General features: G+C 64.1%; 56 protein-coding genes and 2 riboswitches (2 of these 58 cut by a window edge). Of the genes, 13 read left to right on the top strand and 43 right to left on the bottom strand.

The genetic code is table 11. The features are described 5' to 3' along the window. The 4 genes in view from PARACOCCUSGL_RS0104280 to cbiE are tightly spaced (each overlapping or abutting the next) and all read right to left on the bottom strand, a layout consistent with a single transcriptional unit that may run on beyond the window. Window positions 1-254, bottom strand: partial view of a cobyrinate a,c-diamide synthase gene (locus tag PARACOCCUSGL_RS0104280; protein WP_010393442.1) — the 5' end (the start) only. It extends 1036 nt beyond the left edge of the window; only the first 254 of its 1290 coding nucleotides appear in the window; the start codon lies at window positions 252-254; the stop codon falls past the left edge of the window. Next, window positions 251-1024, bottom strand: coding sequence for a precorrin-4 C(11)-methyltransferase (gene cobM, locus PARACOCCUSGL_RS0104275; RefSeq protein WP_010393441.1), 774 nt, complete (start codon window positions 1022-1024; stop codon window positions 251-253). Before cobM ends, PARACOCCUSGL_RS0104280 begins: the two co-directional genes overlap by 4 nt. After that, complete coding sequence (locus PARACOCCUSGL_RS0104270) at window positions 1021-1371, bottom strand: cobalamin biosynthesis protein (protein WP_029371487.1); 351 nt, start codon at window positions 1369-1371, stop codon at window positions 1021-1023. Before PARACOCCUSGL_RS0104270 ends, cobM begins: the two co-directional genes overlap by 4 nt. Further along, the gene (cbiE, locus tag PARACOCCUSGL_RS0104265) at window positions 1368-2540 is read right to left on the bottom strand and encodes a precorrin-6y C5,15-methyltransferase (decarboxylating) subunit CbiE (protein ID WP_010393439.1); all 1173 of its coding nucleotides are present in this window, start codon (window positions 2538-2540) and stop codon (window positions 1368-1370) included. Before cbiE ends, PARACOCCUSGL_RS0104270 begins: the two co-directional genes overlap by 4 nt. Between cbiE and PARACOCCUSGL_RS0104260 the strand changes: the two genes are divergently transcribed. Next, the gene (locus tag PARACOCCUSGL_RS0104260) at window positions 2539-3276 is read left to right on the top strand and encodes a cobalt-precorrin-6A reductase (RefSeq protein WP_010393438.1); all 738 of its coding nucleotides are present in this window, start codon (window positions 2539-2541) and stop codon (window positions 3274-3276) included. The two genes, cbiE and PARACOCCUSGL_RS0104260, sit on opposite strands and share 2 nt — an antisense overlap. Here the strand turns inward: PARACOCCUSGL_RS0104260 and cobJ are convergent. The 7 genes from cobJ to PARACOCCUSGL_RS0104225 are packed head-to-tail and all read right to left on the bottom strand — an operon-like array spanning window position 3252 to window position 11094. Further along, entirely contained in the window at window positions 3252-3980 is a 729-nt protein-coding gene (gene cobJ, locus PARACOCCUSGL_RS0104255; RefSeq protein ID WP_010393437.1) for a precorrin-3B C(17)-methyltransferase, read from the bottom strand. The genes PARACOCCUSGL_RS0104260 and cobJ overlap by 25 nt on opposite strands. Beyond that, window positions 3977-4714 carry a precorrin-2 C(20)-methyltransferase gene (gene cobI / locus PARACOCCUSGL_RS0104250; RefSeq protein WP_010393429.1) on the bottom strand — a complete coding sequence of 246 codons (738 nt, stop codon included), beginning with the start codon at window positions 4712-4714 and terminating at the stop codon, window positions 3977-3979. The genes cobJ and cobI overlap by 4 nt, the downstream gene beginning before the upstream one ends. Window positions 4715-4716: 2 nt before the next feature. Continuing rightward, window positions 4717-5346 carry a precorrin-8X methylmutase gene (locus PARACOCCUSGL_RS0104245; RefSeq protein WP_010393428.1) on the bottom strand — a complete coding sequence of 210 codons (630 nt, stop codon included), beginning with the start codon at window positions 5344-5346 and terminating at the stop codon, window positions 4717-4719. Window positions 5347-5375: 29 nt separating this feature from the next. Next, on the bottom strand, window positions 5376-6533 hold the full coding sequence (cobG, locus tag PARACOCCUSGL_RS20255; protein WP_010393427.1) for a precorrin-3B synthase: 1158 nt from the start codon (window positions 6531-6533) through the stop codon (window positions 5376-5378). Next, a complete protein-coding gene (gene cobN / locus PARACOCCUSGL_RS0104235) occupies window positions 6530-9688 on the bottom strand; it encodes a cobaltochelatase subunit CobN (RefSeq protein WP_010393426.1) in 3159 nt (1052 codons plus the stop codon). Before cobN ends, cobG begins: the two co-directional genes overlap by 4 nt. 14 nt (window positions 9689-9702) lie before the next feature. Then, window positions 9703-10737 (bottom strand): cobalamin biosynthesis protein CobW, encoded by a 1035-nt coding sequence (cobW, locus tag PARACOCCUSGL_RS0104230; protein ID WP_010393415.1) that lies wholly within the window; start codon window positions 10735-10737, stop codon window positions 9703-9705. 3 nt (window positions 10738-10740) lie between these two features. Then, window positions 10741-11094, bottom strand: a complete 354-nt coding sequence (locus PARACOCCUSGL_RS0104225) for a DUF1636 domain-containing protein (RefSeq protein ID WP_029371486.1) — start codon at window positions 11092-11094, stop codon at window positions 10741-10743. A gap of 78 nt (window positions 11095-11172) precedes the next feature. After that, window positions 11173-11378: riboswitch (cobalamin riboswitch) on the bottom strand. 37 nt (window positions 11379-11415) lie between these two features. Between PARACOCCUSGL_RS0104225 and cobO the strand changes: the two genes are divergently transcribed. Both cobO and PARACOCCUSGL_RS0104215 read left to right on the top strand, forming a co-directional pair. Continuing rightward, window positions 11416-12027 (top strand): cob(I)yrinic acid a,c-diamide adenosyltransferase, encoded by a 612-nt coding sequence (cobO, locus tag PARACOCCUSGL_RS0104220; protein ID WP_010393413.1) that lies wholly within the window; start codon window positions 11416-11418, stop codon window positions 12025-12027. A gap of 4 nt (window positions 12028-12031) precedes the next feature. Next, window positions 12032-12448 (top strand): DUF1801 domain-containing protein, encoded by a 417-nt coding sequence (locus PARACOCCUSGL_RS0104215; protein WP_010393412.1) that lies wholly within the window; start codon window positions 12032-12034, stop codon window positions 12446-12448. A 4-nt stretch (window positions 12449-12452) separates the two neighbouring features. Here the strand turns inward: PARACOCCUSGL_RS0104215 and bluB are convergent, their stop codons facing one another. The 6 genes from bluB to leuD form a co-directional block, all read right to left on the bottom strand. Further along, window positions 12453-13076: a 5,6-dimethylbenzimidazole synthase gene (bluB, locus tag PARACOCCUSGL_RS0104210; RefSeq protein ID WP_010393411.1), complete on the bottom strand. Its 624-nt coding sequence runs from the start codon at window positions 13074-13076 to the stop codon at window positions 12453-12455. Further along, complete coding sequence (locus PARACOCCUSGL_RS0104205; RefSeq protein ID WP_010393410.1) at window positions 13076-13609, bottom strand: hypothetical protein; 534 nt, start codon at window positions 13607-13609, stop codon at window positions 13076-13078. Before PARACOCCUSGL_RS0104205 ends, bluB begins: the two co-directional genes overlap by 1 nt. Window positions 13610-13675: 66 nt before the next feature. Continuing rightward, the gene (locus PARACOCCUSGL_RS0104200) at window positions 13676-14374 is read right to left on the bottom strand and encodes a CbtA family protein (RefSeq protein ID WP_010393407.1); all 699 of its coding nucleotides are present in this window, start codon (window positions 14372-14374) and stop codon (window positions 13676-13678) included. 1 nt (window position 14375) lies between these two features. Beyond that, complete coding sequence (locus tag PARACOCCUSGL_RS0104195; protein ID WP_010393405.1) at window positions 14376-14555, bottom strand: CbtB domain-containing protein; 180 nt, start codon at window positions 14553-14555, stop codon at window positions 14376-14378. Window positions 14556-14591: 36 nt separating this feature from the next. After that, window positions 14592-14800, bottom strand: a riboswitch (cobalamin riboswitch). A 55-nt stretch (window positions 14801-14855) separates the two neighbouring features. Beyond that, complete coding sequence (locus tag PARACOCCUSGL_RS0104190; RefSeq protein ID WP_010393395.1) at window positions 14856-15908, bottom strand: endonuclease/exonuclease/phosphatase family protein; 1053 nt, start codon at window positions 15906-15908, stop codon at window positions 14856-14858. Further along, the gene (leuD, locus tag PARACOCCUSGL_RS0104185; RefSeq protein ID WP_010393389.1) at window positions 15899-16504 is read right to left on the bottom strand and encodes a 3-isopropylmalate dehydratase small subunit; all 606 of its coding nucleotides are present in this window, start codon (window positions 16502-16504) and stop codon (window positions 15899-15901) included. Before leuD ends, PARACOCCUSGL_RS0104190 begins: the two co-directional genes overlap by 10 nt. Before the next feature lie 91 nt (window positions 16505-16595). Between leuD and PARACOCCUSGL_RS0104180 the strand changes: the two genes are divergently transcribed. Next, on the top strand, window positions 16596-17177 hold the full coding sequence (locus tag PARACOCCUSGL_RS0104180; RefSeq protein ID WP_010393388.1) for a hypothetical protein: 582 nt from the start codon (window positions 16596-16598) through the stop codon (window positions 17175-17177). Window positions 17178-17194: 17 nt separating this feature from the next. Here the strand turns inward: PARACOCCUSGL_RS0104180 and leuC are convergent, their stop codons facing one another. Next, entirely contained in the window at window positions 17195-18631 is a 1437-nt protein-coding gene (leuC, locus tag PARACOCCUSGL_RS0104175; protein WP_010393387.1) for a 3-isopropylmalate dehydratase large subunit, read from the bottom strand. A 307-nt stretch (window positions 18632-18938) separates the two neighbouring features. Here leuC and PARACOCCUSGL_RS0104170 point away from each other — a divergent pair, with 307 nt between their 5' ends. From PARACOCCUSGL_RS0104170 to rlmH, 3 genes are read left to right on the top strand one after another with little or no spacing between them, the layout of a single operon-like run. Then, complete coding sequence (locus PARACOCCUSGL_RS0104170; RefSeq protein WP_010393386.1) at window positions 18939-19199, top strand: hypothetical protein; 261 nt, start codon at window positions 18939-18941, stop codon at window positions 19197-19199. Window positions 19200-19249: 50 nt separating this feature from the next. After that, window positions 19250-19705 (top strand): ribosome silencing factor, encoded by a 456-nt coding sequence (rsfS, locus tag PARACOCCUSGL_RS20250; protein ID WP_083825813.1) that lies wholly within the window; start codon window positions 19250-19252, stop codon window positions 19703-19705. Between the two features lie 3 nt (window positions 19706-19708). After that, window positions 19709-20176 (top strand): 23S rRNA (pseudouridine(1915)-N(3))-methyltransferase RlmH, encoded by a 468-nt coding sequence (gene rlmH, locus PARACOCCUSGL_RS0104160; RefSeq protein WP_010393384.1) that lies wholly within the window; start codon window positions 19709-19711, stop codon window positions 20174-20176. 39 nt (window positions 20177-20215) lie between these two features. Here the strand turns inward: rlmH and PARACOCCUSGL_RS0104155 are convergent, their stop codons facing one another. Further along, window positions 20216-21043, bottom strand: a complete 828-nt coding sequence (locus tag PARACOCCUSGL_RS0104155; protein WP_010393382.1) for an LOG family protein — start codon at window positions 21041-21043, stop codon at window positions 20216-20218. Between the two features lie 94 nt (window positions 21044-21137). On the opposite strand from PARACOCCUSGL_RS0104155, the gene dapD reads away from it, so the two are divergent. Both dapD and PARACOCCUSGL_RS0104145 read left to right on the top strand, forming a co-directional pair. Then, window positions 21138-21965: a 2,3,4,5-tetrahydropyridine-2,6-dicarboxylate N-succinyltransferase gene (dapD, locus tag PARACOCCUSGL_RS0104150; protein ID WP_010393379.1), complete on the top strand. Its 828-nt coding sequence runs from the start codon at window positions 21138-21140 to the stop codon at window positions 21963-21965. Between the two features lie 106 nt (window positions 21966-22071). Further along, the gene (locus tag PARACOCCUSGL_RS0104145) at window positions 22072-22323 is read left to right on the top strand and encodes a GlsB/YeaQ/YmgE family stress response membrane protein (protein WP_010393376.1); all 252 of its coding nucleotides are present in this window, start codon (window positions 22072-22074) and stop codon (window positions 22321-22323) included. Between the two features lie 57 nt (window positions 22324-22380). Here the strand turns inward: PARACOCCUSGL_RS0104145 and PARACOCCUSGL_RS0104140 are convergent, their stop codons facing one another. Beyond that, a complete protein-coding gene (locus PARACOCCUSGL_RS0104140; RefSeq protein ID WP_010393374.1) occupies window positions 22381-22851 on the bottom strand; it encodes a YbaK/EbsC family protein in 471 nt (156 codons plus the stop codon). A gap of 56 nt (window positions 22852-22907) precedes the next feature. Here PARACOCCUSGL_RS0104140 and PARACOCCUSGL_RS0104135 point away from each other — a divergent pair, with 56 nt between their 5' ends. Then, entirely contained in the window at window positions 22908-23222 is a 315-nt protein-coding gene (locus tag PARACOCCUSGL_RS0104135; protein WP_010393367.1) for a hypothetical protein, read from the top strand. 76 nt (window positions 23223-23298) lie between these two features. Further along, complete coding sequence (locus PARACOCCUSGL_RS0104130) at window positions 23299-24549, top strand: lytic murein transglycosylase (protein ID WP_010393358.1); 1251 nt, start codon at window positions 23299-23301, stop codon at window positions 24547-24549. 486 nt (window positions 24550-25035) lie between these two features. Here PARACOCCUSGL_RS0104130 and PARACOCCUSGL_RS0104125 read toward each other — a convergent pair whose 3' ends face one another. The 6 genes from PARACOCCUSGL_RS0104125 to PARACOCCUSGL_RS0104100 all read right to left on the bottom strand — a co-directional run bounded on the left by PARACOCCUSGL_RS0104125 (window position 25036) and on the right by PARACOCCUSGL_RS0104100 (window position 31695). Next, window positions 25036-25527 carry an RNA pyrophosphohydrolase gene (locus PARACOCCUSGL_RS0104125; RefSeq protein ID WP_010393357.1) on the bottom strand — a complete coding sequence of 164 codons (492 nt, stop codon included), beginning with the start codon at window positions 25525-25527 and terminating at the stop codon, window positions 25036-25038. Then, window positions 25524-26942 carry a S41 family peptidase gene (locus tag PARACOCCUSGL_RS0104120; RefSeq protein WP_010393355.1) on the bottom strand — a complete coding sequence of 473 codons (1419 nt, stop codon included), beginning with the start codon at window positions 26940-26942 and terminating at the stop codon, window positions 25524-25526. Before PARACOCCUSGL_RS0104120 ends, PARACOCCUSGL_RS0104125 begins: the two co-directional genes overlap by 4 nt. Next, window positions 26939-28177, bottom strand: a complete 1239-nt coding sequence (locus tag PARACOCCUSGL_RS0104115) for a murein hydrolase activator EnvC (RefSeq protein WP_010393353.1) — start codon at window positions 28175-28177, stop codon at window positions 26939-26941. The genes PARACOCCUSGL_RS0104120 and PARACOCCUSGL_RS0104115 overlap by 4 nt, the downstream gene beginning before the upstream one ends. Next, window positions 28174-29706: a 2,3-bisphosphoglycerate-independent phosphoglycerate mutase gene (gene gpmI, locus PARACOCCUSGL_RS0104110; RefSeq protein ID WP_010393351.1), complete on the bottom strand. Its 1533-nt coding sequence runs from the start codon at window positions 29704-29706 to the stop codon at window positions 28174-28176. Before gpmI ends, PARACOCCUSGL_RS0104115 begins: the two co-directional genes overlap by 4 nt. A gap of 156 nt (window positions 29707-29862) precedes the next feature. Next, window positions 29863-31053 carry a 23S rRNA (adenine(2503)-C(2))-methyltransferase RlmN gene (rlmN, locus tag PARACOCCUSGL_RS0104105; protein WP_010393349.1) on the bottom strand — a complete coding sequence of 397 codons (1191 nt, stop codon included), beginning with the start codon at window positions 31051-31053 and terminating at the stop codon, window positions 29863-29865. 114 nt (window positions 31054-31167) lie between these two features. After that, a complete protein-coding gene (locus tag PARACOCCUSGL_RS0104100) occupies window positions 31168-31695 on the bottom strand; it encodes an invasion associated locus B family protein (RefSeq protein ID WP_010393345.1) in 528 nt (175 codons plus the stop codon). 152 nt (window positions 31696-31847) lie between these two features. On the opposite strand from PARACOCCUSGL_RS0104100, the gene PARACOCCUSGL_RS0104095 reads away from it, so the two are divergent. Further along, window positions 31848-32834, top strand: coding sequence for an asparaginase (locus PARACOCCUSGL_RS0104095; RefSeq protein ID WP_010393344.1), 987 nt, complete (start codon window positions 31848-31850; stop codon window positions 32832-32834). 6 nt (window positions 32835-32840) lie between these two features. On the opposite strand, the gene PARACOCCUSGL_RS0104090 is transcribed toward PARACOCCUSGL_RS0104095, so the two are convergent. The 4 genes from PARACOCCUSGL_RS0104090 to fsa all read right to left on the bottom strand — a co-directional run bounded on the left by PARACOCCUSGL_RS0104090 (window position 32841) and on the right by fsa (window position 35965). After that, on the bottom strand, window positions 32841-33599 hold the full coding sequence (locus PARACOCCUSGL_RS0104090) for a TSUP family transporter (RefSeq protein WP_029371478.1): 759 nt from the start codon (window positions 33597-33599) through the stop codon (window positions 32841-32843). Between the two features lie 64 nt (window positions 33600-33663). Continuing rightward, window positions 33664-34602, bottom strand: a complete 939-nt coding sequence (locus PARACOCCUSGL_RS0104085) for a tyrosine recombinase XerC (RefSeq protein ID WP_010393335.1) — start codon at window positions 34600-34602, stop codon at window positions 33664-33666. Then, window positions 34599-35312 (bottom strand): DUF484 family protein, encoded by a 714-nt coding sequence (locus PARACOCCUSGL_RS0104080; protein ID WP_010393333.1) that lies wholly within the window; start codon window positions 35310-35312, stop codon window positions 34599-34601. The genes PARACOCCUSGL_RS0104085 and PARACOCCUSGL_RS0104080 overlap by 4 nt, the downstream gene beginning before the upstream one ends. Next, window positions 35312-35965, bottom strand: a complete 654-nt coding sequence (gene fsa / locus PARACOCCUSGL_RS0104075) for a fructose-6-phosphate aldolase (RefSeq protein ID WP_010393331.1) — start codon at window positions 35963-35965, stop codon at window positions 35312-35314. The genes PARACOCCUSGL_RS0104080 and fsa overlap by 1 nt, the downstream gene beginning before the upstream one ends. Before the next feature lie 284 nt (window positions 35966-36249). Between fsa and PARACOCCUSGL_RS0104065 the strand changes: the two genes are divergently transcribed. Further along, window positions 36250-38451, top strand: a complete 2202-nt coding sequence (locus PARACOCCUSGL_RS0104065) for a primosomal protein N' (protein ID WP_010393326.1) — start codon at window positions 36250-36252, stop codon at window positions 38449-38451. Window positions 38452-38578: 127 nt separating this feature from the next. Here the strand turns inward: PARACOCCUSGL_RS0104065 and PARACOCCUSGL_RS0104060 are convergent, their stop codons facing one another. From PARACOCCUSGL_RS0104060 to cobA, 13 genes are all read right to left on the bottom strand, one after another. Continuing rightward, on the bottom strand, window positions 38579-40285 hold the full coding sequence (locus PARACOCCUSGL_RS0104060; RefSeq protein WP_227493397.1) for a hypothetical protein: 1707 nt from the start codon (window positions 40283-40285) through the stop codon (window positions 38579-38581). Window positions 40286-40427: 142 nt separating this feature from the next. Continuing rightward, complete coding sequence (locus tag PARACOCCUSGL_RS21195) at window positions 40428-43079, bottom strand: polysaccharide pyruvyl transferase family protein (RefSeq protein ID WP_010393322.1); 2652 nt, start codon at window positions 43077-43079, stop codon at window positions 40428-40430. 71 nt (window positions 43080-43150) lie between these two features. After that, the gene (locus PARACOCCUSGL_RS21750; protein WP_138918279.1) at window positions 43151-43753 is read right to left on the bottom strand and encodes a hypothetical protein; all 603 of its coding nucleotides are present in this window, start codon (window positions 43751-43753) and stop codon (window positions 43151-43153) included. 210 nt (window positions 43754-43963) lie between these two features. Next, the gene (gene katG, locus PARACOCCUSGL_RS0104050; RefSeq protein ID WP_010393319.1) at window positions 43964-46138 is read right to left on the bottom strand and encodes a catalase/peroxidase HPI; all 2175 of its coding nucleotides are present in this window, start codon (window positions 46136-46138) and stop codon (window positions 43964-43966) included. A gap of 175 nt (window positions 46139-46313) precedes the next feature. Then, complete coding sequence (locus PARACOCCUSGL_RS0104045) at window positions 46314-46601, bottom strand: hypothetical protein (RefSeq protein WP_029371474.1); 288 nt, start codon at window positions 46599-46601, stop codon at window positions 46314-46316. After that, complete coding sequence (locus PARACOCCUSGL_RS0104040) at window positions 46558-48030, bottom strand: nitrite reductase (RefSeq protein ID WP_010393315.1); 1473 nt, start codon at window positions 48028-48030, stop codon at window positions 46558-46560. The genes PARACOCCUSGL_RS0104045 and PARACOCCUSGL_RS0104040 overlap by 44 nt, the downstream gene beginning before the upstream one ends. Then, window positions 48005-49228, bottom strand: coding sequence for a heme d1 biosynthesis radical SAM protein NirJ (gene nirJ / locus PARACOCCUSGL_RS0104035; RefSeq protein WP_010393314.1), 1224 nt, complete (start codon window positions 49226-49228; stop codon window positions 48005-48007). Before nirJ ends, PARACOCCUSGL_RS0104040 begins: the two co-directional genes overlap by 26 nt. Before the next feature lie 3 nt (window positions 49229-49231). Beyond that, window positions 49232-49723 carry an AsnC family transcriptional regulator gene (locus PARACOCCUSGL_RS0104030; RefSeq protein WP_010393313.1) on the bottom strand — a complete coding sequence of 164 codons (492 nt, stop codon included), beginning with the start codon at window positions 49721-49723 and terminating at the stop codon, window positions 49232-49234. Further along, window positions 49720-50202, bottom strand: coding sequence for an Lrp/AsnC family transcriptional regulator (locus PARACOCCUSGL_RS0104025; protein ID WP_010393312.1), 483 nt, complete (start codon window positions 50200-50202; stop codon window positions 49720-49722). Before PARACOCCUSGL_RS0104025 ends, PARACOCCUSGL_RS0104030 begins: the two co-directional genes overlap by 4 nt. Continuing rightward, on the bottom strand, window positions 50199-51170 hold the full coding sequence (locus PARACOCCUSGL_RS0104020) for an Lrp/AsnC family transcriptional regulator (RefSeq protein WP_010393311.1): 972 nt from the start codon (window positions 51168-51170) through the stop codon (window positions 50199-50201). Before PARACOCCUSGL_RS0104020 ends, PARACOCCUSGL_RS0104025 begins: the two co-directional genes overlap by 4 nt. Window position 51171: 1 nt before the next feature. Next, on the bottom strand, window positions 51172-52326 hold the full coding sequence (locus PARACOCCUSGL_RS0104015; RefSeq protein ID WP_040601684.1) for a cytochrome D1 domain-containing protein: 1155 nt from the start codon (window positions 52324-52326) through the stop codon (window positions 51172-51174). Beyond that, the gene (locus tag PARACOCCUSGL_RS0104010; protein WP_010393306.1) at window positions 52323-52634 is read right to left on the bottom strand and encodes a cytochrome c; all 312 of its coding nucleotides are present in this window, start codon (window positions 52632-52634) and stop codon (window positions 52323-52325) included. Before PARACOCCUSGL_RS0104010 ends, PARACOCCUSGL_RS0104015 begins: the two co-directional genes overlap by 4 nt. Further along, window positions 52627-52896 carry the 3' portion of a uroporphyrinogen-III C-methyltransferase gene (cobA, locus tag PARACOCCUSGL_RS0104005; protein WP_010393304.1) on the bottom strand. 594 nt of this gene lie beyond the right edge of the window, so 270 of the gene's 864 nt are visible here — the last part of the coding sequence; its start codon lies off the right edge, out of view — the gene reads right to left on this strand; it ends in the stop codon at window positions 52627-52629. Before cobA ends, PARACOCCUSGL_RS0104010 begins: the two co-directional genes overlap by 8 nt.

The following is a 52896-nucleotide window of genomic DNA, read 5'->3' as shown; positions in this document are numbered from 1 at the left end:
TCGGCGATTGCAAGATCGGCGTCCGATGTGCGCGCAATCAGATGTGCGATCTGTGCCCGTCCCATGGCCCAGCTGTCCAGATTGAACGAGTCACGCTCCGCCGCCCGGCGGTGAAAGGCGGGGTCGATATAATCAGGCCCGCTTTTAAAGGGCTGCACGGTCAGGCCGCGCGCCCGCAACGCGCCGATCAGTCCCAGCGTGACCGTGGTCTTGCCGCTGCCCGAGGCCGGGGCGCTGATGACAAGGCCCTTCATTCGGGGAACCGGGGTGTGGTGCCGACCGGCCGAAACCGGCGGTCGTAATCGCCGGCGTAAAGGCGGCTTTCCAGAAAATCCCTGGCTGCGAGAGCCCGACCGACAAGGATCAGCGCCGTGCGCTCGCCCTCGCCGATCGCCGGGTCAAGCGTGCCGAGCGTCGCCCTGACGATGCGCTGGTCAGGCCAGCTGGCGCGGAACACTACCGCGACCGGGCAATCGGCACCGTAATGGGGCAGCAGTTCGTCTTGTACCCGGTCGAGCACATGCACCGACAGGTGAATGGCAAGCGTCGCGCCAGTGGCCGCGAAATTTGCCAGCTGCTCGCCCTTTGGCATGGCCGAGGCCCGGCCCGAGGTGCGGGTCAGGACCACCGATTGCGCAATACCGGGCAGCGTGAGTTCAGCCCCAAGCGCGGCGGCGGCGGCGGCGAACGAAGGTACGCCCGGCGTCACGTCATAGGGAATGCCAAGTTCGCGCAGCCGCCGCAATTGTTCGCCCATGGCCGACCACACTGACAGATCGCCGGAATGAAGTCGCGCGACGTCATGACCGTCACGATGCGCGTTCAGGATCTCGCCAATGATCTGGTCAAGGTTCATGGGCGCGGTGTTCACGATACGCGCACCGGGCGGGCAATGGCTCAGCAGTTCCTGCGGCACCAGTGAGCCGGCATAAAGGCAGACCGGGCAAGAGGCGATCAGGTCGCGGCCGCGCAGGGTGATCAGATCGGCCGCGCCGGGGCCAGCGCCGATGAAATGGACGGTCATGCGGGGTCTCCTTCTGCGATGGCGGCGGTGGCGGTGCCATCCTGCGAGATGACGCGCGGGGCGATGATGCGCGCGCCGGGGCCAAGGGCGGCAAGGGCGGCTGCCTCGGCCAGCGAACCGGTGCCGTGGCGGGCAAGGATGCGTGGCGATTGGGTGGGCGTGGCGATGCCTGCGACCTCGACCGCGATCAGGGGCAGGCCGGTTTCGGCAGCAAGCGCACGTATTGGGGCGGCCTGCGCCTTGGCGGGCGTGGTCGCCAGCGCCTCGGCCGGGCCTGCACGGGTCAGCGCCTCGCGCAGCGCAGCCAGCGTGGCCGCTTTGCGAAAGCCGATGCCTGCCACCCTCATGGCCAGCTCCATTGCGTGACGTTGCGCGCCGGGGTCCAGCCGCGCATCCGGCCAAGAGGGGTGGCCTCTTGCAGGGCAACCCGGGTCAAATATCCGCCGCGCGCGGCATGCAAAGCGATCAGCAGTGCCTCGGTTTCAAGCGTGACCGCGTTCACGACCAGTCGTGCAGGGGGCAGGGCGTTGATCAATGCCGCACTGGCCCCACCGCCGACAAAGATCGCGTCAGGCGGGGGCAGGCCAGCCAGTGCCGTGGGCGCGGCGCCGTGGATGGTGCGCATCTGTTCCGCAAGCCCAAAGGCGTCGATGTTTGCGGCGATATTGGCGATGCGGTCGGCGCGCGGCTCAATGGTCACGGCCCGCCCGCCGTTCAGGCACCATTCGACGCTGATCGAGCCCGAGCCGCCGCCGATGTCCCACAGCATTTCACCCGAACGGGGGGCAAGCGCCGCCAGAGTCATCGCCCGGACAGCCCGGCGGGTGATCTGGCCGTCATGGGCAAAGACCTCGTCCGGCAGGCCGAAACCACGTGGCAGGCCCGCCCCCGGTGGCAGATCCGCCCCGTCCAGAGCGACCGCCACCGGGGCGACACAGTCAAGTGCAAACTCCTGCGCCCGCGCCTCGCGGATACGTTCGCGGGGGCCGCCAAGCGCCTCAAGCACGACCATGCGCATCTGCCCGAACCCCTGTGCCACCAGCCATTCCGCCAGGGCGGCAGGGGCAGAGGCGTCGCGCATCAGGCAGATCGTCCGCGTTCCCCGTGCCATGACCGGGCGCAGCCGGGCAAAGGGTGCGGCGTGCAGGCCAAGACAGGTCACATCCTCCAGCCGCCAGCCCAGCCTTGCGGCGGCCAGCGAAAAGGTGCCGGGCGCGGGAAAAGCGCGCCATTCGCTATGGGGCAGAACAGCGGCAATACTGCCCCCCGCGCCATGCCAGAACGGATCGCCCGAGACAAGCGCGGCGACCTTTTGCCCGCGCAGGGCCAACAGGGGGCCAAGATCAAAGGGGACCGGCCAGGTTTTGCCGCGTGGCGCGGCAAGCCCTGCGAGTTCCAGGTGCCGGGGGGCACCAAAGACGATTTCGGCGAGATCCAGCGCTTCGCGGCTTGCAGGCGACAGGCCGGCAGGGCCATCCTCCTGAATACCGATGATGGAAAGCCAGGGATCAGCCATGACGCGCATCCTTTTGCTGGGCGGCACCACCGAAGCCGGAGCCATGGCCAGCGCGCTGGCCGCTGCCGGGCTGCAGGCGGTGTATTCTTACGCCGGCCGCACCGCGCGCCCGGTCAAACAACCCCTGCCGACGCGGATCGGCGGTTTTGGCGGTCCCGAGGGGCTGGCCGGGTATCTGCGCACCGAACGCATCAGCCATGTCATCGACGCCACCCACCCCTTTGCCAAGGGGATGAGCTGCAATGCCATTACTGCCTGCGCGGCGACGGGCACGGCGCTGATCGCGCTGGAACGCCCGCCCTGGGTGTCCGCGCCCGGTGACCGTTGGGTCAGGGTCAGCGATTATGAGGCTGCCGCCCGTGTTCTGCCGGGGGATGGCTCGGGGGTGTTTCTGGCCATCGGGCGACAGAACCTGCAACCCTTTGTCGGGATCAATCACATCTGGATGCTGCGCTTTGCCGAGGTGGCGGCCCATCCCCTGCGGGATGCAACGCTGATCGTTTCGCGCGGCCCCTTCACCGTGGCAGGTGATGTGGCGCTGATGCGCCGCCATGACATCGCCCATGTCGTTGCCAAGAATGCCGGAGGTCAGGCGGCCGAGGCCAAGATCGCGGCTGCGCGCGAACTGGGCCTGCCAGTGGTGATGATCGACCGCCCTGAGCTGCCGCCCCGCCGCGTCGTCGCAACCCCGGCCGAGGTGATGGTCTGGCTTCATGGTACGGATCGCGGCGTATAGATCCAGCTGCCAGCCCGGCGGGTGGCGCTGTTGCCAAGGATGACGACGGTGCGCATGTCCGCCATCTCGGGCAATGCCTTGCTCAGCGTCGTGGTCTGGATCACCTCATCCGGGGTCGAGACGGCCCGCGCGAATGAGATCAGCCGGTCAGGCCCGCAGCATTCGCGCAGGATGTTAAGCGCGCGGGCAAAGCCTTCGGGCCGTGCCTTTGAGCGGGGGTTATAAAAGGCCATGGCAAAATCGGCCTCGGCCGCCAGCCGCAAGCGCCGCTCGATCAGGGCCCATGGTTTAAGATTGTCCGACAGGTTGATCGCGCAGAAATCATGGCCAAGCGGTGCGCCGATCCGTGCTGCGGCGGCGAGCATGGCGGTGATGCCGGGCAGGATGCGGATTTCGGGCATGACGGTGCGGTCCTCAAGCGCCTCAAACAGCGCCGAGGCCATCGCAAAGACCCCCGGATCCCCCGATGAGACCACCACGACCCGCCGCCCGCTTTCGGCCAGATCAAGGGCCAGGCGCGCGCGCTCGACCTCGACCCGGTTGTCCGAAGGGTGCAGCGTCAGCCCTTTGCGCGGAGCGACACGGGCGACATAGGGGATATAGCCGACAACATCGGTGGCCTCGTCCAGTGCTGCGCGCACCTCGGGGGTGACGAGGTGATCGGCCCCGGGCCCAAGACCCGCCACCACGACCCAGCCGCTCATTCCGCTGCGTCCGCCAGGGGACGGCGGCCATTGCCATGCACCAGAACGGTGGCGAAATACGGGCAATTCTGCAGATCGGCGTCCGCAAGTGGGGTCACGCGCTGGTTCGGCATCGTTCCACGCTCGACCAGCCAGGCATCGGTCATCCGTCCGGCAAGGTTCAGCGCGCGGGCGATCTTGGGCAGGTTGCGGCCGGTTTTCATCACGACCACCGCATCAGCGGCGCGCATGTGGCGGGCTAGCTCGGCCTCGGGCAGAGTGCCCATCAGCACGGTCATCGCGTCATCGCCCCAGGTCATCGGACGGCCGATGGCGTTCCAGCAACCGGTCATGCCGGGGATGCCGGGGATGATCTCGACCGGCGCCAGATCCTGCAGCCGGGCGTGCAGATGCATGAACGAGCCGTAAAACAGCGGATCGCCCTCGCACAGCACGACCACGTCGCCGTCAGCAGCCAGCCCTGCAAGCCGCCCCGTCCAGTCGTCGTAAAAGGCCGAAAGCAACCGGTTGTATTCGGGGCTGTCAAAGGGGATTTCGGTCGTGACCGGATATTCCATCGCATGTTCGATCACATCCGGCGCCAGCAGGTCCGAGACGATCCGGCGGGCCTGTCCGGCGCGGCCCTTTTTGCGGAAATAGGCGATCTGGCGTGCCCCGCGGATGGCGCGGTCGGCACGGACCGAGATCAGGTCGGGATCGCCGGGGCCAAGACCCGCGCAGATGATCTTGCCCATGGCTATTCCTTTCGGCTGGCAAGTGCGTTGACGGCGGCAACCGTGATGGCCGAGCCGCCAAGCCGCCCGCGCACGATCAGTGCCGGAGCGGGCAGGTCCTTGATCAGCGCCGCCTTGGATTCAGCGGCACCGACAAAGCCAACCGGACAGCCGATAATCGCGGCGGGACGCGGGCAGGCCGGATCGCGCAGCATGTTCAACAGATGAAACAGCGCGGTCGGAGCATTGCCGATGGCGACCACCGCCCCGGCCAGATCCTCGCGCCATAGTTCAAGCGCGGCGGCGCTGCGTGTGTTGCCCATCTGCGCCGCCAGTTCCGGTACGCGGGGGTCTTGCAGGGTACAGATGATACGGTTTTTTGCGGGCAGCCGGGCGCGGGTGATCCCTTCGCTGACCATGCGCGCGTCGCACAGGATTGGTGCGCCGTCCTCTAGTGCTTTGCGCGTGGCCAGGGCCATCCCGGGCGAGAATTCCACGTCGCGTTCAAGCCCGACCAGCCCGGCGGCGTGGATCATGCGAACGACGACCGGCTCTTCTTCGGGGGAAAAGCGGGCGAGGTCGGCCTCGGCGCGGATGGTGGCAAAGGACTGCGCATAGATGCGGGCGCCGTCGGTTTCATATTGGTGCAGCATCGGGCGGCTCCACTGGGTTTGAGGCGATTTCATCGGGGACACGCTTTGGCAAGTGCGGCAGGCAGGTCATGCACGGCCAGCCCCGCCCGCGTGACAGGATCGCGCGCGCTGCCATCCCGGATCAGGTCAAAGCGGTCGCGCCCGGTCGCAATCAGCGTCGCCGAGGCCGGTCCCTGATGGGCGCATGCCTTGGCGCAGCCGGTGACATGCAGCGTCTGATCCGGCGCGAGGCGAGACGCAAGATGCCGCGCCAGCGTCCGTACATCGGCCTGCGCCTGCGGGCAGCCGGGCGCGCCCGTGCAGGCATGGACGCGCGTAAGCGGGTCGCACGGATCAAGGATCGCACCGGGGATGCGGGGCAAGGTAGCACCCTCGATCAGCAAGGCGCGCCACGGTGTCAGGCGCAGCGGACCCAAAGCTGCTGCTGCCTCAAGCTGGTCGGGCGTGATCTGACCAAAGGCAAAGCCGACGATCCAGCCATTCGTTGCCGGTCCGGGACCTGGCGTGGCAGAGGCGCCGGGGCGGGTGGTCCCTGCGACCGATCCCCCGGGTTTTGGCGCCCCCCGGCGCAGATGGTCGCGCATCCGCCCACGACCCTCGGTCACGCCGCCCGTCTGCACGAACCAATGTGCCAGTGCGACGGCGCGGCGGGCAGCCTCGGCGGGGTTTGCGGCCTCAAGTGCCCAATCCGCGCCATCAGGCAGGATCAACCAGCCCGTGCCATGTGGGCGCAACCGGATATCCGCGGGCACATCGGTCAGCACCGCAGTTCCCGCATCGACTGCAAATCCGAACTTGGCGGGAACTTTTGGCGCATCCGGTGCTGTCATTGCGCGGGCGATCGCCTCGGCCACCTGCCACGCCGGTCCGCCGACCGGGGCAAATGGCGACAGGATGACATTGCGCCGCGCCTCGGTCCCGGCATCGCGGTCGGTCAGGCCGAAAGGCTGAAGCGCCGCGATGGTCGCCGCATGGCCCAAGGGGGTCAGCCCGCGCAATTGCAGGTTTGCGCGACTGGTCAGGTCGATCAGCCTGTTGCCGTGGCGCGAAGAAAGACCGGCGATCAGCCGCGCCTCGTCGGGTGTCAGCCGTCCATTTCGCGCCCGGATACGCAGCACCAGCCCGTCGCCCGATTCCATCGGGCGCAGCGCGCCGGGACACCAGCCCTTGATCTCAAAACCGCTCATGGTGCCACCCCGGCAAGGACAGAGTTGCGCCGCGTGACCCACAGGCCCGAGGCGATCAGCCGTGCAAACAGCGCCCGCATTGCGGCCAGAGCGGCGGGGTTTTCGCGCTGCATGAAATCCACCACCTCGGGTCGACCCAGCGTCGCCTCGTGATAAAGGTCGAACAGATGGCCCGGCACCACGCCGGCCAGATTGGCAAAGGCGGCCATGTGATCCAGCGTTGCCGCAATCTCGGCCGCGCCGCGAAAGCCGTGCCGCATCATGCCGTCCGCCCAGGCGGGATTGGCAGCGCGGGCACGGGTGACGCGGGCGATTTCCTCGGTCAGGGTGCGGGCGCGCGGCTGGTCCGGGCGCGTGGCGTCAAGGTGGTAAAGCGCCGGATGCGCAGCCCCGATCCGCGCCATGGCGGCGGCAAAGCCCGCCTCATGTGCGGCGTAATCGCTGGCCAGCAGCAGATCGGATTCCGGCAGGTCCTGCGCATGGACAAAGGCGTCAGCCCCCGAAAGCCGCTCACGGATCGCCTGTGGCTGATGGCTGATGCGCCCATCCGCCCCGATGGCATGAGAGGACGCGGCAAGCCATGCCTCGCCCGCCGCGTGCCGCGCCTCATCGCTGAACGTTTCGGCAAGATCGGCGAGGCCGAGGCCGTAAAGCCCGGGCTTGGGGCCAAAGACGCGCGGGATGCGGTGACGATAGGGGTTGTCATCCGGGCTTTCGCCACGAGTCGCCAGCGCCGCGGCCCCGGTCTCGAACAATTGCGCCAGACCGGGGAAAACGTCCCTAAACAACCCCGAGACCCGCAGCGTCACGTCAATTCGCGGCCGGCCCAGTTCGGCCAGCGTAAGGATATCGACCCCCGATACCCGGCCCGAGGCGGCGTCCCAGCGCGGGCGCAGCCCGGCCAGATGCAGCGCCATGGCAAATTCCTCGCCTGCCGTGCGCATGGTTGCGCTGCCCCACAGGTCCACGACCAGCCCACGCGGCCAGTCGCCATGATCCTGAAGATGGCGGCGCAGCAGCTCTTCGGCCAGCCTTACCCCCTGTGCATAGGCATTGCGCGAAGGCACGGCGCGGGGATCGACGGTAAAAAGATTGCGCCCCGTCGGCAGCACATCCTGCCGCCCGCGCGCCGGAGAGCCCGAGGGGCCGGACGCGACCCTTTGCCCCGAAAGGGCGCGGGCCAGCCCCTCACGCTCGGCCTTGCCACAGGCGCCAGAGCCATAGACATGCAGCCCGTCGCCAAAGCGGCTGTCCTTGAGATCGCAAAGGAAACGGTCGATCAGCGGGATCGCCTCGGCCGGGGCGGCGTCGGGGGGCAGGCCCAGATCCGCCTCGACCCCGGCGGCACGTGCCTCGTCTCGGATGGCAAGGATCAGCCGGTCGCGGCGGCGTGGGTCCAGCCCGTCGGCGGTGGAATATTCGTCAAGCAGCCGCTCAAGATGCGTCAGGCGCTCCGGCAGGGCGGCATCGACAAGGGGCGGCGGCAGATGGCCCAGCGTTACGGCTGAAAGCCGCCGTTTCGCCTGCGCCGCCTCGCCCGGATCGTTGGCGATGAAGGGATAGACGACGGGCAGATCGCCAAGCAGTGCCTCGGGCCAGCATTCATCTGACAGTGCCACCGATTTGCCCGGCAGCCACTCAAGCGTGCCATGTGCGCCCATGTGGATCAGCGCGTCCGCCTGTGTCCTGAGCCACAGGTAAAAGGCAACATATTCGTGGCATGGGGTGCGGGTCAGGTCGTGATAATCCTCGGCCCTTGTCGCGACCTCTCCGCGTTCGGGTTGCAGCGCGATCAGGTCGGCGCCATGGCGCAGGGCGGCAAAGTGAAAGCCATCAGCGGGAGGCGCGCCCCATGCGGCGGCAAGGTCGTCACGCAGACGCGCCGGCAGGCGGGCCAGCGTGGCAAGGTAATCCGCCTGCGGCCAGTGCAGACGGCCGGCCTTAAGCCTGCGGCCCAGATCGTCATGTGGAATGCCAAGCATCGCCCCGGCTGATGCAAGGGCGTCAAGCCCAACCGCATGGGCCAGCTGATAGATCTTGCCGGGATAGGTCGACAGCACCACTGCGCGGCGTTTTGCGGGCAGGTTCAGCCAAGCCCGCACCCGTGCCGCCGCCGCATTGATGCGCTGATCATCCGGGACGTGGATCATGCGAGAAAATTGCAGATCCGGGTCGCGCTCTTGCGCCTGTTTGAAGCTGATCGCGCCCAGAAAAATGCGGCCATCAACCTCGGGCAGGACCACGTGCATCGCCAGATCTGCGGCGGAAAGGCCGCGTTCTTCTGCGGCCCATAGCTCGCGCGGGGCAGTGGAAAGCGCCACCTGAAAGACCGGGCCGTCGGCCCCGTCAAAGGGCGTCGCGCCAGCATCGTCACGGGCAGAAAAGGCGGTCAGGTTTACCACCGCCGCAACCCCCGGCAGATGTGGCGCCAGCCATTCTGCAAAGCCCGGTGCCTTGAGCGAGGGCGCGAATACTCCGGTTGCGTCCAGTCCCGCGGCGCGCAGGGCGCGGATCATCGCATCGACTGGCGCCAGATCGGCAGAGGTCAGATAGCTGCGGTAAAAGCTGACGAGCAGCCCGGGCTTTGGCCGCTGAATAACGCCGTGATCGGGGTCGTAAAATCCGAACTCGGGGATCGCAGCCTCGCCCTGAACCGGCGCGGTGTGCAGGCCCGCAGCATGCGCCAGCTCTGCCAAGGCCATCTGCGCGGCGACCGCGCCGCCCTGATCGCATAGCGTGGTCAGCCGGCGCAGCACCGGCAACGGCAGCGTCGAATAACGGTCAAGCGTCGGGTCAGGCCGCCCGTCGGCGGGCAGAAAGGCCAGCGCGATACCCCGTCTGCGCGCCAGATCCTGAAGGCTGGCGACTCCATAGGACCAATAGGGTTCACCCCCGATCAGCCGCACCAGAATCGCCCGCGCCCCGGCAAGCGTCGTCTCGCAGTACTGATCGACCGAAACCGGGTGCCGCAGCGCCGATAGATTGCACAGCCGCAGCGAGGGCAGCCCCCCTGACGCACGGTGCCAGCCTGCAGCGAAAGCGCCGAGATCGCTGTCCGAATAGGACAGTGCGATCAGCTCGGCGGGGCTTTGGCCGGGGTCGGTCGGAACCTCGGTTTCTTCCAGCCCACGGCTTTCGCGAAAGACGACATGCATGGCTTATTCGGCGCTTATGCGGCCAGAACCGCCCTGATCGCGGCCTCGTCGATATCGTCATGCTCGGCAATGACGACGAGGCGCGAGTTGCGGGGGGCATCGCCCCAGGGCCGGTCGTATTGGTGGCGCACCCTTTCACCCACCGCCTGCACCAGCAACCGCATGGGCTTGCCCAGGACGGCGACATGGCCTTTGACCCGCAGGATGTTCTGTTCCCGCGCCAGCCGTTCGATGCGGGTGGCCAGATCAGCGGGGTCCGCGATCTCGGCCAGTTCGATCACCACCGAGTCGAAATCGTCATGCTCATGATCCTCGGCCCCGTCATGATGGCTGGGGCGGGCGGCAAGGTCATCCTCGGCCGCGGCATTGAGGCCCAGGATGACGCGCGGGTCGATCACCCCGTCAACCAGCGGCAGGATCGGCAGCTTGCGCGGGGCCTCGGCCTCGATGACCGCGCGGGCGGCGGCCAGCCCCTGTTCGCCCGCCAGATCAGCCTTGGAGAGCAGGACGATATCGGCACAGGCGATCTGGTCCTCGAACACCTCGGAAAGCGGCGTTTCGTGGTCAAGGCTGTCATCAGCGGCGCGCTGGGCCTCGACTGCCGCCACGTCGGGGGCAAAACGGCCTGCCGCAACCGCCTCGGCATCGGCCAGTGCAATCACCCCGTCCACGGTGATGCGCGAACGGATCGCCGGCCAGTCGAACGCCTTAAGCAGCGGTTTCGGCAGGGCAAGGCCCGAGGTCTCGATCAGGATGTGGTCGGGCCTGACCGGCATTGCCATCAGCCGTTCAAGCGTCGGGATGAAGTCATCGGCGACGGTGCAACAGATGCAGCCGTTCGACAGCTCCATGATGTTTTCGGCCGGGCAGTTTTCGTCTGCGCAGGATTTCAGGATCTCTCCGTCCACGCCCATTGTGCCGAATTCGTTGACCAGAACTGCCAGCCGCTTGCCCTGCGGGTTCTGCATCAGGTGGCGGATCAGCGTGGTCTTGCCGGCGCCCAGAAAGCCGGTGATGACAGTCACTGGGGTCTTGGTCAGGTCGGTCATGTGCTACCCAATCGGAGGAATGCGCGCGAGGCTGCGCTTGCGGAAAATCGTGACGCGTTCGCGCCAGGGGACGATGCCGTCAGATGCGTCGGCATAGGCGGCGGCGCCCTGCATGATCTCGGGGGCGTCATCAGCCGACATGCTGCCATAGACATAGGTCCACCGGCCCGGGCCCGACAGCGCGATCGCCGCGCCATTGGCGCAGGCCGACAGGCATTCGACGGGAACGATACGCACGCCTTGGGGCAGGGTCTCGGCGGTCAGCGCCTGCAGCAGACGCAGGCCGGGCACGGGCTCGCCGTCGGGGACGGGCAGGCCGGCGCGGCATGTGATGCAGACATGCAAGGTGACTGTCATGCGCCCTTCATCCGTTATGGCGGCAGGGCGCGGGGGCGCGACATATGCCCCAAGCCCCAGCAGGAACACCCCGTCCGCCGGTCAATCCTTTGCGCGGGCAGGTCTCCCGGCTTGCGGATTCGGGCCTGTGGGGCCCACGGTCGTCCCGCCTTCCCGGCTTTTGGCCAGTGGCTTATGGGCGACCTTTCCGGTCACGGTCGCGGGGGCGGCTGCTTCCAGGCGGTTGCCTGTCGCATTCCCTCTTAGCCTGTCGTAGGACAGGAACCAGCGCCCCTTGTCTGTGCGCGCCCGGTCCCGACTTGTCAAGCAAAGGAGTGCCCGATGCCGACCGAAGACAACCTTCGCCATGCCGAGAAGATGGCCAGGATCAAAGCTGCGCGTGACCGGATGATGGCTGGAAAGCAGGGCGAAAAGGGACTGATCATCGTCCATACCGGCAAGGGCAAGGGCAAGTCCTCGTCCGGGTTTGGCATGATCCTGCGCTGCATCGCCCATGAGATGCCCTGCGCCGTGGTGCAGTTCATCAAGGGCTCATGGGACACGGGCGAGCGTCGGGTTTTGACCGGACATTTCGGCGATCTGTGCCAGTTTTATGCCATGGGCGAGGGGTTTACCTGGGAAACGCAGGACCGTGAGCGTGACATCGCCGCCGCCCGCGCCGGCTGGGAAAAGGCCAAAGAGCTGATCCGCGATCCCCGTATCCGTATGGTACTGCTTGATGAGATCAACATCGCCCTGCGCTATGATTATCTGGATCTGGACGAGGTGCTGGTCTTTCTGCGCAGCAAAAACCAGCCGATGACCCATGTCGTGCTGACCGGGCGCAACGCCAGGCCGGAACTGATCGAGCTTGCCGATCTTGTAACAGAGATGGAACAGGTCAAGCATCCGTTCCGCGACGGTATCAAGGCCCAGCCGGGGGTAGAGTTCTAGGACGATGACCGAACCGCAGGACAAGCCAAAACTGCTTTCAGGCGGCAATCCGCAGATCCCAAAGGGATATGGCGAAGCCCCCGTTCGCGCCTATATCGACGCGCTGCCGGGATGGAAGCATCAGGTTGGCGAAAAGCTGGATCAGATCGTCACCCGCACCGTGCCGGGTGTGAAAAAGGCGGTAAAGTGGAATTCGCCTTTTTACGGGGTCGAGGAAGGGGTCTGGTTCCTCAGCTTTCACTGCATGACTAAATATATCAAAGTCGGCTTTTTTCGCGGCGCAGAGCTGGATCCGCTGCCGCCTGTCGCCTCGAAACAGCCCGACGTGCGCTATGTCCATATTCCCGAAGGCCCGTTCGACGAAAAGCAATTCGCCGATTGGGTGCTGCAGGCCAGCCGTCTGCCGGGGCTGAAGATGTAAGGCCCTAGCGCCGCTGCCATTCGGGGGCGGTATTTTCCTGCCAGCCCCTGCGATGCAGCAATGGCGTGTCATCCTCAAACTCAGGCCAGCCGAGGCAGAGAAGGGCCGAGAACTCCCATTCAGGCGACACCTGCAAAAGCGCGGTGATCCGCCGGGGGTCGATGATCGAGACCATCCCCATCCCCAGATTGCGCGCCCGTGCCGCCAGCCATAGCGCCATGATTGCCATTGCGGTCGATTGTTGCAGCGTTTGCGGCATGGTTTCCCGGCCAAGGCCGTGCCCCTCAGAGGGGTCGAGACGGGTGAAGACGGCCAGCCACACCGGTGCGCGATCAAGACCTGCCAGTTTCAATGCATCATATTCCTGTCGCTGCTGGCCCCTATAGTGGCTGGCGGCCTCGGTATTGCAGCGTTGGAACTCGGCCCGGATCCGGTCGCGCAGAGCCGGGGTTTCGACGCGAACCACCCGCCAGGGACGAGAGTTGCCGACGGATGGCGCAAGCTCCATCGCGGCACGCAGCTCATCCAGCAGGGGTTCGGGCACAGGATCGGGGCGGAAATGGCGTATATCGCGGCGCCAGCGCAGGATGCGGTCCAGCGTGGCGCGATCTTCGGGGCCGAACTCCATCACGGTGTAGCGCAGATTGCGTTGTCGGGCAGGCCCTCGGCCCCGGCGCGGATGGCGACCGGGCGTTCGGGGACTGTCAGTTCGATAGCAAGCGGCTGGCCGCCGACGGTCAGGGGGCTGTGATCGTTGGCATTCAGTTCGACCCGCAGCTGATCGCCGGGCGCCAGCGACCCAAGGTGATGGGCGGGGCCATAAAGACGGGCGATCTTGGTGCCGTTCAGGTAAAGATGGGCGTGACCTTCACCCGCGCGGTGGGCCAGACCTGCATGTTCGGGTGCAAAGCAAAAGCCCTGCGCCTGCACGAACAGGTTCCAGCCGTTGACGCTGTCGGGTTCAAGCCGTGCCGAGGCAGTTGCGCTGCCAGCGGGCAGGTCGATGGCCGTGCCGTGGTGATGCGTCCCGGTCTGTGCGCCATGGCCATTGGCACCGTGGTCGTGGCCGTCCAGCGTGACGCCATTCGCGGCGGCGATGACAAAGCCCATGCCGCCGCCGAAGATCAGACCGATCAGCAGCATCGGGATCGAGCGATCCATGTCACTATCCTTGTTCATAGGAACAGCCGGACGATGGCCGCCCGGCTGCGAATGCTTCATTCCCGATCAGGCCGCCTGTGGCACTGGGGCGCCCTGCGCCTCGCGCTGCCAGAGCCAGCCCGAAAGCAGCCCAAGCAGGGTCCATGCCATGGCGCCTACGCCTAGCGAGCGGCCGGCGAATTCGGCTGCCAGTTCGGGCGGGACGGGGCCGGCGTAACTGTCGGGCTGCGGTGCTCCGATCAGATGCGGCGCGATGATCAGGATGATTGCCGCGCCCCATGCCGCCCAGCCTTTGCCAAAGACGATCAGCCACAGGGCAAGCCCGGTCGCAACCGCCGTGCCAAGCCACCAGATTGCGCGAAGCTGCACATCAGCGGCGGCAACGCCCGGCACCTCGGGTGCAAGGCCAAAGGCCGGGGCAAGCTGCATGGTGACAAAACCTGCAAGCCCCCACAGCAGCCCCTGCCGGGCTGATACCGTATTTCCCTGCACCTCGGTCACCGCCATCAGTGCCACCAGCATCAGCCCGTAGCCTGCATAGACCATCATGGTGAATAGAACCGACAGCATGTTGCGGCTCCATTCAAACGGACCGAGGTCCTGATGGGCGCTGACGGTCTCGGCCCCGAAATGGGTCAGTTGGCCCGATTCATACAGTTCGGCATGCAGCAGAACCGGCTGCACGAACCAAAGCTGCAACAGGGCGGCAATCAGCCCTGCTGCAGCGCCAGCGATCAATCCGCTGGTCACTATGCGCGAAAACATCTCAGTGGCAGGGGAAGCCGACTGCGTGACGCGTGTCATGCGCGGCATCATGCAGGGTTTCGGCCTGCACCAGCCCCGACACAAAGATCAGCCCAAAGCCGATGGCAAACGCTGCAATGGCGGGAAGCAGGACCGAGCGCGCGCCTGCGGCGCTGCTGGTCGTCATGGTCTTTGCGGTCATTCTTGACCCTTTCCTGTAGTCGTCCAACCCGACGACGTTACGGTTTCATGCACCGGCAGGTCTCCTGGCTTGCGGGTCACAGCTGACGCCCGCCTTCCCGGCCATGACGGGCCAGTGGCGTGATGGGCGTCCGCTCTCCGCTCACAGTCGCGGGGGCGGCTGCGGATTTGGCACCGGATGTTCCGGGCCGCACCGCATTCCCTTTTGGGCCCCGATCAAGGGGCACCGATACGTGGGCATGTTAGCTGCGAGATCGCGCCGGCGGCAAGCGGAATCGGGTGCCGTCTCGTCGCAGGCCGGTCAGGGCGCGGGTGGCCAATCCACATCGACCCAGACCAGCCGATGCGCCGAGGCTTTCAGCGCGGCCTCGGCCAGTGGCCCCTCGGCAGGCCAGAAGACGCCAGAGCCCAGCACCTCTAACCCCTTGGCGGGCAGGACGTAATCGACGCGCAGGTTGCCCGGCGGACGGTCGTCGCGCCAGTCGCCGGTATCCAGCGCGGGGTCGCCCTTATGGTTGTCGTTCACGCCCCCCCTGGCCGCCGTCCCTCCGGTGCTGCGGGGCAGGGGGTCGGTGACATGGGCCATGATCCGGGCCAAAGCCTCGGGTCGGCCGTCGCCGTCCATCGGATCAAGGTTCAGATTTCCGGCAAGCACGAAGGGACCTTTGGGCAGATGGTGCAGCCAGAAGGCCAGTTCGTCGTGATTGCGCCGCCCGTTCAAATCTTCGGGGCCGTCAAAGACCGGAGGGGTTGCTGACATAGCCAGCAGGTGCAGCGGCTGACCCGCAATGGTGATTTCAGCATCCCAATGCGCGGTCGAGGACAGGCGCCGCGCCGCCTCGACCTCGGGCGGCAGGGGCGGCATCAGGTTGCCGGGCAGATCGCGCCACAGGAAACCACTGTAATCCCGGACTGAGCCTATCGGGTGGCGTGACAGGATCGCCATACCGCCCTGACCGGTGAAATTGCCAAACCCCTGCGCATCATCTGCTGTGCCAAGCCGTCCGTCGGCGTTCAGATCCAGCCCGGTCGCCATGCCGGAATTTGGGCGTGCTGCAAAACGGTGGGGATAATCCAGCCCCGCCTTGGCCAGCCTTGCGGCAAATGCATCCAACGCCTTGCTGTCGTAGTCCCAGTCGAAATCGGTCAGCAAAAGGATATCGGGCCGTGTCCCGGCGATGACGCGGATTACGGCGTCAATCTGGCTGTCCTTGCGGGTCAGATCGCGCAGCAATAACCCCGGCCCGTCGCGTGACAGGCCGGGGCTATAGGTGGCGATCCGCAAAGGCTCTGCCAGAGTGCCCTGGGCCAGCGCGAGGATCAGCGCCAGCCCGGCGAAAGCATTCAGACCCAAGGCCGGCTCTGTTGCATCTGCGCCTCGAACGTGTCGATCGACGCGGACTTTTCCATGGTCAGGCCGATATCGTCCAGCCCGTTCAGCAGGCAATGTTTGCGGAAGGGGTCGATGTCGAAGCCAAAGCTTTGCCCGTCCGAAGTGGTGACGGTCTGGTTTTCAAGGTCGATGGTCATGCGGGCGTTGGCGCCTTTGCGGGCGTCCTCCATCAGCACGTCCACCGCCTCTTGCGGCATGACGATGGGCAGGATGCCGTTCTTGAAGCAGTTATTGTAAAAGATGTCGGCAAAGCTGGTCGAGATGACCGCGCGGATGCCAAAGTCCAGCAGTGCCCAGGGCGCATGCTCGCGCGACGAGCCGCAGCCAAAGTTATCCCCGGCGACGATGATTTCCGCGCTGCGATAGGCGGGCTGGTTCAGCACGAAATCGGCGATCTCGGTGCCGTCGGGATTGTAGCGCATCTCGTCAAACAGGTTCTTGCCCAGACCCGAACGATGGATCGTCTTGAGGAACTGTTTGGGGATGATCATGTCGGTGTCGATATTGACCAGCGGCATGGGGGCCGCGATGCCGGTCAGGGTGGTGAACTTGTCCATGTGTTGATCCTCGCGAATTGACTGGGGGAGTGCGTCCCCGTTAACCCAAGCCGGCTGGGCGCATAGCACCACGACGAAACGGGTCCTTCAGATGTTTTTTGGATTTTCGAGCTTTCACGACCTGCGTGCCTGCATCGCCCGCGACTGGACCCCAAAGATCGGGGACCCCGGGTTCGCCGGTTGGCTGACGGTTCTGTCCTATCTTGTCTGCCTGTGGCTGGCGGTGCTGGTACTGCGCCGTCGTCCGGCGGGTGCCGCACGCAAATTGTGGCTGGTCATTGCCGGGTTGATGGCCTTTCTGGCCCTGAACAAACAGCTGGATCTGCAAACTGCGCTGACCGCTGCGGGGCGGTGCGTGGCGCGGGCGCAGGGCTGGTATGACAGCCGCTATATCGTGCAGCTGGCCTTTATCGCCGGGCTGGTTCTGGGGGCCGTTCTGGCGCTGATCTGGGCGACGAAAGCCTTGCGCGGACACATGAGCCACAACCGCCTGGCCCTGCTGGGTCTGGCGGTGCTGTGCTGCTTTGTGCTGGTGCGCGCGGCTGGCTTTCATCATGTGGACAGGCTGATCAGTGCCGATTTTGCGGACATCAAGTTCAATTTCTGGCTCGAAAACGCGGGGCTTGTGCTGATTGCCCTTAACGCGCTGATGCTGTTGCGGCGGGGCCGCTAAGGACCCCGCCCAAGCGATCAGACCGTCTCGGTCAGAAACTCGCGCACATCGGTCAGATGACCGCGAATGCCCGCCGCTGCCGCCATGACCGGCGACATCAGGTGGGTGCGGCCACCACGGCCCATGCGGCCCTCAAAGTTGCGGTTCGAGGTCGCGGCGCAGCGTTCGCCGGGGGCAAGCTGGTCGGGGTTCATGCCCAGACACATCGAACAGCCGGCCAGACGCCATTCAAAGCCGGCGTCGATAAAAATCTTGTCCAGCCCCTCTTCCTCAGCCTGCATCCGCACCAGACCCGAGCCGGGCACGACCATGCCGCGCACACCCGGCGCCAGTTTCTGTCCCCTGAGGATCGAGGCCGCGGCGCGCAGATCCTCGATCCGGCCATTGGTGCAGGACCCGATAAAGACCGCGTCGATCTTGATTTCGTTCAGCGGGGTGCCCGGTTTCAGACCCATGTAGTCAAGGCTGCGGCGCACGGCCTCGACCTTGCCGCCTTCGAAATCCTCGGGCGCGGGGACGTTGGCGGAGATCGGCAGAACGTCCTCGGGCGAGGTGCCCCAGGTCACGACCGGGGCGATGTCCTCGGCGCGGATGGTGATGACTTTGTCCCAATGCGCGCCTTCGTCGGAATACAGGGTTTTCCACCAGGCTAGCGCGGCCTCCCACGCGGCGCCTTTCGGCGCGTGCGGGCGGCCCTTGACGTATTCAAAGGTCTTTTCGTCAGGGGCGATCAGGCCGGCGCGGGCGCCACCTTCGATCGCCATGTTGCAGACGGTCATCCGGCCTTCCATCGACAGGTCGCGGATCGCTTCGCCGCAATATTCGATGACATAGCCGGTGCCACCAGCCGTGCCGGTGTGGCCGATGATCGACAGCGTAATGTCCTTGGCGGTCACACCGGGGCGCAGCTTGCCGGTGATCTCGACCTTCATGTTCCTGGACTTTTTCTGGATCAGCGTCTGGGTGGCCAGAACATGCTCGACCTCAGAGGTCCCGATGCCGTGGGCAAGCGCACCAAAAGCGCCATGGGTCGCGGTATGGCTGTCGCCGCAAACCACGGTCATGCCGGGCAGGGTCCAGCCCTGTTCGGGGCCGACGATGTGAACGATGCCCTGACGGATGTCGTTCATCGGGTAGTAGTTCAGCCCGAATTCGCGGGCGTTCTTGTCCAGTTCAGCGACCTGGATACGGCCCTCGGGGTTTTCGATGCCGTTCACGCGGTCGGCGGTGGTCGGGACGTTGTGGTCCGGCACGGCGATGGTCTGGTCGGGGCGGCGCACCTTGCGCCCGGCCATGCGCAGGCCCTCGAATGCCTGGGGCGAGGTCACCTCATGCACGAGGTGGCGGTCGATATAGAGGATGCAGGTCCCGTCATCAGAACGCTCGACCACATGGGCGTCAAAGATTTTGTCGTACAGGGTGCGGGGCGCGCCCGCGTTGGTGTTGCCGGTCATGGCTGTCTCTTTTCTGGAAGACTAGCTGGGAAAAGGCGAAATTCGGGCCGCAGCAGGCGGCAGGACGCGCGCAGGCGCCCGCGCCCGTCAAAGTCGGGCGGTGACGGACAGGGTTTCCCCGTAGAACCGACCCGGCAGGCGGGCACGGTCATGGATGTCGAAATAGACGAATCCTCGCATGCGCCCAGTAATAGGTTCATTTGCCCGTGTGTTCAATCATGTTCAACCGCTCTACACGGGGCTGTTAATTCCATCTCAGCAGTTTGGCCCTATCTTCCACGGCAAATGAGTCGGGAAGGGACCGGTCATGCTGATTCGCTTTGTCCTGCGGGCGATCCCGCTGATCTGCGTGGCGATTTTCGCGCTGGCGGTGCATGTCACCCACACACCGGCGGAACGTGCGCGGGAAATGGCACATCTGGCAAACAGGCCGCTGACCTGGGCGGCGGGGCAGGTGCGCTGCGCCGATCCCTGGGGCAATCTGCCAGTTTCTGCCTGTCCCGGCGGTATTGAGGCCCAGAAAACCGACGTCCCCTCATTGAGCGGACGGAATTCCGTGCTAAATTAATAAGACCCCGGCGCCGGGGGAGATCGGCGTGATGACCGGAGGATGAACCCCTGTCCAATACCGTCTCGCCGGCTACCACGCCGGCTGCGACCACCGCGGATTCCCAGCTGACGAGCGATCAGCTACTAAGCCGCATTCTTGCTTCGCTTGACGACGACAAGGCCGAGGATGTCGTGACCATCGACCTGCGCGGTCGCTCGGCCATGGCTGATCACATGGTGATCGCTTCGGGCCGGAACGCGCGCCAGGTAGCCTCGATCGCTGAAAAGCTGGTCGATCGGCTAAAGCAGCAATCCGGCCGCTCTGCCCGAATCGAGGGGAAAGAGACCGGCGATTGGGTGCTGATCGACACCGATGACGTGATCGTGCACGTATTCCGCCCCGAGGTCCGGGAATTCTATCAGCTGGAAAAGATGTGGATGCCGGCTGATGCGCTGCGTTCGGCCACGCTGGACCGGATGCGTGCCGAACACGCCGCCGGACAGGCAGGCAAGCCCGAGAACTGACATATGCGCATGGTCATTGCCGCGGTCGGGCGGCTGCGGCAGGGCCCCGAGGCGAAGCTTGTCGCCGATTATCTTGAACGTCACGCCAAGGCGGGCCGCGCCTTGGGTTTGCCGCCCGTCACCCTGGCCGAGGTCGAGGACAAGCGCGGCGGCGGCATGGCCGCCGAGGCGGCGCTGCTTTCCAAAGTCATCCCCGAAGGTGCCGCGCTGGTGGTGCTGGATGAGCGCGGGCAGATGCTCAGCTCTCCTGAGTTAGCCAGCCGAATCGCCGGCTGGCGCGATCAGGCGCGGGATGTGGCCTTTGTGATCGGCGGGGCAGATGGCATCGACCCCATGTTGCGCGACCGTGCTGATCTGGCGATCAGCTTTGGCCGGATGGTCTGGCCGCATATGCTGGTCCGGGTGATGCTGACCGAACAGATCTATCGCGCCACCACCATCCTTGCAGGCAGTCCCTATCACCGGGAATGATCTGTCCCCCCCACCTGATGGGGACAACCGCCCGCCCCGTCAGGAGCAGGGCTCGACCCAGTTGTCGATGATCTCGACCGCCTCGTCGGCGCTTTCGACAAAGCTGATCAACTCCAGATCCTCGGGGCTGATGGTACCCGCCTTGGCCAGCGCCTCCCAGTTGATGACCTCGTTCCAGAACTCGGACCCGAACAGGATGAAGGGCACGCGTTTCATGCGCCCGGTCTGGATCAGGGTCAGCGCCTCGAACATCTCGTCCATGGTGCCAAAGCCGCCGGGGAAGATCGTCACCGCCTTGGCCCGCATCAGAAAGTGCATCTTGCGGATCGCGAAATAATGGAAGTTGAAGCACAGATCCGGCGTCACATAAGCGTTCGGAGCCTGCTCATGCGGCAGCACGATTGACAGGCCGATCGAGGTGCCACCGGCCTCATGTGCGCCAAGGTTGCCGGCCTCCATCACCCCAGGACCGCCACCGGTGCAGATCACATTCTCGGCGCCATAGCTTTTCAGGCTGCGCTCGGTCATCAGCCGGGCAAAGCGCCGCGCCTCGTCATAGTAATGCGACAGGGCGGCCAGCGTCGGCGTGCGGGCCGTCTCGCGCTGATCGGGTGCCGGGATCCGGGCACCGCCGAACATCACCACGGTCGAGCGGATGCCGCGCGCATCCATGATCATCTGCGGTTTCAGCAGCTCAAGCTGCAGCCGGACCGGACGCAGCTCTTCGCGCAGCAGGAACTCGGTATCAGTAAAGGCCAGCCGATAAGCCGGTGCGCGCGTCTGCGGCGTATCGGGGGTGGTCCTGGTTACCTGGACATCCTGATGGCTGTCACGGAACGGATTGCTGCGCTCTTCAAACTCTGTCATCCAAACCTCTGGCACGGACTGCCGCACATTGCGCGGCCGCAGCCCTCGGCTTATAGCCCTTGGTCAGGAGTTTCCACCGTTGAGAGGCCAGACCATGTCGAATGACGCCCTTGAAGCCGCCATCGAAGCCGCCTGGGAGAACCGTGACCAGATCACCCCGGCCACCAGGGGCGAGGTCCGCGACGCCATCGAGGCGACGCTGGAGGCACTGGACAAGGGCGTGCTGCGCGTCGCCGAAAAACGTGAAAATAACGACTGGCATGTCAATCAATGGGCGAAAAAGGCGGTGCTGCTGGGCTTTCGCCTGAAGGATATGGAGATCCACAGCGGCGGCCCGCAGGGCGGTACCTGGTGGGACAAGGTAGACAGCAAATTCGCCAGCTGGGGCGAAGCCCAGTGGAAAGAGGCGGGCTTTCGCGCCGTGCCGAACTGTGTCGTCCGCCGCTCGGCCTATATTGCCAGGGGCGCGGTGCTGATGCCCAGCTTTGTGAACCTGGGCGCCTATGTCGATGAAGGTACCATGGTTGATACCTGGGTCACCGTCGGCTCTTGCGCGCAGATCGGCAAGAACGTGCACCTGTCGGGCGGCGTCGGCATTGGCGGCGTGCTGGAGCCCATGCAGGCCGGTCCGACCATCATCGAGGACAACTGCTTTATCGGCGCCCGCTCCGAGGTGGTCGAAGGCGTGATCGTGCGCGAAGGTTCTGTCCTCGGGATGGGCGTGTTTATCGGCAAATCGACCAAGATCGTGGACCGCGAAACCGGCGAGGTCACCTATGGCGAGGTTCCGGCGGGTTCAGTCGTCGTCTCGGGTTCGCTGCCGTCCAGGAATGGCGTGAACCTGTATTGCGCGGTGATCGTCAAGCGCGTCGATGCGCAGACCCGTTCAAAAACCTCGATCAACGAGCTTTTGCGCGATTGATCCGCCAATCCGGCCGCGTCGCATACACCAAGTTGCGAGGCGGCCGTGAACCGAAGCCGGGTTTGTGCGTTCTGTCCGCATGACATCTTGAAAGCGGAGGTATCACATGCAGGGTTTGGGTTGGCTGGCGGCGATCATCGTCGGTGGTCTGGCGGGCTGGATCGCCAGCAGCATCATGAAGGCCGATACGGGGATCATCCTCAACGTCATCCTTGGCATCGTCGGCGCGGTGGTCGGCAATGCGCTTCTGGGCCTTGTCGGGCTGAATGCGCAGGCGGGCAGCTGGCTTGCCCAGGGCGTGGCGGGACTGGTCGGCGCGGTGCTGCTGATCTGGCTTTATCGCGCGGTCGCGGGTTAGGGCGCCCGCACGAAAACAGGAAAGGGGGGTGGATTTTCCGCCCCCTTTTCTTTGGGGTCAGGCGGTGAAATCCGCCGTCTGTGCGCCGGTCACGCGGGTCAGGTCCTGTGGCGTAATGGAGAACACATGGCGTGGTGTGCCAGCCGCCGCCCATACGGTCGAAAACTCCAGCAGGCGCGGGTCTATCCATGCCTCAAGCGGGCGCAGATGCCCGACCGGCGCCACACCGCCGATGGCAAAGCCGGTCTCGGCGCGGATCAGTTCGGCATCGGCCTTGCCCAGCTTTTGTCCCGCGACCGCAGTTGCCTTGGCCGGATCGACCCGGTTGCCGCCTGCAGTCAGGAACAGCACGACATGGCCGCTGTCCTCGCCCCGGAAAATGATGGATTTGGCAATCTGATCGACCTCGCAGCCGATTGCTGCAGCCGCGCCTTCGGCGGTGCGGGCGCTGTCGTCGGTCTCGCGGATCTCGGCGGTCAGGCCCGCCTCTTGCAGTGCGGTGCGCACCCGCCGCAAGCTCTTGCTCATTGCCTCCTCCATCTGTTTCGGGCGATATGACCGCAAGTTGGCGCAAAGGAAAAGCCATGCAACAGGTTTATACGCTTCTGGTCGAGGTCGGGCGCGCTGCAGAGGACGGGCTGCCCGAAGGTGCGACCGGCGCGGCGCTGGTCTGCTACGCATCGGGCAAGGACGAAGATGAGGCGGTGCGCGAGACCGTCGCCATCCTGAAACAGGCCGGCCTTGCACCGCTGGAGGTCACCGGCCACGGCACGATCGAAGAGCGTCTGGCCGAGGGGCATGAGATCTCCGACGAAGAACGCGCCCTGATGGAGCGTGCCCGCCAAGAGAATGCCGTCATCGTCGCGCAGATGGAGACGCTCTATGACCACGAGGACTGATCCGCCCCTATCCAGCCGGCCCATGCTGGGTTAGACTGACCGAAACCAGAACAAAAGCACGGAACGGACAGGCAGAATGACCAGACGCATCATGCGCATTGCGACCGCCGCCCTGCTGATCGGCACGCTGGCCGGTTGTGGCGTTTCGCTGAACAGGACCCCCGGCGCGGTTGGCGGCAATTTCAGCGGGTTGCCCACTGCGGGAGGGCAGGGTTCTGAGGCAGGTTTCCGGAACTGGGTGCAAAGCTTCCGCCCGCGCGCGCTGGCTGCCGGGATCTCGCCCACGGTCTTTGACGGCGCCATGGCGGATGCCCATTATCAGCCCAGCCTTGTCGCTCTTGATCGCAAGCAGAGCGAATTTACCAAGCCGATCTGGGAATATCTCGACGGTGCCATCGGGACGCGCGGCGCGACCGGTCGCAGCAAGGCCGCGCAATATGCAAGCACACTGTCGGCAATTGAATCCCGCTATGGCGTCCCACGTGAAATCGTGCTGGCGGTCTGGGGGATGGAATCGAACTTTGGCGTCAATCGTGGCAATACCCGCATCGTGCCGGCACTGGCAACGCTGGCCTATGACGGCCGCCGGGGTGAGTTCTTTGCGGGTGAGCTGGTCGCCGCGCTGCGCATCATCCAGTCCGGCGATGTCGACAGCGCCCATATGGTCGGCAGCTGGGCGGGGGCCATGGGCCATACGCAGTTCATGCCGTCATCCTTCCTTGCCCATGCGGTAGACTTTAACGGGGACGGCCGCCGCGACATCTGGTCGAACGATCCGACCGACGCGCTGGCCTCGACCGCAAGCTATCTGCGCCAGAACGGCTGGCGTTCGGGTCAAAGCTGGGGCGCTGAGGTGATCCTGCCTCCGGGCTTTGACTTCAACCAGACCGGTAAATCGGTGCAGCATTCCGGCAGCCAATGGGCGTCTATGGGTGTGCGCACGGTCAGCGGCGCGCCGGTGCCTTCGGGTTCGATCCTGGCCCCGGCGGGTGCGCGCGGTCCGGCCTTCCTGATCACCGGGAATTTCCGCGCCATCCTGAAATACAATGCCTCGGACAGCTATGCGCTGGCCGTTGCCTATCTGGGTGAGGCCATCGCCGGCCGTCCCGGCATTCAGGGCAACTGGCCGCGCGGAGACCGCACCCTGTCAAACACCGAAAAGGCCGAGATCCAGCGCCTGCTGATGGCCAAGGGCTTTGACACCGGCGGGGTGGACGGCAAACTGGGGAGCCAGTCGACCGAGGCCATCAAGGCCTTCCAACGCTCGCGCGGTGTGACGCCTGACGGCTATGCCGATACCCGCTTGCTGGCGATGCTGCGAGGCTGAGAGCGCGGAACCAGCGGTCATTACCTGCGGTGTGGCCTTGGTGCGGGGGCGGCAGGACCGCCCCTTGGCGAAGCAGGGGCTATGCAATCCGCAGGTGGCGTTTCTCCATGCCAGAACATCCGAAAGAATCGGGCGCCTGTGACCCTGGCCTGACATGATGGCGCCGGGATGACGGCAAGGTCATGTATATACACGGCATATCCGGTGTGTGCGCTATCGCAGCGAACGCGGCTTATCCCCATTGACACAGGGAATACGGCGATCACTTCGCCGACGATCCCGAACCGGCCCGCTTATCCCGGCGTATGCCGGGAACACTATGAAAACGGGCAGGCCGGTCCCGGGCTGGCGGATTATCCCCGCACATCGGGGACGCGCTTTCTTGATGCGGGCCTGAAGGTTGTGACCTGTCCATCCCCGCGCAGGCGGGGAAACCCTTCCCGATCCGACCCAAAGCAAGCCCGCCCGGCCCCGGACGGACTGCCTTCAAGCCAGAATTTCGCGGAAATCGGCGAGGACGCGGGCATAGACCTCGCGCTTGAAAGGTACGATGCTCTCGATCAGGTCCGAGGCCCGCATCCACTGCCACCGGTCGAACTCCGGGTGTTCGGTCTCAATACGGATGGCGTCGTCGGCACCGTGAAAGCGCATGGCAAACCATTTCTGCTTTTGCCCGCCGTATTTGCCCTTCCAGACCTTGCCCAAAAGCTCGGGCGGCAGGTCATAGGTCACCCAGTCCGGGGTTTCGGACACCACCTCGACCAGATCGGGGGTGACGCCGGTTTCCTCGACCAGCTCGCGCAACGCGGCCTCGCGCGGGGTTTCGCCCTTGTCGATGCCGCCCTGAGGCATCTGCCAGGCGGGGCCGGGATTGTCGATGCGCTGCCCGGCAAAAATCAGCCCGGCGGGGTTGATCAGCACCACCCCCGCACAGGGACGATAGGGCAGGCCCGACGGGCCGAGCAGCTCTGTGCTCATTCGGCCTTCGCCCCCTCCTGACCCGAATCCTCGCCGGTATTGGCGGGTTTCGCGGCCTCGGGCACGGCCTGGGCGTGGTAATCCACGGCAGCGAGCCCCTTGAGGATGTCGACGGCATAGGCCAGCTGGTAGTCCTCTTCCCGCAGTTTTGCGGTGGCGGCGACCTGCTTGGCCTCTTCCTCGATCTGCTTGCGCTCTTCGTCGCTGATCGAATCGTTGTTCAGCGCCCCGCGCAGATCGGCTTCCGAGCTGAGGAATTTCGACTCGGTCAGCGGCTTGTTGGCCTCATCCTCGTCCTTGGGCTTGGGTGCCGGCTGCTCGACGATGATGTCGGGCTGGATGCCAAGGGCCTGAATCGAACGGCCCGAGGGCGTATAATAGCGTGCCGTCGTCAGCCGGATGGCGCTGTCCGAAGTGACCGGCATCACCGTCTGGACCGAGCCTTTGCCAAAGCTCTTGGTGCCCACGACGATGGCACGGCGGTGATCCTGCAGCGCGCCGGTGACAATTTCCGAGGCCGAGGCCGAGCCGCCGTTGATCAGCACGACCATCGGTTTGCCCTGCGCCAGGTCGCCGGTCTTGGCATTCCATCGCTCGCTGTCCTCGGTTTTGCGGCCGCGGGTCGAGACGATCTCGCCGCGGTCAAGGAATGCGTCCGAAACCTCGATCGCCTGGTTCAGCAGACCGCCGGGGTTGTTGCGCAGGTCCAGCACAAAGCCCGTGACCTTCTCGATGCCGCCCGCATCCTCGATAGCCTTTGCCATCTCAGTCTTGAGCGTCGAGAAGGTTTCGTCGTTGAAGGTGGTGACGCGCAGGACGACGGCATGGCCCTCGATGCGGGTTTTGACCACCGTCAGCTTGATGACGTCGCGGGTGATGGTCAGATCAAAGGGCTCTTTTTCGCCCTCGCGCAGAATGGTGATCTTGATTTCCGAACCAACCGGGCCGCGCATCTTTTCGACCGCCTCGTCCAGGTTCAGGCCCATCAGCGATTCGCCGTTCACATGGGTGATGTAATCACCGGCCTTGACGCCGGCCTCGGCTGCCGGGGTGTCGTCGATGGGCGAGATGACCTTGACCAGCCCGTCCTCTTGCCCGACCTCGATCCCAAGGCCGCCAAAGCTGCCACGGGTCTGGGTCTGCATGTCGTCGTAATCCTTGGCCGACAGGAACGAGCTGTGCGGATCAAGCGAGGTCAGCATACCGTTGATCGCTGCCTCGATCAGCTTCTTGTCGTCCACCTGTTCGACGTAATCGGCACGGACGCGCTCGAACACATTGCCGAACAGGTCAAGCTGTTCATAGACCGAGGCGTTCCTGCCGGATTCCTGCGCGACCAGGGGACCCGCGAATTGGGTGGCGACGGTGATGCCCGCAAGCGTGCCGATCGCCCCTGCCAGAAGATAATGTCTCATTCGGTTCCGTCCTGCCCGGTTGCGTTGCTGCGGTCCATGCCGTTGGTGGCTTCTCCGATGATTGGATTCATCATGAACCACTCGGCCGGGTCCAGTGTTTCCTTGCCGTTGCGAAGTTCAACATAGAGTGTCTCGCTCTGTCCAGCGCCACCTCCGGCTGCGGCATTGGCGACAAACTCGGCGCCGAACTCTTGCGCGGGGGGTTCCTGTCCGCCCATCAGACCAACCGGTTCGCCCGCCGCCAGCACGTCGCCCGTCTCGCCAAAGACCTGCGCCAGACCGGCAAATATCATCAGATACCCGCGTGCGGGCTCAACGATCATCACATTGCCGTAATCAAGCAAAGGTCCGCGATAGCGGATGGTGGCGGGCCAGGGGGTCGTGACAAGCGCGGCGGGGGCGGTCGCGATGACCAGTCCCGGCCTGCGTACACCGGCGGCATCGGGTTCATCATAGCGATGCAGTACCCTGCCCAGCACCGGCAGGGGCAGGCTGCCCTGTGCACCCTCGAAATCGGCCATGGGCGCGCCGACGTCCTGTTCCATGCCGACGATGCCCGAGGCAAAGGCCTCCAGCGTGTCGGCCGATTGCACCAGTGCCGTCAGCTCCTTGGGGTCCTCGCCAAAGCGCACCGGCAGGTTTGAACGGTCGGTAACCGCCGAGGCAAGCAGCCGCCGCGCCTCTTGCACCTGCCCAAGCCCCTGCGCCAGCGTGTTCGCGGCGCTAAGCTGGATGGCGCGCACGGTGCGGATTTCCTCAAGCTTTTGCTGCATGCTGCGGGCCTCGGCCTCAAGTCCCGGTGCAACCGAGGACAGGATCATTCCCGCCCGGGCCGAGGATTCCGGTCCGGCGGGATGCAAAAGCAGCATGGTTTCGGGTGATTTCTGCATCGACGTCATCACGCCCAGCACCCGGCCCAGCCGTTCGCGGCGCGAATCGAATTCGGTGCGGATCTCTTGTTCGCGGATACCGGCACGACGCAGCCCCTCGCGCAGCGCCGAGAGGCCCTGCTCATAGGCGCGGATCATGCGGGTCAAAGAGGCAACCTGATCGTCCTCGGTCAGGGCCTCGTCCAGCTGGCTGACCGCCTCGCGCAGCATGTTGGCTGCCTCGGCAGCCTGCTCTGCCGCATCATTCAGTTGCGAATCGCCCTGTCCCGGAGTCGCCGGCTGAGCCGGGGCGATCGAGCCGATGGCCAAAGCCATCAGCACCGGCAGGAACAGCCATGGTTTCATGCGCGCTCGATCAGTGATGTGCCGGTCATTTCGGGCGGCAGGTCCAGACCCATCAGGTCAAGCACCGTGGGCGCGACTTCGGCCAGCCGGCCATTGCGCAGCCTTGCCCCCTTTGGGCCGCCAAAGACGATCACCGGTACCGGGTTGGTGGTATGGGCGGTGTGCGGGCCGCCGGTTTCGGGGTCGATCATCGTTTCGCAATTGCCGTGATCGGCGATGACCACCGCCGCGCCGCCAGCTTTCTCCAACGCCGCCAGCATCATGCCCAGCCCCTGGTCCACCGCCTCGCAGGCGCGGATTGCGGCGGGCAGGCTGCCGGTATGGCCGACCATGTCAGGGTTGGCATAGTTCACGACGATCAGATCATAGCCCGCGCCAATCGCCTCGACCAGTTTGGCGCTGACCTCGGGTGCGGCCATCTCGGGGGCAAGATCATAGGTCGCGACCTTGGGGCTGTTCGGCATAAAGCGGTCCTCGCCCGGTTCGGGCGTTTCCTTGCCGCCGTTCAGAAAGAAGGTGACATGGGGGTATTTCTCGGTCTCGGCCAGACGGAACTGCCGCAGACCCTTTTGCGCCACCCAGGCGCCCAGCGTGTTCACAACCGGCCGCTTGGGATAGGCGGCAGTCATATATTCGTCGTGTCTGGCCGAATAATCGACCATGCCAAGCAACGCCGCCCATTCTGGCCGCCGTCCGGTGTCAAAGGCCGAGAAATCCGGCTGGCCGATGGCGGCAAGGATTTCTCGCGCGCGGTCAGCGCGGAAGTTGAGGCAGAAGAACCCGTCATTGTCCCGCGCCCCGGCGTAATCCCCGATCACGGTCGGTTCGATGAATTCGTCGGTTTCGCCGCGGGCATAAGCCTCGGCCACGGCGTCGGCCGCATTTGCGGCGTGCAGCCCCTCGCCGCGGATCATGGCGGCATAGGCGCGCGAGACGCGTTCCCACCGATTATCGCGGTCCATGGCGTAATAACGACCGATGACAGTGCCGATACGCGCTGCCTGGGGCATCCGGCCCAGCAGGTCAGCCATAAAGCCCGAGGCCGATTCAGGCGCCACGTCGCGGCCATCTGTCACCGCGTGGATGACGACCGGCACCCCTTTGTCAGCGATGGCCCGCGCTGCGGCAAGCACATGCTCAAGATGGCCATGCACCCCGCCGTCCGAGATGACACCCATCAGATGGGCAGTGCCACCCGAGGCCTTGAGCTTGCGGATGAATTCGCCAATCGCCGGGTTTTCGTAAAAGCTGCCATCCTCGATTGCGAGGTCGATCTGACCCAGATCCATGGCTACGACCCGGCCCGCGCCGATATTGGTATGCCCGACCTCAGAGTTACCCATCTGGCCTTTCGGCAGACCGACATCCGGGCCAAAGGTCACCAGCCGCGCATGCGGGCAGTCGTGCATCAGCCGGTCGAAATTCGGCGTCCTCGCCTGATCGGGTGCGCTCTGCTCGGGCCGGTCGGAAATGCCCCAGCCATCGAGGATGCACAGGACGACGGGTTTCGGACGGTTCGGCTGGGTCATGCGGCACCTCTTTCGCGGGTCGTCACGCTTCTACGACCGCAGGCGGCGGGGGGCAAGCTTGGGCTGGGTCGTGGCGGAATCGTGATGAGAGCCAAGCCCGGTGCGAGTCATTGCCGCAACGGTTCTGCGGGATGAAAAGGCACGGACCGGACAGTTTCAGGCCCCGGCCCCGGCTTCGGCAGCGATCTGGGCGGCAGATTTCCGGCCCCGTTCAGTTGCGGATTTCAGCTGGCCGCAGGCGGCCATGATATCCTCGCCTCTGGGCGTGCGGATGGGCGAGGCATAGCCTGCCTTGTGCACAATATCGGCAAACGCCTCGATCCGGTCCCAACTGGAACGACGATAGGGCGAACCGGGCCATTCGTTGAACGGGATCAGGTTCACCTTGGCCGGGATGCCGCGGATCAGCTTGACCAGCCGGCGTGCGTCGTCGTCGCTGTCGTTCACGCCGTCCAGCATCACATATTCAAAGGTGATGCGTTCCGAATTCGACAGGCGCGGGTATTCGCGCAACGCGTTCAACAGCACCTCGATGTTCCACTTGCGGTTCACCGGGACCAGCCGGTTGCGCACATCGTCCGTGGTGGCGTGGAAACTGACGGCCAGAAGGCAGCCGATCTCTTCTGCGGTGCGGGCAATCTCGGGCACGATGCCGCTGGTCGACAGGGTGATGCGGCGGCGCGACAGGCTGATGCCTTCGCCGTCCATCACCACTTTCATCGCGTCGCGCACGTTTTCAAAGTTATACAGCGGCTCGCCCATGCCCATCAGCACGACGTTCGACACCAGCCGCGTTTCATCCTTGGGGGCGCCGGGCTGGGGCCATTCGTCCAGATCGTCGCGGGCGACCATGACCTGACCGACGATTTCGCCCGCCGTCAGGTTGCGCACCAGTTTCTGCGTGCCGGTGTGGCAGAAAGAACATGTCAGCGTGCAGCCTACCTGGCTTGAGATGCACAGCGTGCCGCGCCCTTCCTCGGGGATATAGACCGTTTCGACCTCATGCCCGCCAGCGATGCGCAGCAGGTATTTGCGCGTGCCATCAGCGCTGACCTGGCGGGTGACGATCTCGGGCACCGCGATTTCGAATTTCCCGGCAAGCAGGGCGCGATAATCCTTGGCCAGATTGGTCATCAAGGCAAAGTCACGCACGCCCCAGTGATAGACCCATTGCCAGATCTGGCCAACGCGCATGCGGGCCTGACGCTCGGGCGTGCCTGCCTCGATCAGGGCATCGTGCAGCTGGTCGCGGGTCAGCCCGATGATATTGACACGACCCGTCTCGGGCAGCTTGCGCGGGATGGTCAGCAGGTCCTGAGTTATCGGGGCGGCAGTCGGGGCGTTCATAGGCTGGAGTGTCCGGGCGGGGAAAGGCGATAGGCCTATATAGTGCAAGGCGGCCCAAAAGAAAACAGGGGCCCGGGCCCCTGTCTTGTCTTTGTCCGCTACTGTGGCCGCTGCTTACTTGCAGGCGGCCTGCGCCTTGTTCGTCGCAGCGGTGATGCCCGACAGGCTGAACGTGTCCTTGGTGACCGTCCCGCGCGAGGAACGTCCGGTCACGACCGCCGAAGAACCGGCGCGCAGGGCGCTGATCAGTTTGCTGTCATCAGCGGGAGAGCCGGTCCACGCGCTTTCCCCTTCGGTGAACAGCTTGAAGACCTGACCACCGATATTCAGCTCGACCGCCGAATCCGGGGCGAAGGGATAGCCGCCCGAAAAGGACACTTCGCCCGACTGGCCGGGACGATAGGCGACGTAAAGGCGGATATCGCCGCGTGTCACCTCTTTGGGATTGCCGCTTGAGTCGAGGTTCTGGGTCGATTTCGGTGCCGACACGGCCCAGCATTCCTTGGGGCTGCTCGCCGAAAAGACGGTCCAGTCGCCCTCGGTCCCGATCACATTCGTCGAGTCCTGGGCCAGGACCGGCGAAGACGCGGCGATTGCGAGTGCGGCGGCTGCCGCTGCGGCGCGCGGCGCGAATTTCAACATGCTCTGGCCTCCTGCCATGGTCCGGTTCAATCCGGCTTGTTGCCGATGATGGTGGCGTTTTCAACCATCTGGGGGCAAGATAATGCGAAAAGGAAGCCGTGAAAAACCCCCGTTTGCGGAAAATCGCGCGATTGTCAGAGGAAAATGCACCCATGACCGCAGCCAGACTGATCGAATTGTGGCGAGGCGGCATGTGCGAAAGCAGCCATATGGGCCATGTGGTGATCGCTGATGGCGATGGTATCGTCGAAGCCTGGGGCAACCCCGGCACCGTGATCTACCCCCGTTCTTCCTGCAAAATGATCCAGGCGCTGCCCCTTGTCGAAAGCGGTGCAGCCGATGCGGCACGGCTGAACTCTGAACAACTTGCGCTGGCCTGCGCCAGTCATAATGGCGCGCGTCAGCATGTCGAGCGGGTCGAAAGCTGGCTTGCCGCGCTGGGGCTTGAGGACAGCGATCTGCGCTGTGGCGCGCATTTGCCCCGCGACCCGGATGAGCGTAAGCGGCTGATCTGTGCCGATGACAGCCCCTGCCAGATCCATAACAACTGCTCGGGCAAACATGCGGGCTTTCTGACGCTGTCCCGGCACGTGAACGCCGGCCCGGAATATGTCGAGATTGATCACCCCGTGCAGCGTGCTGTCCGCCGCGCCTTTGAAGAAGTGACGGGCGAGACCGTGGCGCGCTGGGGGATCGACGGCTGTTCTGCCCCGAACTTTGCCTGCACGATCGAGGGGCTTGCCCATGCCATGGCCGGGTTTGCGCGTCCCAAGGGCGGTGCACGCGGGCAGGCTCAGACGCGGCTGGTCGAGGCGATGCGTTTGCATCCCGAACTGGTCGCGGGCGAGGGGCGGGCCTGCACTGAGCTGATGCGTGCGACCAAAGGCCGTGCCGTCGTCAAGACCGGGGCCGAGGCGGTGTTCACCGGCATTATTCCCGAACGGGGTCTTGGCATCGCGATCAAGATACTGGACGGAGGCACCCGCGCGGCCGAGGCGGCGATAACCGCGCTGCTTGTGCATCTGGGCCTGCTCGAAGAAGGGGACCCGGTGGTGCAGAAATACCTGAGCGGCCCCCACCGCAACTGGCGTGGCCTTGCGACGGGCGAGCTGCGCCGGGCACGGGGTTTTCCGGTCTGACCAGCCCTAGAGCAACTGCCAGATCAGCCGCAGTGCCAGCAAGGTCGAGGTGACGACCAGCAGCGGCTTGATGACCTTGGCGCCGATTCGCATGGCCAGCCGCGCGCCAAGCATCGCGCCGGCGATCTGCGCCACAGCCATGATGGCGCCAAGCAGCCACAGTGGTTTGCCCACCACGGCAAAGGCGATCAGCCCGCCAAGGTTCGAGGCAAAGTTCAACAGTTTGGTATGTGCCGTTGCTTTGAGGATGCCGTAACCCGCCAGCATGACAAAGCCGAGCATGAAGAACGATCCGGTCCCCGGTCCAAGCAGCCCGTCATAAAAGGCGATGACCGGCACCACCGTTGCCGTGAACAGCGCCGGAGAGATGCGGCGAACGCGATCTGTATCATCCAGCCCCGGCTTTAGCGCGAAAAAGGCAGCAATGCCGATCAGCACCACCGGAAGGCCATAGCGCAGCGCCTGCGTCGGAATCCAGGTCACCAAAAGCGCGCCGATCAGACCGCCCAGAAAGGCGACCGCCGCCGCTCTGATCTGATGGCGCAGATCGACAAGTCCACGCCGCGCATAAGAGATCGCCGCCGTTGCCGCCCCGAACACGCCCTGCACCTTGTTCGTGGCCAGCGCCTGCGCAGGAGGCAGGCCCGCAAGCAGCAGCACAGGCACGGTGATCAGCCCGCCCCCGCCAGCGATGGCATCGACGAAACCAGCCGCAAAGGCGGCTCCGGCCAAAAGCAGAACGAGATCAAGGGAAAGGTCCAGCAGCATTCCGCCGCTTTGGGCTTAACCGCGGGAAATGTAAAGCGGGCGCGATCAGGGACGGCAGGGCTCAGGCGCGGGGATGGGCGGCGCGATAGACGGCCAGCATATGGGCATCATCCACACCGGTATAAACCTGCGTGGTGGACAGGCTTGCATGGCCCAAAAGCTCTTGGATCGTGCGCAGATCGCCGCCGGCTGCCAGCAGATGTGTGGCGAATGAATGGCGCAGCGCATGGGGTGTGGCCGTCGGCGGCAGGCCAAGCACCTGACGCGCCTGACGCATCACTCCGGCGACCAGTGTCTGGCTAAGCCGTCCGCCGCGCGCACCGCGAAACAGCGGGCCGTCGGCCTCCAGCGGGTAGGGGCAGAGGCGCAGATAATCGGCAATCGCGTCGCGTGCGGTGGGCAGGACCGGCACCTGCCGCTCTTTGCCGCCCTTGCCGCGTATGGTCAGGGCTTCGCGCAGCGGCCAATCGTTGCCGTTCAGCCCCAGCGCCTCGGATATCCGCAGCCCGCAGCCCCACAGCAGCGTCAGCACCGCGACGTCGCGGGCCGAGATCCATGCCTCGGGGTGGGTGTCGGCGGTGATGTCCAACAGCGCCTCGGCCTGTTCGGGGGCAAGGGGGCGGGGCAGGGACCGAGTGTACTTTGGTCCGCGTGACGCCAGCGCCTTTGACGCATCGAAACCGTGGCGGTCCGACATCCAGCGGATAAAGCTGCGCGTCGCCGACAGCCGCCGGGCCAGCGACCGCGCCGAAAGCCCGCGCCCACGTTCGGCGGCGGCAAAGGCGCGCATATCGGTCTGGGTCAGCCCCGCCAGGGTTGCGGGCAAGGCGGGCGCGCCGTGATAGCTGCCCAGAAAGGCCAGGAATGCCAAAAGGTCGCCCTGATAGGCGCGGATCGTGTGGTCCGAGCGGCCCCGGGTCGCGCGCTCGCTATCCAGCCAGCGCGCAAGCGCATCGGCCATGACCGGGGCCAGAGCAAGGGGCTCCGGCGCGCCGTTCATTTCCTCAACCACGAAATCAGGACCAGCCGGAATACCTGCCCGAAAAAGCGCAGCAGATCGGTGCCCTGAGCAGGCGTGAACCGTCCCGCCTCGGCCGAGCCCATCAGCAAAAGCGCCGGGAACCGCCCGATACCAAGGTCGATCGGCAACAGCGCCTCGGACCGGATCGGCGCGCGGGCAGGGCCGTGAAAGGGCAGGGTCGCATCAGCGACGCTGCGCAGCACGATATCATCCCCGCGTGGCATCCGCCGCCCGCCCGAGATCAGCTGCGCCACCGTGCCCGCAGGGGCGATCAACAGGGGGCCGCTGCCCTCGGGTTCGGGAATGGTACCGCCCGATTCCATGATCAGGCGCAGCGTCTCGACCCGCAGGATCGGTGCGACCGCCATGTCGAGATTTTCCAGAAACTCCTGAAAATCCGTCGGCTCAAGCAATGACAGCACAGCGCGGTGAACGGTGTTCATCCCCGACTGGTTGTCATAGGCGGCAGAGATCACCGATTCATGCGCCGCCTCCAGCCGGTCCAGCCGCGACTCAAGCGCCTGCATGGCCCGGCCCCTGATGTCGACGACATTATCGCCCAGCTCGGCCTCGCGCGCGCCGATCAGCGCGCGCATCAGGTCACGATCGGACAGGATCAGCTCGGGCTGGGCAAGCAGCCGGGCGCGTGTCTCTTCGGTCAGTCCGGTCGCAGAGGCCCCGATGGTCATCAGACGATCTTTTGTCCGGTCTTGGCCCAGTCGGCGTTGAACTGTTCCAGCCCCTTGTCGGTCAGGATGTGATTCGCCATCGCCTTGATGACGGCGGGCGGGGCGGTGATCACGTCGGCGCCGATACGGGCGGCATCGGTGATGTGGTTCACAGTGCGGATCGACGCGGCAAGGATCTCGGTCTGGAAGTCGTAATTGTCATAGATCTCGCGGATCTGGGCGATCAGGTCCAGGCCGTCAAAGTTGTTGTCGTCCAGACGGCCGATGAAGGGGCTGATGAAGGTCGCGCCGGCCTTGGCGGCCAGAATCGCCTGCGCGGGCGAGAAGCACAGCGTCACGTTGACCTTGTGACCGGCCGAGGACAGCGCCTTGCAAGCCTTGAGCCCGTCCCAGGTCAGCGGCACCTTGACGGTGATATTCGGCGCGATCTTGGCCAGATGCTCGCCCTCGCGGATCATGTCTTCGGCTTTTTGGGCGACGACTTCGGCGCTGACGGGGCCTTCGACGATGTCGCAGATCTCCTTGGTGACTTCCAGGATGTTGCGGCCCGACTTCAGGATCAGCGACGGGTTGGTGGTGACGCCATCCACCATGCCCAGATCGTTCAGTTCGCGGATGGCGGCGACATCGGCGGTATCGACAAAGAATTTCATGTGGAGGAGCCCTTCTTGCGGTTTTGCTGTGGGTTTAGCGCATAACAGTCCCCGCGTGAAGTCCGGCGCGCGACTTGCGGGCCGGGGCGCTGCCGTGTCACTAGTGACGCGCATCCGGCCGCATGGTCTGGGTCAGATTCCGTCCGCCATCGCTGCAGGAGAACACCCGTGGAAGTCTTTCAGCCCAATCTTGCCGATCTGTTGCCGTTCCTGCCCGCCGGGCCGCTGCTGCTGGCGAACTGGCCGGTTCTTCTGATGTTTGTCTGACCGTCGATCTCGGTGTGATGTCTCAGCCGCTTTTCTACCCTCATGGCGCGCGGATCGCGGTGCTGACGCAAGAGGTGGTCGGCGTGCTCGACTATCTTGCGCCCGAGGGGGGCGTGCGGCTGGGACAGCTGGTCATCGTGCCGTTGGGGCCGCGCCGGGTGATGGGCGCCGTCTGGGGGCCGGGTGTCGGCGATTTCGACGCAGCACGGCTGCGACCTGTCGCGCGGCTGATCGACGCCCCGCCGCTGGGGCCGGGGATGATCGAGTTCCTGACGCGCATGGCGGAATACACGCTGACGCCGTTGCCCCTTGCGCTGCGGATGGCGACGCGGGCACCCGATCTGGACCAGCCGCCGTCGGCGCGGCGCATCATCCATCGTGCCGGACCCGAGCCTGAGCGTATGACAGACGCCCGCGCCGCCGTCCTGCGGGTGATCGAGGATCACGGCGGGGCAGGCTTTGCCCCCTCTGAGCTGGCGCAGCTTGCCGGGGTCAGCTCTTCGGTCGTCCAGGGGCTGGTCAAAGCCGGGACGCTGGCCGAGGTGCTGGCCCCGCGCGACACCCCCTATCCCCGACTTGACCCTGATTTGCCGGGCAAGCCTCTGGCCCCCGATCAGGCCGAGGCTGCCGAAAGCCTGCGCGCGACGCTGAAGGCGCGCGGCTATGGCACAACGCTTTTGCGCGGCGTTACCGGTTCGGGCAAAACCGAGGTCTATCTTGAGGCGGTGGCCGAATGTCTGCGTCAGGGCCGGCAGGCGCTGGTGCTGCTGCCCGAGATCGCGCTTTCGGCCGAGTTTCTTGACCGTGTCGAGGCACGTTTCGGTGCCCGGCCCGGGGAATGGCATTCCGGCATCACCCGGGGTGAACGGCGTCGGCTATGGACCATGGCCGCGACGCATCATGTCGGGCTGGTGGTCGGCGCCCGCTCGGCCCTGTTCCTGCCCTTTGCCGATCTGGGCCTGATCGTCGTCGATGAAGAGCACGACCCGAGCTATAAGCAAGAGGATACGGTCTATTACAGCGCCCGCGACATGGCCGTGCTGCGCGCCAGCATCGAGGCGGCGCAGGTGGTGCTGGCCTCGGCCACGCCCTCGGTCGAAAGCTGGGTGAACGCGGGGCTGGGGAAATACCGCCGCCTTGATCTGCGCGCCCGCTACGGCAGCGCCGAACTGCCCGAGATGGCCGCAATCGACCTGCGCCAGCAGGAGATGGACAAGGGCCGCTGGATCAGCCCGCGCCTTGCGGCCGAGATCCGCGCCCGGCACGAACGGGGTGAGCAATCGCTGCTGTTTCTGAACCGGCGCGGTTACGCCCCTATCACCGCCTGCCGTGCCTGCGGCCAGCAGATTGGCTGCGACCATTGCGATGCGCGCATGGTCGAGCATCGCTTTCAGAACCGGCTTGTCTGTCACCAATGCGGAGCCACCAAACCCATTCCGACCGCCTGTCCCAGTTGCGGGGTCGAGGGCAAGATGACCGCAATCGGCCCGGGCGTCGAACGGCTGGCCGAAGAGGTGGCCGAGCGTTTTCCCGAGGCGCGGGCGACAGTCCTGTCCTCGGACCTGTTCCACTCGGCCCGGGCGCTGAAAGAGGCGATTGCCGATATCGGCTCAGGCGGCACGGATATCATTATCGGCACCCAGATTGTCGCCAAGGGCCACAACTTTCCCCGGCTGACGCTGGTGGGCGTGATCGACGCGGATCTTGGACTGCAAGGTGCGGATCTGCGCGCGGCCGAGCGGTCGTTCCAGCTGATGCGTCAGGTTGCTGGCAGGGCGGGGCGTGAGGGCGGCGATGCGCGCGGGCTGGCGCTGTTACAGACCTATCAGCCTGACCACCCTGTCATTCGCGCGATCCTGTCGGGCGAGGATGAGACATTCTGGGACGCCGAGGCAGCGGCGCGGCAGGGGGCGGGTATGCCGCCCTTCGGCCGGTTGGCGGGGATTATCCTGTCCCATCCCGATCAGCCCGTGGTCGAGGATTACGCCCGTGAGCTGGCCCGCCGGACAGAGCCCCTGCGCGCGGTCGGTGCTGAGCTTTTTGGTCCCGCGCCTGCGCCGATCGCGCGGGTGCGCGGGCGCTACCGGGTGCGCATGCTGATCCGTGCCCCGCGTCAGGCGCCGGTGCAGGGCGCTATTGCGCAGTGGCTGAACAGCGCACCAAAGGCGCCGACAAACCTGCGGCTGTCGGTGGATATCGACCCGCAAAGCTTTTTGTGATGGAATCACTGGTCCAAGCAATCAGAACCGGACGCCGTGCCCTTATGGGATACAAAACAAAAACGAAAAGGCTGTGAGGGCCCGCCCGTTGCAAGCAACGTTGCGTGCCGTTCAACAGGCAGGACAGTCAGGAATCCTTGATCAGCTTTTCCTGCCAAAAATCTTCAGAGGTATAGGTGTCGTATTTTCCCTGCCAATCAGCGCGGAGCTTTGCATAGCTTGACCGCACCTTCAGGCTGTTGCGGATCATTCGTACGCTTTCACGCCAAAAAGCCTTTCTGTCGCGCTGCACGGTATAGTTTTTCGTCCTCTGCGTGTTCAGAAAAGTGATTTCCTTTGCGCCATACATCTCGCGGAAGTTGTCACGATTTGCGGCTGACATGACCAAACGGCTGCCCAGCGTATTGGCAAAAGGCAGCAGGTGTCCGTTGAGTGTCAGCAACAGCAATGCACGAAGTGGGCGCGAGCAGCGGCCGTTCCGTGGTTGCGGGGGGATCTCGACAGATTTCCACGCTTCGGATTTAGTCATCTCCTGCAACACTTTTCGGCGTTGGGTCATGTCCGCGTTATCCGAAAAGAACTGCGGCCCCTTCAGCACGTCCTCGATCGCAAGATTGACGGCAGCCAGACTTTCATAATGGAACCGCACGATTGTACGCAGGTAAAAGCTGAAAAACATGCGCTGCAATTTGAACCAGCTGACATGCTTTGAAGGCAGGCTCAGGTGGTGGGCCAGATGACTGCGCATGTCGAGATACCAGGTCATCGGTGATGCCTTGTCGGTAAAGCCTTCCTGAATGGAAGCGACACCCGGCAGGGTGACGATCCTAAAATCATTGGCAAGCGCAAAGCTGACGTCATCCCCCCGTACGAAGAAGGGGAATGGCATGTGCGTCGCCTGATCGACGGGAAAGGCAAAGAACCACCAGCCCGCGTAGAACCCGCGTGGAGCAGGAAACGTGGTTTCAAACTCCATCTTGAAAACGTCGCCTGTAGATCTGGCATCAAGACCAAAATATTGCGGTTTGCAGCCCCGATCAAAGATCGCGCCGTTTTCCCAGATCTGCCAGCGGTGATCGGCATTGATCATTGCGCCCGCAACTGCGGTCCGTGGGTCGGTACTATAGGCGAGGAACCACCAGGTCCGGGTGATTGCCTCCATATGGATCGAGGCATCATCGTCCATGAACAAGCAGTGGGTGGCACCTGCCTTGCGAGCCTCAAGCAAGCCGCGGGCAAACCCACCGGCGCCGCCCAGATTCTCGTTCGGGATGACCGTAATGCCCGCAACCGAGCTTTCCGGGATCGAGCGGCCGTTATCGACGATATTCATCCGGATATGGTCGCGCAGCTCCGAGGCTTCGCGGAAACGGGCAAAGCGTTCGATGGTCGAGGTTACCGCCTCTTCGCGCCGGAAGGTGGTAACAGAGAGCATCAGCTCGGGATACTGGCGCGGCGGGGCCGAGGTGGTCCAGGCAAAGTCCTGCAATTCCCCATCACCAAGCGCAACCAGTTCGAAAAACAGAACGATGCAAGGATCATCAAACCCTGTCAGGTCAAGCGGCAGTGACAGGCTGCCGTTGATGGAAACTGCCTCGCTGTAGAGCTGATTCCACGACTTGTCCTGCGCCGCCAGCCAGACGGTCAGCTGGAATTGACCTTTGCCCAGCAGCCATAGCGAGATGGGTAGATCTCCGCACAGAGCACGCCATTTGCCAAGGTTGAAGAGGTTGTAATAGCAGTCGGTGGACGCCCTTCCTCCGGGAGCAAAGTGGATGCCACCCTGTTTCAGCGAAATACCTGCAGGACCGGACAGGTGCACATAGGTAGGCACTTCCGTAGATATTCCATGCTCAGGCCAGATTGCGGACTGAATCGGATATTGTCCTTTGCTCAGGCTGGGACGTCCCAACGCCTCTTTCGGCATGCTGTTCATTGGCGAAGCTCTTTCCACAGTTGCTCTCCGGGGCCCACAGTCAGGCCTTTTCGTGCGATGCCAGTACTTCCTGGACCGGTATGCGCTTCGAACGCGGCGTCAGGACAGCCGGGTCGTAATGCCCAACGGCGACGAAGGAGATAAAGACTTCGTTCTCAGGGATGTTCAGAATGTTCCGGATCGCTTTTTCCCGCTCGGCGTTCATGGCGGTGTTAAGGCTGCAGCCTCCCAGACCCATCTGTTCGAGCCCAAGCAACAGCAGCATCATAAAGAGGCCGCCATCGATAAAGGCCTGGTTTCTTTCAACCGCGCCGACAAAGGCTGACAGATCGCTTGTGATAAGCAGCAGCTTTGGCGGGGTTTTGTAGCCCCGGAAGCCGCCTTGCAGCTCAAGCGCGGCCTTGATGGCATCGGGGTTGGTGAACTGATGGACCCGGACCGGTTGGCGGTTACAGACTGATGGCGCTTGCTGCGCAATCCGAATGGCGCGCTCGATATCCTCGTTGCGGACAGGATCCGATGTGAATTCACGGACGCTGCGCCGCGAAAAGACGACATCTACAAAACTGCGATTCTGGAACCTGTCGACCTCGGCTTCTCGGGTCAGATGGGCGGCCTGGACCCCGCCGGTACCTTTGTCCGCTTTCTGAATCGCCTCCTGGACAGGCGTGTGGAACAGCTTCCAGAAGTGAGATACGTCAAAGCCGATCTCACGATGCCGCTCGAAATAGTTGTGCATGACCGATGCGGCGATCTGGAAGAAGGAATCTTTTGGATCACGGCCCGCTTTGATCCACTTATTCATCTCTTCGGCCAGCGGCAGCATGTAGTCCTTGCCAAAGCCGGGGCGGAAGCTTTCGGACCGGCTCAGCCCCTTTTCAAAACCGTGGCTATAGAACATCAGCAGGGAACGCGCATTCTCGACATTGCGGGAGATGCGGTGCTGTGCATAGAAGTTGATAAAGCGGTTGATATCGTGTTCGCCCAGCTCTCGCACGACCGTTGCCGCGTCCTTCTTGCGTTTGGACGGTGCGGCAGGCGCCGCATTCGGCACAACAGCCTCTTTGGGGATCGAGCGCAGAGATATCCCGGTAATATCGGCACCGGCATTTACGCCGATGAAATGAACTGCCCCGAACATGATCTGAGAAAAGCCTGAGGTAGGCACGACGAAGCTCAGTTTGTCGGTGCGCGGCACGTTCGTTTTCTTTTTTGGTGCTACGGCACCAATAACGCGGAACTTTCCGGTTTGCGGGTTGCGGATGTGAACATTGACGAGGTCGGATGCTGTGCGCACTGTCCAGTCAATCGTCAGTTCATATGCGGAATCTTCCTTCAGCGGCTCGGGCAGGTCGGTCCATACCAGATTGCCCCGGACTGGAGATACAGCCTTCAACTGCGTGGCCTGACCGGTGTGGGTAACTGTCCATGCGTCGCTATTGGCGGTGAATTGCGGCGCCCTCAGGCTGAACTTCTGCTTGCTCATCTGGAACTTGATAAGTTCGGCAGATTTTCTCAGCGCCCGCTCCAGCTTGCCATTGCGCAGGCGTGCACCCAGGGACGGAGAAAGTTTCTTTTTCTCTACTGCGGCAATCGTGTTCCGGATCGGCGTCTTAAGTGCCGATTTCAGCCACAGCTTCGATTCTTTGACATGTGCGTCAAGAGCTGCATGAATGGAGGTATAGTCGAGCGGAGCCAGGAAATCGGCGCTTCTGGTCAGGATGTCGTTTGCATCCAGCGTGAAACGTTCCTTATGGCCCACAATTCCAAACAGTGAATGGAAACGAGCCACACCGCGACGCTTGTTGCCAATCGAGGCAAAGGGTTTACCAAACTTCAGTGCGAAGGCCGTGCCGTGGAACGAGTCGGTCAGAACATACGAGCTGTTGGCATAAAGTTTGAGGAAATCGTAGGTGTCGATGCCCTCCTCGACCGCGCCCTCGATACCCATGCTCTGCTTGTTTTTTTCAAACAGGTGCGGCCATGCGTCAAGAATGATCCTGATTTTCAGGTTCTTTTCTTTTGCAACATGCTCGATCGCCGCCTTTTTCTGAGGCGTCGGGTCCAGAATATAAGCCAGCAGATAGGGCCCTGACACATCTCGTGTCGATTGGGCCGCCAGATCAAGATAGCGCTGGGTGTCAAGCAGGAAGATCGGCTCGGCCACCTGCTTGGCCGGCACCTGATAGATGTCGCGTGCGATTTTTACGCCGGAATCTTCGCGGACCGAGATCGCGTGGAAGCGGCGCATCAACTCGGAGATGACGGGGACTTCATCAGGCGGCGAGAAATCTTTTGAGTGGCCAAAGGACGCCGCATAAGAGATCCGGCGTTTGGAATCCTCGGTAAAGTCCAGATAAAAGGCTTTGCCGAAATGCTGCGAGATCCCGTAGTTCCAGACCTGATCCGAACCGATTACAAAAGTATTGGCGATCCGGTTAAGTTCATGAACGGTCGTCTGACTGTAAATTTTGCTGAGATTGTAATGCTTTCTTGCGAACTTGATCGCATGTGTATTCTGAATCTCTGGGTCATCCGCGCTGGCGCCGATCTTTGACACCATAAGGACCTTGTTTCCAAACGACTGAACCGTTTGATAAAGGCTGTAATAGGTTAGAACCGAGCCGTAGTTAGCTCCGACGCCGACCCCGATAATAGCTACGTCGTATTTTTCGTTGGCCTGATTGTCCATTTCAGTACGTCCTCATTCTCGTGGCCGGATATCGCGCACACCTTGGCGCAGTCCGTGTTTTCGTTCTTGGCTTAAGATTCAGCGTTGAAAGTGTTGTGCTGTTTCAAAATCTCACCAGCGTCTGAGCGGAATGGGGGCGATTCCACGTAGCGTATCAGAGATTTCCGGCTCGTTACTTTCCGATCTGTCTCGGCCAGTTCAGGGGGGCGGTATGCTATGCCATCATCTTCATGATTTGATTGCCGGGCGTGGCCATTGTGGTTCTTGCAAATGATGGCGCTAACGAAAACCTGAGCATTGGTTTCCTGGTGGGTTGGATGCTTACTGGCGATGATGGCGTTTAGGGTTTCTGGCGGCTGTTTTCTTAGGGTTCTGCGATCGGTCTGATAGCGGATATCTGTACAATCGCTTTTCCGGGGAACGATACTATCCATGCTGATCATGATGCCGATCTGGCCGTATTTCTGCTGTTCAAAGCTCTTTTTCCGGCTTGTCTGTCGCAAAGAACTATGTAACGTATCAGCATCAGTTTTATGCGACCCTGTGCGCAAGCTACGTGTGCGCGGCAAGAACCCCGAATATTCAATACTGGCTGGGCAGAACCTCTCAGAACCAGTTGCGTTGCGCTGAATACCATCAACGCCACCGTCCGGCAATCCGTGTTGTGACGCCATGCGCCGGATGCCGCTTTTCCTGGCGCCAGATGCTGTTGTCCGTCTTGTTCCGGTTCGTTACTGAGCCAAGGCGGGATGATTGGTTTGGCAAATTTGTGCGTTCGGAGCGTTGCGCCCTGCGCCTTGAGCCAGATACGAAACCGCCCGGAGGTGACAGGCCTCCGGGCGGTTCTTGTTCTGGCGATCCGGGACCCTCGGTCCCGGCTATGATCAGGCCCGCAGGTCGAAGCGGTCGGCGTTCATCACCTTGACCCAGGCGGCGACGAAGTCGTTTACGAACTTCTCGGCGTTGTCGTCCTGGGCATAGACCTCGGCGTAGGAACGCAGGATCGAGTTCGAGCCAAAGACCAGGTCAAGCCGCGTTGCGGTCCATTTCACCGCGCCGGTCTTGCGGTCGCGGATCTCATAGGTCCCGTTATCGGCCGGTACCCAGGTGTTCGCCATATCGGTGAGGTTGGCGAAGAAGTCATTCGTCAACGCCCCCTCGCGGCTGGTGAACACGCCGTGCCTGGTGCCGCCGTGGTTAGTGCCCAGAACCCGCATACCGCCGACCAGCACCACCATCTCGGGCGCGGTCAGACCCAAAAGCTGGGTGCGGTCCAGCATCAGCTCTTCGGGGCTGACCGAATAGTCGGCCTTGAGCCAGTTGCGATAGCCGTCGTGGATCGGCTCAAGCACCGCAAAGGATTCGACATCCGTCATCTCTTGCGTGGCGTCGCCACGGCCGGGGGCAAAGGGGACCTCGATATCGAAACCGGCGGCCTTGGCGGCCTGTTCGATCCCGACATTGCCGGCCAGGACGATGGTGTCGGCGACACTGGCGCCGAACTCGGCTGCCAGAGGCTCAAGCACCGACAGGACCTTTTGCAGGCGCCCGGGCTCGTTGCCGATCCAGTCCTTTTGCGGGGCAAGGCGGATACGGGCACCGTTGGCCCCGCCGCGCATGTCCGAGCCACGATAGGTCCGGGCGCTGTCCCATGCGGTCGAGACCAGTTCTGCCACGCTCAGCCCGCTGGCGGCGATGCGTGCCTTGAGACCGGCGACGTCGTAGTTGCTGGTCCCGGCGGGGATTGGGTCTTGCCAGATCAGATCCTCGGACGGCACATCGGGGCCGATATAGCGGCTGCGCGGGCCCATGTCGCGGTGGGTCAGCTTGAACCATGCGCGGGCAAAAGCATCGCTGAACGCCTCAAAGTCGTTCATGAAGCGCAACGAGATTTCGCGATAGATCGGATCGACCTTCAGCGCCATATCGGCGTCGGTCATCATCGGCATTACCCGGATCGAGGGGTCCTCGACGTCCACGGGCTTGTCCTCTTCGGCGATCGAGATCGGCACCCATTGCGAGGCACCCGCAGGGCTGTGCGTCAGCGTCCATTCATGGTTGAACAGCATCCGGAAGAAGCCGTTGTCCCATTCGGTCGGCTTGGTCGTCCACGCACCTTCAAGGCCGGAAACAACGGTATTGCGCCCCACGCCGCGGCCTTTGGTGTTGATCCAGCCAAGGCCCTGAAACTCGGGCGATGCGGCCTCGGGGTCGGCGCTCAGATCAGCGGCGCTGCCATTGCCGTGGCATTTGCCGACGGTGTGGCCGCCCGCAGTCAGCGCCACGGTTTCCTCGTCGTTCATGCCCATGCGGGCAAAGGTTTCGCGCATCTGGTTCGCGGTCGCCTGCGGGTCCGATTTGCCGTTCACCCCTTCGGGGTTGACGTAAATCAGGCCCATCTGCACAGCGGCCAGCGGGTTCGACAGCGTCTCGGCCTTGCTCACATCGTCATAGCGGCCGTCGCTGGGGGCAAGCCATTCCTTTTCGTCACCCCAATAGGTGTCCTTTTCGGGGTGCCAGATGTCCTCACGCCCAAAGGCAAAGCCATAGGTCCTAAGGCCGGCGGCCTCATAGGCGACGGTGCCGGCAAGCACGATCAGGTCGGCCCAGGAGATCTTGTTGCCGTATTTCTTTTTAATCGGCCACAGCAGGCGGCGGCCCTTGTCGGTGTTGACGTTGTCAGGCCACGAGTTCAGCGGCGCGAAACGCTGGTTGCCGGTATTGGCGCCGCCCCGGCCGTCGCCGACGCGATAGGATCCGGCGGCGTGCCAGGCGGTACGGACGAACATGCCGACATAGCTGCCCCAGTCGGCCGGCCACCAGTCCTGGCTGGTATTGATCAGTGCACGCAGATCAGCCTTCAGCGCCTCGACGTCCAGCGTCTTGACCGCTTCGCGGTAGTTGAACCCCCTGAGCGGGTTGGTCTTGCTGTCGTGCTGATGCAGGATGTCCAGGTTCAGCGCGTTCGGCCACCAGTCCATGACCGAAGTGCCGAGCGCGGTATTCGCGCCGTGCATCACCGGGCATTTTCCCGAACTGGCGATATTGTTCCCGTCCATGTTGGCTCTCCTTTTGCTGGGCTGCGTCGCTGGGCGAGGCAGCGTGACCGGATGCGGATTGCGCCCATTCAGGGGACCGCAACGGATGGCTCCGATAACTCTTAACAGTCTGCTGAGACTTGTATAGCGGGAGAGTTAAATTATTGGAATTTATTAATTTTGATATTCAAGATAATCAATGGTTATCATCCGGGCGGGATTCAGGGCCCTGCGCCTTGTCCATCAGACCGCGGATCCAGCGCCCTGCGGCATAGGCGACGGGCATACCCAGCACCGCCGCCGCTGCCATCGCGCGGGCGGGCGGCAGTACAGGCAGGCCAGTCCAGCTTGCCAGCAACGACAGCATGAAAAGGTTGATCCAGACCGCCGCCGCCGCGAATGGGTAAAACAGCAGCGCCAGTTTCCATGCCGGCCAGCCGTCAGTGACTGGTACCGTCCTCGAATGTGATCTTGTTCCAGACATTGTATTTCCCCGAAGGCTTGCGCATCGGCAGCCGTTTCACCTCTTGCAGCGTTTTCGCGTCATAGACGACGACCGCGCCCTCATCCTCCCACAGCGAGACCAGCACATGGCTGCCGTCGCGGGTGAATTCGCTATGGGCGAAGGTCCGGCCGGGAAAGGGGGCCAGTGTCCTGACGATTTCCAGCGTTTCTTTGTCGATGACATGCATCTGGTCCTTGTGCGGGCCAAAGAACACATCCGCCCAGACATAGGGGCTGGAGGCATGACCGCGCAGGAAAAAGCCCGGACCCGCGGTCTTTATCTGCCCGACAAGGCTCCAGTCCTGCATGTCGATGACCGAGATGACGCCCTCGCCCAGATGAGGGGTCGCCATGACCCGGCGGCCGTCGCGCTGCCATGTGATGCCCGAGCCAAGATGCGGCATGCCCGGCAGAGGCAGTTCCGCGACCTTGTGCCCGTCGTCGAGGTCGATCACCACGCCCTTGTCGCCGTCGCGGTTGGCGCCGATCAGCTGGCGGTAGTCCGGCGAAAAGAAGAAGTCGTCCAGCGGCTCATTGATCGGGATGCGGCGGATTGCCAGGTCGGTGGTCCCGACCTCCCAGATTTCGGGCGCATCCTTCAGCGCCAGAACAAAGCTGTGGCGCTGCGGGGCCTGATAAACGGCGCTGACCCGGCTGGGCCTGTCCTTGACCCGCGTTTCAATCAGGCTGACGGGGTTCAGGTCCGCATCAAGAATGGTCAGGCTTTCCGGCAGATAGTTCGCCACCGCAATACGCTGACCGTCCGGACTGATCGCAATGTTGCGGCTGTTCAGGGCGGCGCGGATGCGGCCGACCTCGGACAGCGACCAGATATCGTATTTCTGCACCCAGCCATCGCGCGACATGATGTACACAAAGCGCCCGTCAGGGCTGAACTTTGGCCCGCCATGGACGGCAAAAGGGGTGGCAAAACGGTCCAGCACCTCGAAACTGTCGCCATCAAGCACGCTGACATGATGGTCCCCGGTTTCGACGACCAGCGTGATATTCAGCGGATCGGCGGCGAAAACCGGACTGTCGGCGGGCTGGTAATCGGGGTTCATCTCGCGGCTGTCGGCGATCCGGGCAGCGTCCCAGTCCGGGCGATGGCCAAGTGGGGCGGTCACATATTCGACCAGCGCCGCGATCGCCTGGGGCGAGAGACGGTCGGAAAAGCCCTCCATCTGGGTCGAAACGCGACCCTGAGCGATCACCTGATCAATGCCCCGCACCCGACCCAGCGTTTCGGGGATCAGCGCGGGGCCGGTGCCGCCCAGCCGGTCCTCGCCATGGCAGGCGGCGCAATGTTCGGCATAGTCTGCGGCGGCATCGGCCTGTGCTGCCGCAGATGCAAGCATGGTCAGTGGCAGGGCAGCCAGCAGACTAGAAAAAACGATGGGCCGGATCATGGCTTTTTCCCCGGAAAGGTGTCACGGCAAGACGGTCAAGATCGGCACCCTCTGCGCCAATCTCGGCTGCGGAAAGATAACAGGCCGGATCCTCGGCCCATGGATCGCCGGTCAGTTGCAGCGCGCGGATGCGGGTGTTGCCGCCACAGACCGCCTGATAGGCGCAGGCGCCGCAGCGGCCCTTTAACGGGCGCGGACGGGTTCGCAGTGTTGCCAGCATGGGATCGTCGCCGGTCCAGATTTCTGAAAAGGGCTGCTCTTTGACCGAACCCAGCGTGTAATCCGACCAATAGGTATCAGGGTGGACCTTGCCCTGCGGGTCGATATTGCCGACGCCAAGACCCGAGGAATTGCCCCCCCATGCCTCAAGATGCTTGCGCAGGTGGGCGATGGTCTGGGCCGGAAAGCGGGTCTCGGCCCAACGCAGGAAATAGACGGCGTCGGTGTCGTTATTGCCGGTTACGATCTCCAGCGGCTCGCCCTTCTCGACCGCCTTCCATGCGCGGTCGATCAGCAGGTCCATCGCGTGGCGGGTGCGGGTATGGGCGGTGTCCTCGCCCCGGTGCTTGTCTCCGCGTCCGGCATAGACCAGATGCGACAGGTAGAACTTGTCCACGCCCTCATCCCGGCACAGGTCCAGCATGGCGGGCAGGTGATGGGCGTTGCTCTCGGTGATGGTAAAACGCAGGCCGACCTTGATCCCCTGCGCCTTACAGGCCCGCACCCCGGCAAGCGCCTGATCAAAAGCGCCCTCGACGCCGCGGAACCAGTCGTTCACGGTCCCGATTCCGTCAAGCGAGATACCGACATAGTCAAAGCGCAGATCGGCCAGCCGCGCGACATTTCCGGCGTCGATCCTTGTGCCATTGGTCGAAAGAGCAAGGTGGCGAAAGTCCAGCCGCCGCGCCTCTTCGGCCAGTTCCCAAAAGTCAAAGCGCGCCATCGGCTCGCCCCCGGACAGGATCAGGGCCGGGACACGAAAATCCGACAGATCGCGCAGGACCAAGATCGCCTCGTCATGCGTCAGCTCGCCGGGAAAGGGCCGGTCGGCCGAAACTGTATAGCAATGGCGGCATTTGAGGTTGCAGCTGCGCGTCAGGTTCCAGATCACCACCGGACGGACCGTGCCCGGCCGTGTCCGGCGACGCGGGGGTGAGGGGGACACAAGCTCGCGCATATATTCGGTCAGGCGGAACATGGTTTACCTTTCTTGGCCGTCCCGAAGACGCAGGCCGGTTTTCTTCAGAATGCGGGTGGAGTAAAGGATGTCGTCGGCCAGACAGGCGGGGCCGAGCAGGGCGCGGATCCGGGTGCGCTTGTCCTCGACCTCGGTGCGGCTTTTCCCGTGCAGCATGGCAAAAAGGTTGTAGCGCCAGACCGGTGCACGCGGGCGCAGATAGCAATGGCTGACGAAATCAAGTGCGCCGATCATTTCGCCTAAGGTCCCGGCCACTTTATCCTCGACGTCCCAGACGCTCATGCCGTTCGCGGTCATCCCCAGCGCGTAATGATTGGGGGCCAGGGCGATGCGGCGGATCACCCCGCGCGCTTGCAGTTGGGAAAGCCGGTCGATGACCTGCGCCTCGGTCAAGCCCAGATCGGCGGCTATGCAGGCATAGGGAGCCTGAACCAGAGGCAGCCCGGCCTGAGTAGCCGCGATCAGGCGGCGGTCGGTATCGTCCAGCCTTGTCATGCCGTCACCCGAAAGCCGATGAAAAATTCGCGCAGCTTTGGGAACTGCCATACGGTCAACCCGGTCTCGGCCTCGATCCTTTGGGCGGTCCTGGCGATGCCTTCGGGTGTAGGGGTGGCAAGCACGAACCACATGTTCAGCGCATGGTCGCGGGCGTAGTTATGGGCGACCTCGGCGTGGGCGTTCACCAGCGCGGCGATGCGGTCGAAATCCGGCTCCGGCACCGAAAGCGCACAAAGGCAGAATGCCCCGCCCATCGCCTCTGCATCGAAAAACGGGCCAAAGCGGGTAATCGCACCGATCTCGCGCAGCCGTTGCAGCCGTGTAATCAGCTGGGCGCCGGTCAGCCCCAGCGTCGCGCCTGCGTCGTCAAAGGGGCGGGGCGTCAGGGGAAAACCCTCTTGCAGCGTGTTGAGAATGGCGCGGTCAGCCGTGTCCAATGCCTCGGGTGGCAGGCTGTGGCGTCGAAGGTTCTTCATGCGGCGATCCCGGTGATGGTGGCCCCGCGCTGGCGAAAGCAACGGGTCGAGAACAGGATGCGATGCGGGACATTCATCAGTGCGGGCAGGGCGCGGGCTTGGGCCAGCACCTCCATCGCCTCGGCACGGGAACGCGCGTGGATCATGCAAAAGAGCGGCCAGCTCCAGCGTCCCGGCACCGATTGCCGCTGATAGCACAGCGTAACGCCCGGCACCCCCGCCAAAGCGGTGCCTGCGGCCTCGACCGCGGTGTCGGGCAGGCGCCAGACGACCATGGCATTCTGCGTCCAGCCAAGGGCGCGGTGCTTGACGATCACGCCGACCCGGGTCAGCAGGCGCGCTTCGGCCAGGGCGCGGATGCGCGAGATGATCTCGGCCTCGCTGCGATGCAGGGCCTGCCCCAGCGCGACGAAGGGGCGCGGTATCAGCGCCAGACCCGAGGACAGCGCCTGCATCAGCGGCTTGTCGCGTGGGCGCAGCGCCTCCAGATCGGCAGGCCGGTCCAGCGCCATCGCCCGGCGCGCCCCGGTCAGGGGGAAGCCAAGGTCGATGTTGAAGGCGCGCACCAGCGGCAGGGACAGGACGGAAAGGCCGGTCGCGGTCTCGATCCGCGCAAGGCTCGCCGCCAGCGCCTCGGTATCCGGGGCGGTGGCGACGAACCACAGGTTCCAGTCGTCCTCGCGAAGGTATGAATGGTTGACGCCGGGCTCTGCCCCGACCATTGCCGCGACCTCTTCAATCCGCCGCGCGGGTACTTGCAGCGCGGCCAGCGTCGAGGCGGCGGCGGTGTTCGGCCGGCAGGTGGCGCCTACGCGCGAGACGATACCTTCGGCCTGCAGGCGGGTGAGGCGGGCGATCACCCCGGCCTCGCTTGTGTCGAGCCGGCGGGCCATGGCGGCAAAGGGACGGGGCACCAGCGGCAGGTCGCGCTGAAAGCCGTCGAGCATGCGCAGATCCAGATCTTCCATGTCAAAGCCCCGTCCTGTGTGCGCGGTCGGTAAAGAAGATCCCCGAAGGCGCACGAGCCTCGATTTCGCCCAGAACCTCGCGGCTGCGGGTGTCGCGGATTTCGACCCGGTTCTCGTCGCGGACCGACAGCCAGACCTCACGCCCGCGCGGGGCGAACTCCATGTGCAGCACACCCTTGCCGGGGGTCAGGGTATCCAGAACCTCATGGGTCAGGGTGTTGACGACCTGCAGCTTGTCATTGTCCGGCGGGGCGAAATTCACCCAGACCTCGCGCCTGTCGGGGCGGGCAAGTGCAAAGACCGGCTGACCGGCAAGTTCGGTGCGGGCAATCTCGGTCAGGTTGTCGGCATCAACCCATAGCAGCTGGTGCAGCCCGACGGCGGGCAGGGCAAAGACGCCATCGGCCAGCGTCCAGCCCTGAAGATGCGGCATCTTGTAGACCGGCATATCGGGCTGGTCGCGGCCGTAATCGGGCAGAAAGCGTGTAACCTCGGGCGGGTCCTGCCACAGGTCGATCTGCGTCAGCCCCTTTTCGCCGAAAAGCCCGACGATATAGCGCCGCCCGTCGCTGGTCAGCAGCGCGTCATAGGGGTTGGCGCCGATACCCTTGAGCCGGGTGATTCCGGGCTGTGCCGGGCTGTGCGAGTGGTCGATGATCCAGACTTCGCCCGTGTCCCAGGTGGCAACGATAAAGCGCGAACCGGGTGCGTCCGCGATGCCCACGGTTTTCGACCCCATCGGCACATCGGCAACCAGTTCCAGCGTTTCGGCGTTAAAGACCCGCACGCCCCCCGGTTCGTAATTCGCCACAGCGATCAGCTGCCCATCGTCCGAGATGGCGCCCCCGATCGAATTGCCGGCCTGCACCACGCGCCGGACCACCTGACGGGTCAGGATATCGACCTTGGTCAACCCGCCGTCGCGGCCAAAGACATAGGCGAAACGTTCGTCCGGGGAATAGACGAGGCTGGCATGGGACAGATCGCCAAGCCCCTCGATCCGGCCAAGTGCGGCGCGTTCGCTGCGGTCCACCACCAGCAGCGAGCCTGTTTCACGCTCGACGATCAGTCCCAGATCGCCAGTGCCGCGTAGCTCATCGGCCTGGGCCGGGGTGATGGTAAGCATGAGGGCGGCAAGAACAGCCTTGAGCATCATTCCGTCTCCGTCTTCATCAGGTAATCGGCGATCCAGCGCGCCTCATCCTCGGTCAGCAGGGGGCGCCAGCCGGGCATCGCGGTGCCGGGCAGGCCGTCCAGGATGACCTCGGCCAGATCTCCGGGTTCGCGCTCTGCCAGTGCCTCGGGTGTGATAGGGCGGCCAAGGCCGCCGGTACGGCGCAGCCCGTGGCACGAGCCGCAATCCTGCCGCACCAGATGGCGCAATTCGTCCTGCCGCGTGGCATCGGGCGGGGCTGCCATTGCCGCCCCGGCCAGAAGCACGGGGATGAGTGCCAGCCTAGCCATGCGCCACCAGCCGCCATTCCGGGCGGTAGGATTCATGGGGCAGGTCGCAGTCATCCGCCATGGCTGCGACATGGCCGATGATGAACAGGACCGGGGTGGGCAGCGGCTTGCGTGCCAGCGCCGCAGCGATATCCTTCAATGTCGCAAGCAGCCGCTTTTCCTGCGGGGTGCTGGCTTGCGAAACGGCAAGCACCGGCAGGTCGGAGGGCATGCCGTGGCGGATCAGTTCCCGCGCTATCTCGGCCACGTTCGCCGCGCCCAT

Source organism: Paracoccus sp. TRP, assembly GCF_000185925.1.
Taxonomy (GTDB): domain Bacteria; phylum Pseudomonadota; class Alphaproteobacteria; order Rhodobacterales; family Rhodobacteraceae; genus Paracoccus; species Paracoccus kondratievae.
This window is presented reverse-complemented; position numbering and strand designations above follow the sequence as displayed.

Excerpts from the sequence above, each read along its gene's own strand:
- cobM (WP_010393441.1), bottom strand. The coding sequence starts at position 1,024 with ATGACCGTCCATTTCATCGGCGCTGGCCCCGGCGCGGCCGATCTGATC.
- PARACOCCUSGL_RS0104270 (WP_029371487.1), bottom strand. The coding sequence starts at position 1,371 with ATGAGGGTGGCAGGCATCGGCTTTCGCAAAGCGGCCACGCTGGCTGCG.
- PARACOCCUSGL_RS0104260 (WP_010393438.1), top strand. The coding sequence starts at position 2,539 with ATGACGCGCATCCTTTTGCTGGGCGGCACCACCGAAGCCGGAGCCATG.
- cbiE (WP_010393439.1), bottom strand. The coding sequence starts at position 2,540 with ATGGCTGATCCCTGGCTTTCCATCATCGGTATTCAGGAGGATGGCCCT.
- cobJ (WP_010393437.1), bottom strand. The coding sequence starts at position 3,980 with ATGAGCGGCTGGGTCGTGGTGGCGGGTCTTGGGCCCGGGGCCGATCAC.
- cobI (WP_010393429.1), bottom strand. The coding sequence starts at position 4,714 with ATGGGCAAGATCATCTGCGCGGGTCTTGGCCCCGGCGATCCCGACCTG.
- PARACOCCUSGL_RS0104245 (WP_010393428.1), bottom strand. The coding sequence starts at position 5,346 with ATGCTGCACCAATATGAAACCGACGGCGCCCGCATCTATGCGCAGTCC.
- cobG (WP_010393427.1), bottom strand. The coding sequence starts at position 6,533 with ATGAGCGGTTTTGAGATCAAGGGCTGGTGTCCCGGCGCGCTGCGCCCG.
- cobN (WP_010393426.1), bottom strand. The coding sequence starts at position 9,688 with ATGCATGTCGTCTTTCGCGAAAGCCGTGGGCTGGAAGAAACCGAGGTT.
- cobW (WP_010393415.1), bottom strand. The coding sequence starts at position 10,737 with ATGACCGACCTGACCAAGACCCCAGTGACTGTCATCACCGGCTTTCTG.
- PARACOCCUSGL_RS0104225 (WP_029371486.1), bottom strand. The coding sequence starts at position 11,094 with ATGACAGTCACCTTGCATGTCTGCATCACATGCCGCGCCGGCCTGCCC.
- cobO (WP_010393413.1), top strand. The coding sequence starts at position 11,416 with ATGCCGACCGAAGACAACCTTCGCCATGCCGAGAAGATGGCCAGGATC.
- PARACOCCUSGL_RS0104215 (WP_010393412.1), top strand. The coding sequence starts at position 12,032 with ATGACCGAACCGCAGGACAAGCCAAAACTGCTTTCAGGCGGCAATCCG.
- bluB (WP_010393411.1), bottom strand. The coding sequence starts at position 13,076 with ATGGAGTTCGGCCCCGAAGATCGCGCCACGCTGGACCGCATCCTGCGC.
- PARACOCCUSGL_RS0104205 (WP_010393410.1), bottom strand. The coding sequence starts at position 13,609 with ATGGATCGCTCGATCCCGATGCTGCTGATCGGTCTGATCTTCGGCGGC.
- PARACOCCUSGL_RS0104200 (WP_010393407.1), bottom strand. The coding sequence starts at position 14,374 with ATGTTTTCGCGCATAGTGACCAGCGGATTGATCGCTGGCGCTGCAGCA.
- PARACOCCUSGL_RS0104195 (WP_010393405.1), bottom strand. The coding sequence starts at position 14,555 with ATGACCGCAAAGACCATGACGACCAGCAGCGCCGCAGGCGCGCGCTCG.
- leuD (WP_010393389.1), bottom strand. The coding sequence starts at position 16,504 with ATGGACAAGTTCACCACCCTGACCGGCATCGCGGCCCCCATGCCGCTG.
- PARACOCCUSGL_RS0104180 (WP_010393388.1), top strand. The coding sequence starts at position 16,596 with ATGTTTTTTGGATTTTCGAGCTTTCACGACCTGCGTGCCTGCATCGCC.
- leuC (WP_010393387.1), bottom strand. The coding sequence starts at position 18,631 with ATGACCGGCAACACCAACGCGGGCGCGCCCCGCACCCTGTACGACAAA.
- PARACOCCUSGL_RS0104170 (WP_010393386.1), top strand. The coding sequence starts at position 18,939 with ATGCTGATTCGCTTTGTCCTGCGGGCGATCCCGCTGATCTGCGTGGCG.
- rlmH (WP_010393384.1), top strand. The coding sequence starts at position 19,709 with ATGCGCATGGTCATTGCCGCGGTCGGGCGGCTGCGGCAGGGCCCCGAG.
- PARACOCCUSGL_RS0104155 (WP_010393382.1), bottom strand. The coding sequence starts at position 21,043 with ATGACAGAGTTTGAAGAGCGCAGCAATCCGTTCCGTGACAGCCATCAG.
- dapD (WP_010393379.1), top strand. The coding sequence starts at position 21,138 with ATGTCGAATGACGCCCTTGAAGCCGCCATCGAAGCCGCCTGGGAGAAC.
- PARACOCCUSGL_RS0104145 (WP_010393376.1), top strand. The coding sequence starts at position 22,072 with ATGCAGGGTTTGGGTTGGCTGGCGGCGATCATCGTCGGTGGTCTGGCG.
- PARACOCCUSGL_RS0104140 (WP_010393374.1), bottom strand. The coding sequence starts at position 22,851 with ATGAGCAAGAGCTTGCGGCGGGTGCGCACCGCACTGCAAGAGGCGGGC.
- PARACOCCUSGL_RS0104135 (WP_010393367.1), top strand. The coding sequence starts at position 22,908 with ATGCAACAGGTTTATACGCTTCTGGTCGAGGTCGGGCGCGCTGCAGAG.
- PARACOCCUSGL_RS0104130 (WP_010393358.1), top strand. The coding sequence starts at position 23,299 with ATGACCAGACGCATCATGCGCATTGCGACCGCCGCCCTGCTGATCGGC.
- PARACOCCUSGL_RS0104125 (WP_010393357.1), bottom strand. The coding sequence starts at position 25,527 with ATGAGCACAGAGCTGCTCGGCCCGTCGGGCCTGCCCTATCGTCCCTGT.
- PARACOCCUSGL_RS0104120 (WP_010393355.1), bottom strand. The coding sequence starts at position 26,942 with ATGAGACATTATCTTCTGGCAGGGGCGATCGGCACGCTTGCGGGCATC.
- PARACOCCUSGL_RS0104115 (WP_010393353.1), bottom strand. The coding sequence starts at position 28,177 with ATGAAACCATGGCTGTTCCTGCCGGTGCTGATGGCTTTGGCCATCGGC.
- gpmI (WP_010393351.1), bottom strand. The coding sequence starts at position 29,706 with ATGACCCAGCCGAACCGTCCGAAACCCGTCGTCCTGTGCATCCTCGAT.
- rlmN (WP_010393349.1), bottom strand. The coding sequence starts at position 31,053 with ATGAACGCCCCGACTGCCGCCCCGATAACTCAGGACCTGCTGACCATC.
- PARACOCCUSGL_RS0104100 (WP_010393345.1), bottom strand. The coding sequence starts at position 31,695 with ATGTTGAAATTCGCGCCGCGCGCCGCAGCGGCAGCCGCCGCACTCGCA.
- PARACOCCUSGL_RS0104095 (WP_010393344.1), top strand. The coding sequence starts at position 31,848 with ATGACCGCAGCCAGACTGATCGAATTGTGGCGAGGCGGCATGTGCGAA.
- PARACOCCUSGL_RS0104085 (WP_010393335.1), bottom strand. The coding sequence starts at position 34,602 with ATGAACGGCGCGCCGGAGCCCCTTGCTCTGGCCCCGGTCATGGCCGAT.
- PARACOCCUSGL_RS0104080 (WP_010393333.1), bottom strand. The coding sequence starts at position 35,312 with ATGACCATCGGGGCCTCTGCGACCGGACTGACCGAAGAGACACGCGCC.
- fsa (WP_010393331.1), bottom strand. The coding sequence starts at position 35,965 with ATGAAATTCTTTGTCGATACCGCCGATGTCGCCGCCATCCGCGAACTG.
- PARACOCCUSGL_RS0104065 (WP_010393326.1), top strand. The coding sequence starts at position 36,250 with ATGTCTCAGCCGCTTTTCTACCCTCATGGCGCGCGGATCGCGGTGCTG.
- PARACOCCUSGL_RS21195 (WP_010393322.1), bottom strand. The coding sequence starts at position 43,079 with ATGGACAATCAGGCCAACGAAAAATACGACGTAGCTATTATCGGGGTC.
- PARACOCCUSGL_RS21750 (WP_138918279.1), bottom strand. The coding sequence starts at position 43,753 with ATGGCGTCACAACACGGATTGCCGGACGGTGGCGTTGATGGTATTCAG.
- katG (WP_010393319.1), bottom strand. The coding sequence starts at position 46,138 with ATGGACGGGAACAATATCGCCAGTTCGGGAAAATGCCCGGTGATGCAC.
- PARACOCCUSGL_RS0104045 (WP_029371474.1), bottom strand. The coding sequence starts at position 46,601 with ATGTCTGGAACAAGATCACATTCGAGGACGGTACCAGTCACTGACGGC.
- PARACOCCUSGL_RS0104040 (WP_010393315.1), bottom strand. The coding sequence starts at position 48,030 with ATGATCCGGCCCATCGTTTTTTCTAGTCTGCTGGCTGCCCTGCCACTG.
- nirJ (WP_010393314.1), bottom strand. The coding sequence starts at position 49,228 with ATGTTCCGCCTGACCGAATATATGCGCGAGCTTGTGTCCCCCTCACCC.
- PARACOCCUSGL_RS0104030 (WP_010393313.1), bottom strand. The coding sequence starts at position 49,723 with ATGACAAGGCTGGACGATACCGACCGCCGCCTGATCGCGGCTACTCAG.
- PARACOCCUSGL_RS0104025 (WP_010393312.1), bottom strand. The coding sequence starts at position 50,202 with ATGAAGAACCTTCGACGCCACAGCCTGCCACCCGAGGCATTGGACACG.
- PARACOCCUSGL_RS0104020 (WP_010393311.1), bottom strand. The coding sequence starts at position 51,170 with ATGGAAGATCTGGATCTGCGCATGCTCGACGGCTTTCAGCGCGACCTG.
- PARACOCCUSGL_RS0104015 (WP_040601684.1), bottom strand. The coding sequence starts at position 52,326 with ATGATGCTCAAGGCTGTTCTTGCCGCCCTCATGCTTACCATCACCCCG.
- PARACOCCUSGL_RS0104010 (WP_010393306.1), bottom strand. The coding sequence starts at position 52,634 with ATGGCTAGGCTGGCACTCATCCCCGTGCTTCTGGCCGGGGCGGCAATG.